We start from the raw sequence: 57,671 nt of genomic DNA, 5'->3' as shown, positions 1-57,671 counted from the left end.
AAACGGCTCGAGATCTTCGATCATCCACAGTCGTGTCGGCACGTACGCAAAAATACGCGGATCCGGCGCGGCAAGACGGGGATGTGGCCGTCGTGGTATCGGATTCATGGCGGTCGTGGAGGGTGATGCGATCGCGACGGCGTGCGGGGGTGCTGCGTCAGTACCTGGTCGCGCTCGCGAGCTGAGCGGCAGCTCAGTGCGTGACGGCCTTCGTCCTGCGCTTCGGCAGGAAATGTACGACGAGGACGACGAGCGCGCCGAGCACGAGGCCGACCAGTGCGGAGGCGACCGTCCCCGCCGTCCACGAGAGGACGCCGCCGAACCCGCCGTGGACGAGTTCGCCGAACCAGTGCTCGAGATCGTGCAGAACATCCGCGGGCCAGTGGAATCCGGCTTCGCCGATGTTGACGATCAGGATGTGCCCGCCGACCCACAGCATCGCGGCGATGCCGACGACGGTGAGTACCGACATCACCTTCGGCATCGCGGCGACGAGGCCACGGCCGACATGCTGTGACAGCGTGGAATTTCGTTGCGCCAGAGCGAGTCCCACGTCGTCCATCTTCACGATGAGTGCGACGACGCCGTACACGAGCGCCGTGATGAGGAAGGCGACGACGACGAGCACGACCAGGCGGGTGAAGAACGGTTCGTCCTCGACCGACGACAGTGAGATCACCATGATCTCGGCGGACAGGATGAGGTCGGTGCGCGTCGCGCTGCCGACCATCTGCTTCTCACGCTCGGCGGGGCTCAGCTGTTCGGCGGCCTCCGCGGCCTCCTCGTGGTGCCCGCCCTTCAACGCCTCGTAGACCTTCTCGGCGCCCTCGTAGGACAGGAAGAGGCCGCCCGCGATGAGGAGATACGGCAGCGCCTGCGGGAAGAACTGGCTCAGCAGCATCGCCACCGGGAGGATGACGAGAAGCTTGTTGATGATCGAGCCGCGCGCGATCTTGGCGATGATCGGCAGTTCACGTTTCGGTGAGAAGCCGTGCACGTAGCGGGGCGTGACGGCGGTGTCGTCCACCACCACGCCGGCAGCCTTGACGCTGGCGCGGCCGGCGGCGGCACCGATGTCGTCGATGGATGCTGCGGCTGCTCTCGCGAGCGTCGCGACGTCGTCCAGCAGGGCGACGAGCCCTCCAGCCACGGGAACCTCCCACAGTACGGGTCCGCGGACCCGGCCCGTCGGCACGCGAACGCGGGTCGACTCTTCGAAACGGTACTCCAGCGGAACCCTTGACAACATACAACCTTGTGGTTGTATGTTGGAGGGGTGGACGGAGACGACGAGGACCGGGCAGACGCGCTGTTCCGCGCGCTCGCCGACAGGACGCGACGCGACATCATGCGACGTGTGCTGGCGGGCGAGAGCTCGGTCTCGACGCTCGCGGAGAAGTACGACATGAGCTTCGCGGCCGTACAGAAGCACGTCTCCGTGCTCGAGAAGGCCGGCCTGCTGACGAAGAGACGCAGCGGCCGGGAGCAGTTGGCACGTGGTGACGTCGACGCCGTCCGTTCGGTGGCGTCGATGCTCACCGAACTCGAGCAGGTGTGGCGCGGCCGCATCGCTCGTATCGACGAGCTCGTCTCCGACCCGCTCGTCCCCGACTCGACCAGGAAGGGCTGACCGATGCCTGTCACCGATGTCAATCACGATCTCGACACCCGAACCCTCACCATGACAGCAGAATTCGCTGCACCCGTCGAGCGAATCTGGGAGCTGTACGCCGATCCGCGGCAGCTCGAGAAGGTATGGGGGCCGCCCAGCTACCCGGCCACGTTCGTCGACCACGACCTGTTGCCCGGTGCCCGGGTCACGTATTACATGACGTCGCCCGAGGGCGAGAAGTTCGCGGGATACTGGGATGTCACCGCAGTCGACGCACCCACCCGTCTCGAGTTCCGCGACGGCTTCGCCGACGAGAATCTGCAGCCGAATCCCGACATGCCGGTGTCGGAGAGCGTCTACACGTTCACCCCCATCGACGGCGGAACCCGCGCCGTCTACACCAGCACGTATGCGAGCGCCGAGGCGCTTCAGCAGGTACTCGACATGGGGATGATCGAGGGCGCCACGTCGGCCGTCAACCAGATCGACGGCTTCCTCGAGGCCTGACGGCGGTCGCGAGCCCGGCCCGCTACGCACCTCGATTCCTCTTACGCACCCGGAGTTTCAGGTGCGCAAGCGAAGATTTGGTGCGTAGCGGAGGTTCACCAGCGCCCGGCCCGCCCGCGGTCTTCAGCCGAGGGGCGACTGGGGCCGATGGTGCTGTCTGGGATCCTGTTCGCCCGGGAGATACGCTTGATGCTCTCGATCTGCTCTGGCCGCGATCTCGCCGGCAGCTGCGGCTGCCACCTTTCGCTGATGTCGGTGCAGGCAGTACCCGAATCCGGCGGTCCACACGAGCGCGAACACAACGCCACCGGGGTCGCCGGAGTCGAGTGATGCAATCACACCGACGACGCCCAGAACGACGAGCGCGAACCAGACGTACCAGAGCATCGGCTTCGGCGCCTCAGGATGAGAAGTCATTCGCACGCCACTCCGTCGCTGTCCCTGTCGAGTTTGCTGCTGTAACCGGGCGAGCCGGCGTACAGCGGGGCAGCTCCGGCGGCACGCACGGCGTCACAGTTCGCGTAATACGTCGCGGCGGGCGGCGGGGCATACGGCGCAGGCGCGACATAGGGTTCGGCCTCGTCGACGACGGGGGGAACATACGGCGCAGGCGTCGGCGGGGGAACGTACTGCTCGGTCGTCGTCGAAACAATCGGCGCTACATATGTTTCGGTCGTCGTAGGCGGCGGAACCGCGGCCGACGAGGGAAGAACAGCGGTCGTGGTGGTGGTCGTCGGCACCGAAGTCGTCGGTCTCGTCGTCGTAGTGGCTCGGGTCGTCGTCGGTGCCGCGGAGGCCGACGAGGAGATGGTCGTCTCCGCTGCTGCAGGCTCCGGCTCTGGCTCGGGAAGCAGGCTGCCGAGCACAGCCAGTCCGACGAACGCGCCACCCGCTCCGAGAGCGATCTTCTTGCCGCGGGTGAGTTTTGGTTTTCCGCTCGTGGCGGGGTCGGGGAGATTCATAACGGTTCCGGTCTCGAGAAGGGGCATCGGCGGATTCGTCGATGAGGGGTGGTGCGGATCGAAAGGTCCGATCCGTGATCGGGCAGCGAGGTAGGCCTGGGATGCGTGCGAGGTTTGTCGGGCTTGCTCGGCAAGAGAGTTCGGCGCATGGACGGCGGCGATCACGCCTTCTACGAAGGCGCGTTCATCGTCATTGCCGGCAAACGTGTGGGAACGCCGATGTCGGTGCGGTGCGGAGTGTTGTGGACGCGGCCACGTCGGCGTCTCGATGCAGCGCGCACGACCGCCTCGCGACGAGTGGATTCGACTGTTCGCACTGGTCGCGCCCTCGGCGAAGCCGAGACTCCACTTCGAGTCGAAGCCGCGACAACACTGGGTACCGACTGGACGAAATGCACGGGAACCTGCCTCGTTGGTCGCGCCTCTGGCGACTCGTGCAATCCATATCGGTGTGGCGAACCGTTCGTTACTAATTGACTGTGATGCAGGTTACGAGAATTGTCGGATCCCTCCGGTCCGACGATTTCATCGCGTCGACACGCCGCGGTCATGTGACGGCGGGGTGCGGATGGCTCCCGTCGTCGATCCTGTTCCGGTCGGTACACGCCGACCGGAACGACAAGGAGCCACGGTGTCCCGCCGCCGTCTGGCTACCGCCGTGTTCGCCGTTGCGCTGACCCTCGCGGTTGCGCCGCACGCCGCATTGCCGAATGCACAGGCCGCCGCTGTGCCTGCACTCCCACCGGATCGCATCGTGCTCAATCCCACCGCGACGCCGCACCGCAGCCAGGCCGTGACGTGGCGGACGAGCGAGGCGGTGGCGAATGGCGTGGTCGAGTACGAGCGTGTCGGCGCAGCGGCACCGTGTCGCCGCGGAATCGGTTCGGCCGCAGCCGTGGTCGTCGGCCCGCCATCACACGGCCGTCCTCGACGGGCTCGATCCGGCGGCCACCTGCCGGTACCGGGTCGGCAGCGACACCGGTGAGTGGTCACAGTGGTACGAGTTCACCACGGCTGCAGACGGATTCGCTCCGTGGGAGTTCCTGTACTTCGGCGACGCGCAGAACGGGCTGGGGGAGGTGTGGCCGGCCGTCGCGCAGCGCGCCTACGCCGAGCACCCGGACGCGGGCCTGAGCCTCCACTCCGGGGACCTGATCAACGACGCCGACGACGACGCTCAGTGGTCCGACTGGTTCGATGCGCAGGGCGACGAGGTGCGCACCCGCAACGTGATCACGACACCCGGCAACCACGAGTACAGCGGGGACCCGTTGCTGACGCAGTACCGCGCACACTTCGGGTACCCGGACACCGGACCGGTGTTCCGCTGTGAAGACGCCTGGTACGCGGACTACCAGGGTGTGCGTTTCGTGTCGTTGAACGCCAACGTGCTCACCGGCGTCGATCAGCGGGGCTGGCTCGACCGGGTGCTCGGCGAGAACCCGCAGCCGTGGACGGTCGTGACGTTCCACCAGCCTGTGTTCTCCGGTGCGGAGGGTCGTAACAATCCGGGGATCCGTGCCTCGTGGCTTCCGATCCTCGAGAAGCACGACGTCGATCTCGTCCTCCAGGGTCACGATCACGTCTACGCCCGAGGTCATGTCAGCGATCGCGACAACGGCGACGGATCACACAGCGGGCCGGTGTACGTCGTCTCGTCCGCGGGCAGCAAGTACTACGACCTGGCGCCGGACGATGCGAACAACTGGACGGCGAACGGTGCGACGCGCGCCGTTGCGGCAGAGCAGATTTCGACGTATCAGACCGTTCGGGTCGAGCAGGATCGGCTGGTGTATCACTCGCACGTCGCGCGCGTGGGAGACGACCCGACTCCTGCCGATGCGGCCGTCGGCGACGTTCTCGATTCGGTGACCATCACCCGCGGCCCCGACGGGAAGCGCGTGACAGGTGCGTGAGCGAGCGTCGGAAAGTCGAGTGGAGAAGCCCGATGCGGACGATGAGAGCCGATGACGGGAATCGAACCCGCGTATTCAGCTTGGGAAGCTGATGTTCTACCATTGAACTACATCGGCGCGCATGATATCGAGCGCCCGAAGGCAGGCTCGATACCCTGCGGGCTGAACATTAGCAGATGGTCAGGGGCAGGTCCCGGCGGCGTACCGGGTAGCCTGCACCTCGTGCTTCTCTCCGATCGTGACATCCGTGCCGAGATCGACGCAGGCCGCCTGGGCATCGACCCGTTCGATCCCTCGCTGGTGCAGCCGTCGAGCGTGGACGTCCGACTCGACGGGCTCTTCCGGGTCTTCAACAACACCCGCTACACGCACATCGACCCCGCGCAGCAGCAGGACGAGCTCACGTCGCTCGTCGAATCGGAGCCGGGCGTGCCGTTCGTGCTGCATCCGGGCGAGTTCGTGCTCGGTTCGACGATGGAGTTGTGCAGCCTGCCCGACGACCTCGCCGGCCGCCTCGAGGGCAAGTCGTCGCTCGGCCGCCTGGGCCTGCTCACGCACTCGACGGCGGGCTTCATCGATCCGGGGTTCACCGGGCACATCACGCTCGAGCTGTCCAACGTCGCGAACCTCCCGATCACCCTGTGGCCGGGCATGAAGATCGGGCAGCTGTGCCTGCTCCGCCTCTCGAGCGCCGCGGAGAACCCGTACGGCAGCGCGTCGGTGGGATCAAAGTACCAGGGCCAGCGTGGCCCGACCCCGTCGAAGGCGTACCTGAACTTCATCCGCGACTGACCCTGGGGAGGCGCCGTGCCGCGTCGTTACGCCGAGAAGGCGCTCCGGTTGCCCGAGTCGGGTGACCGGACCCTGGTCTTCGAGCCCGAGGACCGGTCGCGGACCGTCGTCACCTACCTGCACGGCCGTTCCGGTGACGAACAGTCGCTGTCGGATGCCGACCGCGTCGCCCTGCGCGACGCCCTCCTCGACGCCGGGTATGTCGTGGCGTCGCCGCGCCTGCACGGTGACCAATGGGGCAATCGCCGCGTCCAGGACGATCTCGTCGCGCTCGATCTGTGGCTCACCGAGCACTACGCGATGGACACCCACGTGCTCGTCGGAGAGTCGATGGGCGCGATCGCCGTCGCGAATGCGTTGCGGCTGCAGGAGATCGAGATCGACGCCGTCGTCCTGATCGCGCCGTCGCTCTCGCTCCCGGCGGTGTGGCGCCGCGGCGAGGAGGGGCGCGAATCGCTCGTCACCGCCTACGATCTGGCCTCCGACGGTTCGGATCTCGACGATCGGACGCAGTGCTGGGACCCGCTGCGGCACGACCCATCGACGTATCTTCCTGTCCCGCTTCGTATCTACGCGTCCGCGGACGACCACATCGCGGACCTCGTCCACGTCACCGGCCCGTGGCTGGAGGGCGTGCGTGCGGTCGGTGTCGACGCCGACCTGATCGAGGTGACGGGCGAGCACGCCTCCGAGGACCACGTCCGTCCCGCAGATCTGCTCGCCTGGCTGGAGAGGCGGCTCCGCCGCTCGTGAGTGACTTGCCGGCCCCTGCACCGGCAAGTCACGCACGAGCGCGCAGCGCCTACACCGATTCGAGGGCGGTGAGTTCGCGGTCGAGGTGATCGGTCAGCATCGTCGCATCGGGCATCGCGCGACGGCACGCCGTGACGCCGAAGGTGATCGAGTCGTCGTTGCTCAGGCTGGTGATGTTGAGGCCCTGCCCCGCGACCGGCACCGACATCGGATAGAGCGCATCCAGGCGCGCGCCGTTCCAGTACAGCGGCTCCTTCGGGCCCGGCACGTTGGAGATGATGAGGTTGAACGGCGGCCGCACGACCCGCTGATGACCGAACAGCAGGCTAGCGCCGACGGGCGCAGCGCCGAGCGCGCTCATCGCGAGAATCTGGGTTCCGCTCATCGACCGCAGCGTGCGCTTGCCCTCGGCCATGCAGGCACTGATTCCGGCGAGCCGCTCCGCGGGATCGTCCAGGTGGGTCCCGAGCGGGCACATCAGGACGCCGACGTCGTTGCCCTGCCGCGGCGCGGCGTCGTCGCTGAGCGAGACCGGCACCATCGCGACGAGCGACCGATCGGGAAGCGCGTTCCGCTCCTGCAGGTACGCCCGCAGTGCGCCAGACGACATCGCCAGGACGACGTCGTTGATCGACGCATCGTTGAGCTTGGCGACGAGCCGGAGGCGTTCGAGCGGCCACGTCCGCGCGGAATAGCGGCGCGCACTGCCGATCGACACGTTGAAGATCGTCTGCGGGGCCGCGACGTTGACCGGCCCGCCCGTCTCGCCGAGGGCATGGGTCATGGTCGACGCGAGCGCCGGAACCATCCCGGCGGCATCGCCGACCGCCGACCGCGCGCCGCGCAGCACCGCCGACGAGATCGCGGCCGCATCGAATCCGCTCGTGCGCGGCGCGCGGGCGTTCCACGCCGAGCCGGCCTCCCATGGCGCGGGCATGTCGCGTTGTGCGGGGTCGTCGCTCAGCGCGGCCCGCAGCAGCCGTACGGCACCGACGCCGTCGGTGAGCGAATGGTGGATCTTGGTGTAGACGGCGAACCGTCCGTCGCTCAGGCCCTCGATCAGGTGCATCTCCCACAGCGGCCGATCGCGCTCGAGCGGCAGCGCGTGCAGACGCGCGCACAGGTCGAGCAGCACGCGCTCGCTGCCCGGCGACGGCAGGGCCGTCCGCCGAACGTGATGCTCGACGTCGAACCGCTCGTCGGTCGTCCAGGCCCACTGCCCGAACGACGTGAGCGAGCGGATGGGACGCCGGCGCAGCAGCGGCGCCGTGTCCGACGCATCCGCGTCGAGGCGCGCGACGAACATCTCGCGCAGTCCGTCGGCATCGACACCCTCGGGCGCACTGAAGAGCTGAACCGCGCTGACGTGCAACGGGTTCGCGCGCGATTCGCCGATCAGGAACAGCGAATCCTGCGGGGACATCGGGAGGGGCACTCGGCCTCCTGAGAATGACATGAAAAGCACGCCCGTTCTCGCCGATGAGCGAACGGTGCGTGGAAAGCGGACCAGTCGGTACGTCTTTTGTAACGATCCGCCGCAGTGCACGCCACTCAGACGAACGTCCAACTCTGGTTCGAACGCGCGGGGCGCGAGCGCGGCACCCGGCATGTATCCGCGAAATGACAAGATGCTCAAGGAGTGTCGGAAGAACCGGGTGCGCGGCTGGGCGCCGGAGGTGACGATGGCCTGTGGCATATATCACCGGTGCCGATGAGAAACGCGCGACGCGCGAGTCGTACCCACGACACGATCCGGACTCACCCAGGAGACGACGATGACACGAATGCTGTTCCTCAACCTCCCCGTCACGGACGTGGCGAAGACCCGCGCGTTCTTCGGCGGAATCGGTTTCACGTTCAACGAGCAGTTCAGCGACGACGAGACGGCGTCGATGGTGCTCAGCGATCAGGCGATCGTCATGTTCCTCTCGCACGCGAAGTTCCAGGGCTTCCTGGCGAGCGGATTCGAGGCCGCCACGGGCCAGATCGAGGTCCTCGCTGCCGTCAGCGCGGAGTCGCGCGACGAGGTCGACCGTGTCTGCGACGCCGCGCTCGCCTCGGGCGGGACGTCGTGGCGCGAGCCCGAGGACCACGGCTACATGTACGGCAGGTCGTTCCGTGACCCCGACGGACACGTGTGGGAGGTCGTCTGGATGGATCCGTCGGCGATCGAAGGGTGAGCGTCAGCGTGGGGGCGGTGTCTCGGGGAGCCCGTACAGCTCGAAGAGACCTGGCTCGAAGAACACGGCGGCGTGGGCGACGCCGTCCTCGCGCACGTCGAGAACCTGCAGGTGGAACGGGCGATGCATGCCGTCCTCGCCGCGCATGTACAACCCGAACGCCGGCTGACCGTTCGAGGAGGTCCGGACGAGGCGCATGTCGCCGGGCCCGTTCGCCGGGCAGTTTCCGGCGATGAGCCGCCCGATCGCCTCGCCGCCGACGTACCAGCCGTCGAAGGGCGGCATCTCCCAGACGGCCTCGTCGGTGAACATCGCGGCGATCGCGCCGACGTCGTATCCCTCGAACGCCGCGACGTACCGATCGAGCAGCGGCTCGGCCTCCGCGTCGGTCAGTTGCGCCGTCTCGGGCGTGGGCGCGGCCTCGGCGAGCTGGGCGCGCGCCCGCTGCAGCAGGCTGTTGACGGCGGGCACCGAGACACCGACGGCCGTGGCGACCTCGGCGGCACGCCACTGCAGGACGTCACGCAGCAGCAGCACTGCGCGCTGCCGCGGCGGCAGGTGCTGGAGGGCGGCCACGAACGCGAGCCGGACGCTCTCGTGCGAGACCACGATCGATGCGGGATCGTCGTCGGACTCGAACAGCCGATCCGGTGCGGGCCCGAGCCACGGAATCTCGTGCCGCTCGACGAGATCGGCGTCGGGATCGCTGTCCGGGGCACCCAGCCCGCTCGGCAGCGGCCGCTTCGCCCGCGACTCGAGTGCGGTGAGGCACGTGTTCGCGGCGATCCGGTGCAGCCACGTCCGCAGTGACGACTCGCCCTTGAAGTTCGCGTACGACTTCCAGCCGCGCAGCATCGTCTCCTGCAGCTGGTCCTCGGCGTCGTGGATCGACCCCATCATCCGGTAACAGTGCGCGAGCAACTCACGACGGTACGGATCGGCCAGCGTGAGGAACTCGTCGCTCGCCGCGGGGGAGGAGGTGGCCGCTCGGCTCATCGTCCGAGCGTAACCCCCACCCCCGACAGCAGTCAGCCCCCGAAAAACAGTCAGCCCCCCGACAGCGTGCTGCGCGACTCAGTTGCGGGGCTCGTGATTCATGCGCCGCTCGACCGCACCGACGAGGTCGGCACGCAGCGTCGCCGCCGGCACGATGCGATGCACCGACCCGACCCGCTGAGCGCGGTCGATGTCGTGGATCCCCTCGAACTCCGCGGCGACCTCGCCGAGCTTGTCCGAACGCACCTGCGAGCGCGTCGTCGACAGCTCGACTCGCAGCCGCGCCTGATCGGCCTCGTCGGTGGCCGCCGCGAGCTGCTTCTCGACCGCCTTCACACGAGGATCGGCCGCCGTGCGCTTGTCGACGCCGCGCGTGAACACGACGGCCGCGGCGGGAGCCCCACCGAGGACCGAGGCGTACGAGCCCTCGACCGCGAGGACCTCCATGTTCTCGTTGAGCGCCGCGGAGAAGACGACGAACGCACCGCCGTGGTACCGCGACACGACGCAGAACACGATCGGGCCGTCGAAGTTGACGATCGCCCGGCCGATCTCGGCGCCGTACTCGAGCTGCCACGTCCGCATCGACTCGGGCGAGCCGTCGAAGCCCGACAGATTCGCGAGCACGACGACGGGACGGTTGCCGCTCGCCGCGTTGATCGCGCGCGCCGTCTTCTTCGACGAGCGCGGGAACAGCGTGCCGGACGTCCACTGGTCGGGGCCGTCCGTCGGGAACTGACCCTTGCGGGCGATCGCCCGCGATTCGATGCCGATGAGCGTGATCGGATGACCGCCCAGATGGGCGTCGAAGACGACCGAGGTGTCGGCGTCGGCCATGTCTGCCCAGCGTTCGAGGACGGCGTGGTCCTGGTCGGCGACGGCGCGCATCACGGTGCGGATGTCGAACGGTTTCTTGCGGTCGGGATTGGTCTCGGCCGAGAAGATGTCGCCGACGGTCGTGAAGTCGCTCGTCGGATGCACGTGCGGGTAGAGCCGGACGTCACGGTCGATCGGGTCGGTCGTGACGGCGCGACGCGGGCCCGCTTCGCCCGGTCGGACGTACGTGTGGGCGTAGTGCGCGAACAGCACCTCGATCGCGGCCGCGGCGTTCGGCGCCCAGTACTGCGCCTGGCCGTTCGGGCCCATGACGCGGTCGTAGCCGCCGATGCCGAAGTTGTCCTCGGCCGACACGCCGCCCGCGTAGTCGAGCGAGTTCTTGCCGGTGAGCACCATCGCGCTGTCGGGCGTCATGACGAGGATGCCCTTGGTGTGCATGAGCATCGTCGCCTCGGCGTTCCAGTACGGCTGCGCGCCGACGTTGATGCCCGACACGACGATGTTGATCTCACCGCCGCCCTGCGTGAACGTGATGATCCGGCGCAGTGCGCGCGAGACCCAGTCCATGTTCTCCGTGCCGCGTTCCATCGAGATCTCGGCGCCCGACGAGAGTGCGAACCACTCGACCGGAACCTGCATCCGCTCCGCGAGATCGATCGCCGCGACGACGCGCGACGCCTCGGGCTCGGCGACCGAGCCGAGTGCCTTCGTGGGATCGCCGAACAGCGCGACGCGGGTCATGCCCTCGGGATGCAGTTCGGTCGGGGTCGTCACGACGCCGACGATGATGCCGGCGGTGTTGCGGCCGTAGGGCCGGTCCACCGGGACCAGGGCGCCGGTCTCGTCGAGATCGTGCTCGACGAAGCCGCCGTCGCGGCCCGCGAGGACCGGGACGAGCTCGTACGGATAGACCGTGCCGCGAGCACGCGACCGCCGGACCTTCTGCGTGTAGGCGTCGAGCGGCTGCATCGGCTCGGTCGGCGGATCGGTGACGTCGAGCGTCACGCCGGCGCCGGGTCGGTATGCGAAACGCAGTGCGACGTCGCGTGCTTCGGTGCCGGGCTCGCGCAGGCGCGCCATCATGATGATCTGTTCGAGGCCGACGCCCACCGTCATGGGGGCGATGTTTCGTGCGAGCACCGCGACGCGTTCCGCCGAGAGCGCGATCTCGGGCCACACGTAGAGCACGACGCGGTTGGCGTCGAGCCGCTTGCTGCCGCGCAGTGCGTTGGCGCGTCGCATCGCGTCGATCGCCGTCGCGAGGGTCCGCTCGACCGTCGGCAGCCCGACGACCTCCCCCGCGTCGTCGAGTTGCGGCGTCGCGTCGCGGATCTCGGCCAGCGCGATCATGCGCTCGTCGGCGGGGTTGTCCTTCGCGACGAGGTGGTAGAGGTACGTGTCCGTCGGTGCGGGCAGCCGCGTGCCGTCGAAGTTCGAGATGCGCCACAGGTCGAGCCGCTGTCCGGTGAGCGGGTGCATGTCGCGGATCGTGGTGTCCTCGGCGAGGCCGTCCACGGTGCGGCGGAAGGTGAGCGTCTGCAGGACGGAGCAGTCCCGCGAGCACACCGTCACCGTGATGCGGCGCGCGTTCTCGAGCCGGCCGTACTCGCCGATCTCGTCGAGCAGGACCGAGGCGAGCGCATCGGCCTCGGGAGCGACGTCGTCCCACAGCAGGTAGACGTCGGCGACGAGATCGTGCGGTGCGGGCGTTGCGGCGGCGTCGTCGACGAGCGCGTGCAGGACGTCGCCGAATCGTGCCCGTGGCGCAGCGGCGGCGACGAGATGGAGCTGCTCGCCGCGCAGTGTGAAATCGCCGGTGACGAACGGGATCCCGCCGCGATCGACGAGTTTGACGTCGTCGATCGTGCGGATGCGGTAGTTGCGGCGTGTGATGACCTCGAGCAGGATGCCGAGATCGGCGGTGGGCGGGTCGATCTTGCGTGCGAGCAGATCGATCAGCGGCTCGGGAACCGACACGAGCGATTCGATGCGCTGGCTGTAGTCGGCGGCGTCGGGCCGCTCGGCGAGATAGGCGAGCGAGCCGCGCACGGCGTCGTACACCTGCTCGCGGGCGGCGGTGATCCGCGGCAGATCGAAGAAGCGGTAGCGCAGATTACGCGCGACGTCGCCGATGACGGGGAAGCGCGACTGTGTCGAGACGACGAGGCGGTCGACGACGTCGCCGAGTTCCGTCGCCGCGAAGGCGGGGGCGGACTCGTCGCGCAGCCAACGTTCGAGCAGCGCAGCGATCACCGGTATCTGGTTCGCGATGCGCTGCTGGGCGAGGAATACCCGGTAGACGGATTCCTCGAGCTCGGACGTGCGGTCGAGGCTGCGGACGTCGTAGTGCGACAGTGCACGAGAGAGCTTGGTGCAGAACGACTCCGGAATCCCCTCGCGCTCGGTGTCGAGGGACCGGAGGTAGGTGTAGAAGTGCTCGCGCGGGCTGTGGACGCGCTCGTCCGCCTCCTCGCCCGAGGTCGGCCGGTGCCGCGAGAGCTCGCACAGATCGGCGAAGGCGCCCAGCAGTTGGAGTTCGGCCGCGACGAGCGCGGTGTCGTTGTGCGCGAGCTGATCTCGAAGCCACTCGTAGTTCGACAGGATCGCTTGCGCGCGCGACTGGCCGACGTCGTACCCGGTGATGAGCGCGCGCAGCACGGTGAGCAGACCCAGTGCCTCGCTGCGGATGTCGGTCGTGGGGGCGAGCGCGCTCGGCGTCGGGAGCCCGAACTCGACACGCGTCGTGGTGACGGTGGTCGCGGCCTCCGTGTCCTCCTCGACGCGCACGAGCGGTGCGCCCGCGTCGATCTGCGAGTTGACGCCCGCGAGCACCTCGCGGACACGTCCGGCCTGCTGCGCCCGGATCGCCGTCTCCATCTTCATCGATTCGACGACGACGAGGATCTGGCCGGGCTCGACGCGATCGCCCGGCGCGACGGGTACCGACACGACGACGGCGGGCGCGGGTGCGCGGACGATGCCCGCTTCGTCGCGGCTGATCTTGTGGACGACGCCGTCGACCTCGACGAGGTGATGCGCCGGGCCGGGGACCGAGACGACGGCGAAGCGCGCGCCACCGAGCGTGAGACGGCTCTGGTACTCGCCGAGACGGTCGACGTCGACGTCGAGCGGGCCGCTGTCGCCGTCGAGGTGGTAACTGTGCGGGCCGACCTGGCCGACGGTGAGACTGTACGGCTGCCCCTGGTAGGTCAGTTCGATGGTGCGGCCGATGGTGTGGGTCGCGCGGGGACGTCCGCCGCGAGCCGACGCGAAGAACGCGCGCCGCTCGAACGCCTCCTCGGTGTCGTAGAGGTCGATCGCGGCGGCGATGAGCGCGATGTCTGCGCCGCGGCCGGGGCCGGGCTCCGATCCGACGCCCGTGCGATCGAGCCAGCCGGTGTCGGCGGACGCGTCGAGCACCTCGGGCCGATCGAGCAGATCGAGCAGGAAGGACTTCGTCGTGGTGCCGCCGTCGATGACGACGGTCGTGTCGCGCAGCGCGGTGCGCAGCCGGGCGATCGCCTCGTCGCGGTCGCGGCCCCACGCGATGATCTTGGCGACCATCGAGTCGTAGTCGGGCGGGACGACGTCGCCGGCGGCGATGCCGGTGTCGACGCGGATGCCGGAGCCGAGCGGGAACGACGCCATCCGCACGGTGCCGGGGGCGGGTGCGAAGCCGGCGTCGGCGTCCTCGGCGGTGAGACGTGCCTCGACGGCGTGACCGAACTCGGCGGGGCACTCGCCCTCGAGGCGTTCCCCGGCGGCGACGAGGATCTGCAGTTTCACGAGGTCGAGCCCCGTGGTCACCTCGGTGATCGGGTGCTCGACCTGCAGCCGGGTGTTGACCTCGAGGAACGTGAAGATCTTCTGGTCGGGCTGGTAGAGGTACTCGACGGTCGCGGCGCCCTGGTAGCCCGCGGCGCGGACGAGGTCGGCCGAGACGGCGCGCAGGTGGTTCGACTGCTCCGCGGTGAGCAGCGGCGACGCCGACTCCTCGATGACCTTCTGATTGCGCCGCTGGATCGAGCAGTCGCGCACACCGGGCGCCCAGACGCCGCCCTGGCCGTCGGCGATCACCTGGACCTCGACGTGGCGGGCGTCGGTGACGAGCCGTTCGATGAAGACCACGGGGTCGCCGAACGAGCGCTGCGCCTCGCCCTGGGTGCGTTCGAGAGCGAGTTCGAGTTCGTCCTCGGACCACACCTTGCGGATGCCGCGGCCACCGCCGCCGCTGCGCGCCTTGACGATGAGCGGGTAACCGATGGCCTGGGCGTGGCGGCGGGCGTCGGCACGCGTGGCGACGGGGCCGCCGCTCCACGGTGCGACGGGGACGCCGACCTTCTCGGCGAGCAGTTTGGCCTCGACCTTGTCGCCGAGCAGCCGCATCGCCTCGGGGGAGGGGCCGATGAAGGTGATGCCGGCGTCACGGACCCGCTGCGCGAAGGCCGGGTCCTCGGCGACGAAGCCCCAGCCGACCCACACGGCGTCGGCGCGTGCTTCGGTGAGCGCACGGATGAGCTCGTCGTGGTCGAGATAGGGGTTGGTGGCCGATCGCTTGGTGAGCACGACCGACTCGTCGGCCATGCGCACGAACATCGCGCGCCGTTCGGCCTCGGTGTGCAGTGCGATCGTCGCGATGCCGTATCCGTGCTCGGCATCGAGCTCGCGTACGGCGCGAATCAGCCGTACGGCGGCCTCTCCACGATTGACGACGGCAATCCGTTCGAACATGCGCTCCATCACCTGTCCTGGGTCCTGGGTGTGCGGCCCGGCCCCGACAGCCCGCCGGCGAGTCCCCGCAAGCCACACGGAAAGCAAGCATGCATTATTTCGCTGCGATTGTCATATTCGTTGCGAACCCGGCGCGTGCGACTTTTTCCGAAATGAGACACGGATCTAAAAGTGTTGTCGCGCAATCTATTACGGTTCGGTAATTTAACCCGAATTACTACCGGCGAGTAATGCGAGAAATTACCCACGGGTAGCCGAATGGGGTGTTCCGCCGCAATCGAAGCGACCCCGTCCGCGTGAGGGGGCTCGCGGACGGGGTCGCATCTGTTCTTCGAGTGCGCGGAGATTCTACCGCTGCTCGGTACGGGCCGGAGCCGCCTCCCCCGCGTCGGGGGCCGGGACGGACCGCTCGGCCGTGTGCTCGACCGGTGTGGGCTGCTCGATGTCGAGCGTGCGCCGCAACGGGCGGTTCGGCAGCAGCGCGACCGCGATCGCGGCAACGATCCCGCAGAACGTCGCGATGAGGAAGATCCGGCCGGTGGCGTCACCGTACGACGCGCGGATCACCTCGACGACGGGCGCCGGCAGCGCGCTGAGATCGAGGCTGCCGCCTCCCGACGACCCCGCCGGGACGCCGAGCGCGGACAGGCCCTGCGCGGACAGGTCCGCGACGCGGCTCGCGAGGACCGAGCCGAGTACCGAGACGCCGATCGCGCCGCCGAACGTGCGGAAGAACGCGACCGAGCTCGACGCCGCACCGATGTGCTGAAGCCGGACGGTGTTCTGCACCGCGAGCACGAGGTTCTGCATCATCGAGCCCATACCGAGGCCGATGATCGCGATGAAGATGCCCACGAGCCACAGGTGCGTCGCGTGATCGATCGTCGAGAGCAGCGCGAAGCCGACGACCAGCAGGATCGACCCGCCGACGACGAAGGGCTTCCACTTGCCGAAGCGCGTGATGAGCTGACCGGACGCGACCGAGCCCACGAGCATTCCGGCGACCATCGGGATGGTGAGCACGCCTGCCGCCGTCGGGCTGAACGCGCGGGCCGTCTGGAAGTACTGCCCCAGGAAGGTCGTCGCACCGAACATGCCGACGCCGACGGCGATCGACGCGATGATCGCGAGCCCGGTGGTGCGCTCGGTGACGATCTTCAGCGGGATGACCGGATCCTTGGCGCGCGACTCGACCAGCACGGTCAGCGCGAGCAGCACGACGCCGACGGCGACGAGGATCGCGGTCTCCTTCGAGGCCCACGCGTAGTAGTCGGCCTTACCGGCGAACGACACCCAGATGAGCAGCACGGACACGCCGGCCGTCAGCAGCAGTGCGCCGAGCCAGTCGATCGACACGTTCTGCTTGCGGACGGTGGCGATGTGCAGCGTGCGCTGCAGCAGCACGAGTGCGACGACCGCGAGCGGGACGCACACGAAGAAGCACCAGCGCCAGCCGAGCGGGCTGTCGACGATGACGCCGCCGAGGATCGGGCCGCCCGACATCGACACCGCCATGACGGCGCCCATGTAGCCGGAGTACCGGCCGCGCTCGCGCGGCGAGACGATACTGCCGATGATCGCGACGACGAGCGCCGTGAGGCCGCCCATGCCGATGCCCTGGATCACGCGCGCGGCGAGCAGCAGCGGCACGTTGTGTGCGAGGCCCGCGATCATCGAGCCGACCACGAAGATCACGATCGACAACTGCACGAGCAGCTTCTTGTTGAACAGGTCCGCGAGCTTGCCCCAGATGGGCGTCGACGCGGCGTTGGCGAGCAGTGCCGTCGTGATGACCCACGCGTACGCGGTCTGGCTGCCGTCGAGGTCGGCGATGATCGTGGGAAGGGCGTTGGCGACGATCGTCGTCGACAGGAGCGCGGTGAACAGTGCCGCGAGCAGGCCGGCGAGGGCCTCGAGGATCTCGCGGTGGGTAATCTGGGCTTCGGCGGGTGGGTGCGACGGTGATGCGTGCGACGGTGATGCTGCTGTCACGTTCGGCACTGGTCCTTTCTCGGAGGTGCGCCCTTGCTCGGATGTGTGCGTCATGCGGTGGCCGACCTCTTCGGTGAATGGTGATGGTGATCCGCGGCGGCTGCGGCGCACAGCGTCGTCTTCAGCTTGCGGAGCGCGGCGACGGTCGTGGTGGCCTCGTCCTCGTCCCAGTCGGCGAGCAGCGCTGTCAGGCGTGCGGCGCGGCGTTCGCGGAGAGCGCGGATGTAGTCGTGTCCCGCGTCGGTGAGCGAGACCCGGGCGGCGCGACCGTCGGAGGGATCGGGCGCGCGGGTGATGTAGCCGCCGTCGACGAGCTCGGTGATCTGCCGGCTCAGCGACGACGGGCCGACGTAGAGCTCCGCCGCGAGCTCGGACTGCCGGCATTCGCCGACTCGCGCGAGCACGAGCAGCACGCTGGACAGCGCGGACGGGAGCGGATCGGGGGTACCCCGCGCGATCGCGTCGCGCATCGCGCGACCGAAGAGGACGACCTCTTCGATGATCGCCTCGGCCGTCGGCTGGGAAATGGGCACGAATACCTCGGAACGTGGAGCCTCGGATGAGCTGTATTAGTTGACGAAAGCAAGTATATAGATGGTTGATGCAAGTAAACAAACGGTAATCCGCAGGTAGGCGAGTCGTCGGGTGACGCAGGGCACGTCTCGGAGCGTCCCGAAACCCGCGCGGAACGACGACAGGGCCCCGTCGTGGACGGGGCCCTGTGCGAAGGGAACGGCAGCTACGGCACGCGGTGTACGCCTACAAGGCGGTGCGCGGAATGGGGGCGCGGCCCGGCGGCTGCCGCACCGGTTCGACGACCGGAAGCCCCGGCACCGGCTGCACCACCGGCTCTTCCACGGTGAGCGTGAACGGCTCGCCGTGATGTTCGAGATCGATCGGCTCACCCGAGCGCAGCGTGTACGTCGCGGTCTCCGGCGTGATCTCGACGGCGATGCAGCGTCCCTGCGCGTTGAGGTGGAAGGCGATGCGGCCGAGCCGCGGCGGAAGCCGCGGTGCGAACGACATCTTCCCCTCGTGGTCGCGGAACCCGCCGAAGCCCGCGACGCACGCGAGCCACGCGCCCGCGAGCGACGCGATGTGCAGGCCGTTCTCGACGTTGCTGTGCAGATCGTGCATGTCCGTGAGGGCTGCCTCGGCGAAGTAGTCGTAGGCGAGTTGCAGCTGCCCCACCTCGGCCGCGACGACCGACTGGACCGCGGCCGACAACGACGAATCGCGCACCGTCACGGCCTCGTAGTACGCGAAGTTCGCGACCTTCTGCTCGTCGGTGAAGGCGTCGCCACGCAGGAACATCGCGAAGACGAGGTCCGCCTGTTTGACGACCTGCTTGCGATACAGATCGAAGTACGGATAGTGCAGCAGCAGCGGATACTTCTCGGCCGGTGTCGTCGCGAAGTCCCACTCGGCGTGCTGCGTGAAGTTCTCCGACTGCTGATGCACGCCGAGGCCGTCGTCGAACGGGATCCGCATGTGCTCGGCCGCCGAACGCCAGCGCGCGATCTCCTCCGAGTCGACGGCCAGATCGTGAGCGACCGTCGGCAGCCGGACCGCGAGGTTCGCGGCGTCGAGCAGGTTCTTCTGCGCCATGAGGTTCGTGTAGATGTTGTTGTCCACGACGGCGCTGTACTCGTCGGGTCCCGTGACGCCGTCGATCCGGAAGTCGCCGGCCGAGTTGTGGTGGCCGAGGCTCATCCACAGGCGCGCCGTCTCGACGAGCAGTTCGAGGCCGCACTCGCGAGCGAAGTCCTCGTCGCCCGTCGCGAAGAGATACCGCGCCGTCGCGTTCGCGACGTCGGCGTTGACGTGGAACGCCGCGGTTCCCGCAGGCCAGTAGCCCGAGCACTCGTCGCCGTTGATCGAGCGCCACGGGAACGCCGCGCCCTCCTGGCCGAGCGTCGCGGCGCGATCCTTCGCCTTGTCGAGCGTCGAGTGCCGCCATCGCAGTGCGTCGCGTGCGGCGTCGGGTGCGGTGTAGGTGAGGATCGGCAGGACGAAGATCTCGGTGTCCCAGAACGCGTGCCCGTCGTAGCCGGGGCCGGTCAGGCCCTTCGCCGGGATCGCACGCGACTCGCCGCGGGCACCGGCCTGGATGACGTGGAACAGCGCGAAGCGGACGGCCTGCTGCAGTTCGGCGTCGCCGTCCAGTTCGACGTCGGCGACCTCCCAGAACTTGTCGAGGTACTGCCGCTGGCGTTCGAGGAGTTCGTCCCACCCGGTCTCGAGTGCCTCCGCGAGCGCGGCGTCGACCTGCGCTTCGAGGGCCGGCGTCGAGCGGCGGGCCGACCAGCCGTACGCGAGATACTTGGTGACGACGACGGACTCGTCCGCGGGAACGTCGACCGCGACGGTGAGCCGCGCGAGGTCACCCTCCGCCTCGATCCCGATGCGCGTCTTGTCGGGCATGTCGAACTCGTGGTCCATCGCCGCCGCCATCCGCAGCCCCGACCGGCGAGTGTGATGGGCGAGTACGGCGCGATATCCGCTGCTGGACGCGGAATCCGCGACGAGCGGCTTGTGCAGCGCGGCCGCGACGCGCGGGTCGTCCGAGCGCGACTTCGTCGGTTCGTTCGCGAGGAGATCCGACTGGATGACGAGTTCGATGTCGCCGTCGAGCGGCTGCACCTCGTACCGGATCGCGGCGATCGCGCGCGACGTGAACGACACGAGGCGTTCGCTCGTGATCCGCACCCGGCGGCCCGTGGGCGACTCCCACTCGGTGACGCGCCGCAGCGTCCCGGAACGGAAGTCGAGGACGCGTTCGTGGAAGGTCGCCGTCCCGTAGCGCATGTCGAGCGGTTCGTCGTCGACGAGCAGCCGGATGATGTTGCCGTCCGTGACGTTGACGACGGTCTGACCTGCCTCGGGATACCCGTAGCCCGCTTCGGCGTAGGGCAGCTGCCGCGCCTCGTAGAAACCGTTGAGGTACGTCCCCGGCAGGCCGCGCGGCTCACCCTCCTCGAACGTCCCGCGGATCCCGATGTGGCCGTTGGAGAGCGCGAACGTCGACTCCGTCGCATGCAGTGCGTCGAGGTCGAGGGTGCGCCAGCGCAGCTCCCACGGCGAGATCTGGTATCCGTGCTCGGTCACCATCGCGGGCCGCCGAGCGTACCGGGGAGGTCACGGGTCGAGGAGATCCCCCAGATCCGTGACGACAACGTCCGCGCCGTGTGTGCGTAGAGCATCGGCCTGCCCTTCCCTGTCGACCCCGACCACCCATCCGAAGTGACCGCTGCGACCGGCCTCCACTCCCGAGACCGCGTCTTCGAACACCGCCGTCTCGGATGGTGCCACGTGAAGGGCTTCCGCGCCCGCAAGGAAGGAGTCGGGTGCCGGTTTGCCGTTCAGACCGCGTTCACGAATGACGTTGCCGTCGATGAGGACGTGGACGTACGGCATGAGCCCGGCGCCTTCGAGGACCGAGCGCCCGTTGGCAGACGATGTCACGACGCCGATCCGCGCTCCTGCCTCGTAGGCGAGCCGAAGGTAGTGCAGCGAGCCGGAATACGGCGTCACGCCCTCGCTCTCGATCACCGCGAGCAGTCGTTCGTTCTTGCGATTGCCGAGCGCGGCGACCGTGCCGAAGCCGGGCGGGTCGTCGGGGCGGCCCTCCGGTAGCTCGATCCCGCGCGACCGCAGGAACGTCCGTACACCGTCGGCACGCGGACGTCCGTCCACGTACGCGAAATAGTCTGCGTCGGTGAAGGGTTCGAGGTTCTCCTCGGCGGTGTGCGCACCGGCGTCGGCGCGGTCGGTCAGGAAGTCGTCGAACGTCCTCTTCCACGCTTTGCGATGCACGACCGCGGTCGGCGTCAGTACCCCGTCGAGATCGAAAAGGTACGCCGTGATCGAATCGGGCAGTCCCAGCACCCTTCCGACGCTACCGCGCGGCTACTCGGACGCGGGGACGGACGCTCGTGTCGTTATAGCGTCGGGACCCGTCCGCGTCCGGCCCGGCACTCGTCACCGACTCTCGTCGTGGACGGCGTGTGCTCGTTCGATCGTGGCCACGAGATCGGTGTGGCGACGGACCAGTTCGCGGTGTTTCGCCGGAAGAGCGTGGATCTTCCGTTCCTCGCGACACATCTGCTCGAAGACCCGGCGGCGCTCGGACTCGTCCGCGGTGTAGTCGAGATCGAGGTAGCTCCGTGCGTGCCGAGCCGCACCGTTCACGGCCGACAGCGCACGCCCACGCGGGCTCGCGAGCGACACCGTCACCGTCACGACGAGCACCCCGACGATCACGAGCAGCGACGTCCCCGTTCCGATCTCGACGACGTGTACCGACTCGCCGTCGTTCACGAACCACAGCGAGTTCTCGTTCAGCGCGTGGAGGATCAGCTTGGCGCCGATGAACGCGAGGATCACCGCGAGCCCGTACTTCAGGTAGACGAGACGATCGAGCAGGCCGTCGAGCAGGAAGTACAGCTGTTTGAGGCCCATGAGCGAGAACGCCGTCGCCGCGAACACGAGGAACACGCTCTGCGTCAGGCCGAAGATCGCGGGGATCGAGTCGAACGCGAACATGAGATCGGTGCCGCCGATCACGACCATGACGAGCAGCATCGGCGTCATGACGCGGGCACCCGTGCGCGTCGTCGTCACGAGGCGGTCGCCGTCGTAGTGCGGGCTGGTCCGCAGGAAGCGTGTCGCGATCCGCACGACGACGTTGTTCGCGCCCTCGTCCTCGTCGTCGCCGCGGAGCATGCTGCCGGCCGTGAGCAGCAGGACGAGCCCGAACAGATAGAACATCCACGAGAACGTCTCGATCAGCGCACCGCCGACGAAGATGAACACCGATCGGGCGAGCAATGCGAAGACGATGCCGAACAGCAGCACCTTCTCCTGGTTCTCACGCGGAACCTTGAAGCTGCCCATGATCACGAGGAAGACGAAGAAATTGTCGACCGACAGCGCCTTCTCGGTGATCCAGCCCGCGTAGTACTCGGCGGCCATAGCGGCGCCGCCGAACACGAGGACGCCCACGCCGAAGGCCAGCGCGAACCCGACGTAGAGCGCCGACCACAGCGCCGACTCCCTGATGGTCGGCACGTGCGGGCGTTTGACGTGGACGACGTAGTCGAGGGTCAGCGCCGCGACGATGATCGCGACGGTGACGATCCAGGAGAGTGGTGTCACGTTCACGGGCGCTCCTTCCCGCCATGCGCGATAGCCCCTCGTGAACAGTAGTGATGTGCCACGCTGACGGGATGCGGTTCCGGCGAGTGCTCGCGGCGATCGCGGCGACGGTCGTCGCGGCCGGATCGAGCGCGTGCCTCGAATCGGGCGAGCACGAGACCGTCCCCGCGGCGCGAGTGCAGGCCGCGGGCACCACGCTCACCCGCGACGGGGCGCCGTGGTGGCCCGTGGGGCTCAACGCCTATCAGCTCGCGACGGACTGGTCGATCAACTCCGGCTGCGGCGCCGAGGTCGACCTCGACCGTTTCTTCGGTGCCCTGCCGGCAGGGTCGCTGATCCGGTTCAACGCGTTCGAGTCGTTCGCGAGATCCCGGGTCGGCGGCGGCGTGGACTACCGCCCGATCGACGCGGTGTTCGACGCCGCGGAGCGGCACGGCCAACTGCTGATCCCGGTGCTCACGGCGTTCGACGGATCGTGCGCCGACGAGGTGTACAAGGACCGCGAGTGGTTCGTGTCGGGCTGGCGCGAGCCGGAGCCGGGCACCGACTTCTCGTACGAGGGCTGGGTGAACGCGGCCGTCGACCGCTGGAAGGGCTCGCCCACGATCGCGATGTGGGAGCTCATCGGTGAGCCCGAGCCGCTGGTCGGCGAGCAGTGCCCGCCGGACGCCGGTGAGGTGCTGCGGCGGTTCGTCGACGACGTGGGCGCGATCGTCCGCGGCATCGATCCCGCGCATCCGATCACGGTCGGGACGGTCGGTGCGGGGCAGTGCGGGACGGCGGGCGAGGAGTTCGCCGATCTCCTCCGGTCGCCGTACGTCGACGTCGCGCAGTACCACGACTACGAGGCCGACGGCGTCCCCCTGCCCGGGAGCGGGGCGGACGGCCTCGAGGCCCGGCTCCGGCAGAGCCGCGACGTCGGAAAGCCCTTGCTCGTCGCCGAGATCGGCCAGAACGCCGCCGCGTCGGGGGCGTGCGCGACGCCGTCGGCGCGCTTCGCCGACGTCCGCCGCAAGATCGACGGGCAGCGGGAGGCGGGGACGGCGGGCGCGCTGTTCTGGGCGTTCGTGCCCGACCCGCGCATCGACGAGTGCACGTTCGACATCGGAATCGACGATCCGCTGATCTCGCTGGTGGGCGCTCCGCGCTCGTGAGTGAGTTTCCGGTGCGGGGGCCGGAAGATCACGCACGAGCGGCGGAGCCGCCGATGATCCGGCCGGCACCGGGGATGGCGGAGACGACTCCCGGCAGCGGGCCGATCAACTCGCCGTCGGCGTAGGCGTTGATCCCCGCGCACTCGACGCGCACCGAGCGCGCGCGGTAGGTCGCGACGTCGTCGAGGTCGATGTGCGTACCCGTGAACAGCCGGGGGAAGAAGCGCACCAGTCGCGTGCGCGACGTCGCGGCGACGACGGTGACGTCGAGCAGGCCGTCGCCGCGGTCGGCCCCGGGCGTGATCCGCATGCCGCCGCCGTAGGTGCGGGTGTTGCCGAAGGCGACGAGTGTCGCGTCCTGCTCGACTGTGCGGCCGTCGCCCAGATCGAGAGTGAACGCGAGCGGGCGCAGCCGGCCGAACTCGGCGAGGATCGCGAGGTTGTAGCGCATCCGCCCGTGCGGCCAGCGCATCCGGTTGACGCGGTCGCTCACCAATGAGTCGAAGCCCGTCGCCATCACGGTGCCGAACCAGCGCTCCGTGCCGTCGTCGCCGCGGAAGTGCCCGAGGTCGATCGTCGTCGCGACGCCGTCCACGACGGCGTCGACGGCGGCCTCGGGATCGCCGGTGGGCAGGCCGAACTCCCGGGCGTGGTCGTTGCCCGTCCCGGCGGGCACGATCCCGAGCGGGATCGACGTTCCCGCGACGGCCTGCCAGCCGAGCGAGATGACGCCGTCGCCCCCGGCGACGACGAGCGCGTCGACCGGCCTGCCCTTCACCTCGCGGGCGAGCGCGTCCTGCACGAGTGCGGCGGCGTGCGCGGCGTCGCGGCCCACGATCTGGACGACGTCGACGCCGCGCTGCTGGAAGCGCGCCGCGGCGCGCTCGGCCGCATGCGGTGCGTTGCCGTGTCCCGCAGCGGGATTGGTGAGCATGACGACCGTGCGGATGCGGTCCTCGCTGTTCGTCACGGAATCAGCTTGCCGGGATTGAGGATTCCCGCGGGATCGAGTGTCCGCTTCACTGCGCGGAGCACCTCCACGCCGAGGTCGCCGACCTCCTCGCGCATCCACTCGCGGTGGTCGCGGCCCACGGCGTGATGGTGCGTGATGGTCGCTCCTGCGGCCGCGATCGCGTCGGATGCAGCGGATTTGGCGGCGCGCCACTGCGCGATCACGTCGCCGCGGCCGCCCGCGACGACGGTGAAGTACAGCGACGCGCCGGTCGCGTACACGTGCGAGATGTGGCACAGCACGAGAGCCGGTGTGCCCGACTCGCCCAGCGACGCGGTGAGGGCGTCGGTCACGGCGGTCTTGAGCGCGGGAAGGCGCGACCACGACGTCGCGGTCTCGAGCGTCTCGCACAGGGCACCGGCGGCGAGCAGCGAATCGCGCAGGTACGGCGCCCCGAATCGGCCGTGTTCCCATGCGCGAGCGGGCTCGTCGCCGAGTGACGTGCCGCCGAGCGATTCCAGCAGCGCCCGCGTCTCGGCGTGCCGCGACGCGGTGTGGGCGTCCGTTCCCTCGAAGAGCGTGACGGCGAGGCAGCCGCCGGTGATCTGCTGTTCGCCGATCTGCTCGGTGGTCGCGAGGTTGATCCCGGTCTCGGCCTCGTCGGACAGCCGGATGACGGTGGGGCCCGTCCCGGTCTGTGCGACGGCACGCAATGCGGCTGCGCCGGTGGCGAAGTCGGGGAACGACAATGCCTCGTATCGCGTCGTCTCGGGCACCGGATGCACGCGGACGCGCACCTGCGTGATGATCCCGAAGACGCCCTCGGAGCCGAGAACGAGCTCGCGCAGGTCGGGTCCTGCGGCGGAGGCGGGCGCGCGGCCGAGATCGAGTGTCCCGGCCGGCGTGACGACCCGGACGCCCCGCACCATGTCGTCGAAGCGCCCGTAGCCCGCCGAGTCCTGGCCGGACGAGCGGGTCGCGGCGAAGCCGCCGATCGTCGCGTACTCGAAGCTCTGCGGGAAGTGGCCGAGCGAGAAGCCGTGTTCGCGCAGCAGTTCCTCGGCGCGCGGCCCGCTCACCCCGGCCCCGAGGACGGCCTCGCCCGACACGACGTCGAGTTCGGTGAGGGCGTCGAATCTGCGCAGGTCGAGCGAGACGACCGCCGTGAACTCGCCGCGGTCGGGCTCGAGCCCGCCGACGACGGACGTGCCGCCGCCGAAGGGGACGATCGCGATCGCGTGCTCGGCGCAGTGGGCGAAGATTGCCGCGATCTCCTCCTCGCTGCCGGGCACGACGACGGCGTCCGGTGCCTCCTGCGGATCGGAGCTGTTGCGGCGCAGCAGGTCCGGGGTGGACTTGCCTCCTGCGCGCAGGAGGCGGTCGAGGTCGGAGACACCGACGCCGTCCGGTCCCACGATCGCGCGCAACGCCGCCACGTCGGAGTCGGGCAGCGTGGACGGGCGCACCGCGACGTCGCGCGGATCGCGCTCCTCGGCGCTCGCGGGCTGCACTCCCAGCGCGGCCTCGAGCAGCTTCACGATCGACTCGGAGAGCGGTTTCGCGGCGGCGGGATCGCCCCACGCGTTCCACTTCATCGGGGGGAGGGCGGGGACGTGGTGCGGGTCACGCTGATCGGTCATGCGTTACAGTTTTACACATGGTGTCAACTAGTAACGCCGACTCGGTCGACGTCGGGGAGCGCATCCTCGACGCCGCCGCGAGTTGCGTCGTGGACTTCGGCGTCGAGCGTGTGGCGCTCGCCGAGATCGCGCGCCGCGCGGGCGTGAGCCGTCCGACGGTGTACCGGCGGTGGCCCGACACGAATGCTGTGCTCGCCGAACTTCTCACCCGCCGCATCACGTCCGCCCTCGCCGACGTGCCCTCGCGCGGGCCGGACCGCGGTGCGCTCGTGCAGCGGATCGTCGACGTCGCGGGGGTGCTGCGCCGCGACGCGCTCATCGGCGCGGTGCTCGGCTCGGCCCCCGAGTTCGCGATGGTCTACATCGCACGCCGGCTGGGCACCAGCCAGGCCATCGTGGTCGACGCCCTCCCAGCCGAGATCGGCCGCTGCCAGCGCGACGGCACCGTCCGGGTGGGCGAGCCCCGCACCCTGGCGGCGATGGTCCTGCTCATCACGCAGTCGACCGTGCAGTCCGCGCAGATGGTCGAGGGGATCCTCGACGCGGATGCCCTGGCCGCCGAACTGTCCCACTCGCTGAACGGATACCTCGCACCGTGACGACTCCCGCATCCCACGCGCTCACCGCATCACGCCGCAGCGCCGACCTCGCCGCGCTCGAGTCCGGCGGCGCTGTCGACGTCGTCGTGATCGGCGGCGGCATCACCGGCGCGGGGATCGCACTCGACGCCGCGTCCCGTGGCTACGACACGGTGCTCGTCGAGGCGCACGACCTCGCCTTCGGGACGAGCCGGTGGAGCTCGAAACTCGTCCACGGCGGGCTGCGGTATCTCGCGACGGGCAACGTCGGCATCGCACGACGCAGTGCCCGCGAACGCGGAATCCTCATGACCCGCACCGCACCTCATCTGATTCGCGCGGTGCCGCAGCTCGTTCCGCTGCTGCCACACGAGTCGTTCGCCTCGAAGGCACTGGTGCGCACCGGCTTTCTCGCCGGTGACGTGCTACGTGCGGCGGCGGGCACGCCGTCGTCGGTCCTGCCCCGGTCCCGTCGTATCGGACGCGACGAGACCGTCACGCGGGCGCCGGCGGTCAAGCGGGCTGGCCTCGCGGGCGGGCTGCTCGCGTACGACGGTCAACTCGTGGACGACGCCCGCCTCGTCGTCGGCGTCGCGCGCACGGCCGCGCAGCACGGTGCGCGCGTCCTGACCCGCGTGCGCGCGAGCGAGGCCACGGGAACCTCGGTGCGCCTGACCGATACCGTGGCCGGCACGTCCTTCGATCTCACGGCGCGCGCGGTGATCAACGCGACCGGGGTGTGGGCGGGGGGCCTCGACGACGGTATCCGCGTCCGGCCCAGTCGCGGAACCCATCTCGTCTTCGACGCCGCGACCTTCGGCAATCCCACTGCGGCACTGACGGTCCCGATTCCGGGGGAGACGAACCGCTTCGTGTTCGTGCTCCCCGAGCAACTTGGCCGCGTCTATCTCGGGCTGACGGACGAGGACGCGCCGGGCCCCGTCCCCGACGTCCCGGTGCCCTCCGACGACGAGATCGACTTCCTGCTCGCCGTCGTCGGCACCGCACTCGACGTCGCGGTCACCCGCCGCGACGTGCGCGGCGCGTTCGCAGGGCTCCGTCCGCTCGTGGACACCGGCAGCGGGCGCACCGCCGACGTGTCCCGCGATCATGCGGTGATCGAATCGCCCTCGGGGCTCGTGAGCGTCGTCGGCGGCAAGCTCACCGAGTACCGGCACATGGCCGAGCAGACCCTCGACCGCGCCGCCGAGCTGTGCGGACTGCCGGAGCGTCGTTGTGTGACGGCGTCGCTCCCACTCGTCGGCGCACCCGGTAATCCCGCGACCCCGGACGCTACGGGAACGCAGCTCTCCGGGCTCCCGATGTCGATGATCGCGCGGTACGGGGCCGAGGCCGCGCGGGTGCGCGACGTCGCGACGTGCGACCGCCCACTCGATCCGGTAGCGCCCGGAATCGACGTGACCCGAGCAGAATTCGAGTTCGCGGTGACGCACGAGGGTGCGCTGGACGCCGCGGACATTCTCGACCGGCGCACGCGGATCGGGCTCGTCGAGGACGATCGCACGGCTGCCGAGTCAGCGGCGTTCGAGTTCGCGCCCGACATCGAATGAAGCGCAGCTGGGTCGACACCGTGAGGTCCTAGGTCGTGTTTCAAAAGTGGTTTCGCTGATGGAGTCCGGGCGCTCGGCGGCACGGCATCAGCAGGTCGAGCCTCCTGGAGGTGTTGAGGCCGAACCCGATGACCATGCGTTGGGACGGTCACGGGGCGGTTGGACCACCAAGACGCATCTGGCGTGCGAGCAGGGCCGCAAGGTCCTCTCGATCATCGTCACCGCAGGTCAGTGTGGCGACAGCCCACAGTTCGCGGCTGTGCTCGATGCCATCCGGGTGCCGCGACTCGGCTGCGGTCGGCCTCGGCGCAGACCGGACGCGGTGCTGGCCGATCGTGCGTACAGCAGTGCCGCCAACCGCGCCTATCTCCGGCGGCGGGGCATCCGGTCGACGATTCCGGTCAAGTCCGATCAGGTCGCCAACCGAAAGAAGAAGGGCTCGTCCGGTGGAAGGCCTCCGGTTTTCGATCCCGAGCACTACAAGCAACGTCATGCTGTCGAGTGCGGCATCAGCCTGCTCAAGCAGAACCGTGGCGTAGCAACGAGATACGACGAGCTCGCTGTCCGCTACACCGCCACCATCTGTATCGCCGCGATCAACCAATGGCTTCGCGCATCGGACTTATGAAACACGGCCTAGGGCACCTCGTTCTGGCAGGGATGGTCACGCGGCTCGGTGGTCGTTGCTCTGCGCGAACAGGATTGCTGCGGTGACAAGGAGGATGCAGCTGATGATGCCTGCGGCGAAGAAGAGGTGCTTGGCATAGATGAAGAACACGAAATTGCGCGCCTGCAACAAGATGAACGGGACCAGAAGGAGCGATCTGAGTGCTGCATGGCGGCCCTGGCGCTGGCAGTACTCGGAGAAGAGGCATACGGCGACCAGTGCAATTGTCAGAGGAAGATTGAACCATTTGGTTGCGTTGTCGAGCCAGGACTCGCCGCCCATGGTGTCGCGGCTGATCGGGTAAGTGTAGATGCCAAGAAGGACCGCAACTACCCAATACGGCGTAGCAGTTCCGATTACCTGCTTGGTACCACGCATGTCAGCCCCTTAGGTTGTGTGCATCATACAAGTGCGCCGTTACGCCAAGCGGGGGTGGCGGTGTTGAGCTTTTCCAGTGGGCAAGTATGCCGTCTCTGAGGACTGGGGCGTCACAGAATGGTTGGGTCGACAGGGAATCGACGCTCAGTCGGATCACATCGGGCCAGTCGCCGTTCTTCTTGCTTGACATTTTTATGTTCAGATTCTCGGTGGACGCGCGCCGGCTGTCGTCACGCTCGTAGCCGATGAACTCCAGATACTGATGCGTGGTTCCTACGTCGACCTTGGCGCGAGCAGTCTTGGCTCCGGAGCGTGACTGATCGACGTAGACCTCAAGGTCCTGTCGTTCGCCGTAACCTCCTTCCGGGTTCCACGACCGGTTGTCGCCGGCGTACCGTTCGCTGATGATGTTGTCGTCGGTTGAGTGCCTGTAATCGCAGCGGACTGCCAACTGCTTTTCGGGGATGAAATTCTGCCACCGGAATGTCGACATCTTGATTTTGCCGACGGGCCGCTTGTCCCAGTAGTAGTCGATCGGGCCACCCTGGAATATCTGACGCCGACCTCCGGGAATGTCGAATTCATCGGTGATTGGATAGCCGTAGTTTCCATTCTCCCATTTTGCGCGCCCCAGGTGTTTCCGATCTCTCCGCCGACGATGTGCGCCCCCGTGTGCGGAGTCCAATGGATCGAAGCTCGTTCGAACGTTTGAAGCCGACCACTGTAGCTGCTCAGGGAACGCTCGACGGCTGTGGGGAATCCGATGTTCGTCTCGGCCCCGATCTGAAACCACTTGTCGCGAATATTGCCCCATACAACGTTCGCGCCAGTCGCCGGGGACCGGTAGATCGATCCCTGCTCGAAATGATTGAACGTCCCCCCGATTCACCCGTATCTCGCGGTTTGTGGGGTAACGCAGAGCGCCGGCTGCCGTCCACTCCGAGCTGTGGGCGCGCCGATCGATTCCGCAGGCAAGAAGAGATCCATGAGCGGCCTTTCTCCGAGGGAGTCTCGAGAGTTGCCGAGGTTCGACGCTCCGCATCCAGTTCGACGTCCGTTTCGCCCTGTTTTGAAATATGTAGTGGTGCATCATGATTCGGAATCGCATTTGTGGGCATGGAGTCTCGCCGGGTTTGTCGGCGATTCGTCGGAGTGTGTATCGAATCATGTTTGTGTAGGTATGTTTGTGGCTCTGCATATACCGAGGCTGAGTAGCCGTACGGGTCCGGTGCAGCCGTACGCGACCCGGCTTCCCGGCGAGCAGGATCTTGCCTTCGAGGAAGCTGCGGGAGCGAGGTGGGAGAGCCCCGCTTCCGACTTCGCCGATGCCTGGGGGTCCACCAGTGGTTCCTCGCCTGTGGGGAGATCCGGGATGACGGTTCGCGTCGGCCTTGCGATGGTGAACGCGAGGATGCGCGAGGCGACCTCGCGGTGCTCGACGCGCTCGAGGCTGATCGTCTCAGCTTCGAGGCCGATCGTCACGGGCGCCTGTCATCCCGAACCGAGATGGTTCGGCACTCCCTTCGAGTCGCGTTGCGTGACAGAAGATCTACTGCTCGAGACGGGCGGTGGATGTCGCCTTCGAACGTATCGAGCACACGGGGCGTTGGTATGCCGGGGAATGAACTGATGAACCTGCGAACAGTCCCGGGCGAGCACTCGTCCTAGGTCGACACCGTGAAGTAGTCGGCCGGATCGAGGGCGTCGAGCGCGACCCACCGCTGCGGTGACGCGGTCGTCGATACTCGACTGCCACCGGGCGCGTCGCCGAAGCAGCTCTGGATGTCGAGTGCGGTCCGAGGATCGTCGTCGACACGCCGCGCCGTCTCGTAGTAGACGGCCAGCACGTGGATGCAACGCCCGGTGTCGTCCGAACAGGAGCAGTCGACGCCTGCGAGTGTCGGCGCGGGGGAGAGTCCTGTCGTGGTGACCGCGCGGTGCACCTCGTCCGTGACGACGGGCCGAGAGCCCCCCAGGCGGGCGGTGATTGCCGCGACCGTCTCGTCCGGCATCGGTGCCACCTCGATGCGGACCACCGACGTGGTGCGGCCGCGCTGCACGACGCCGCGCACCACACGGCCGTCGATCGTCACCTGCACCGCACCGACGCGCGCCAGGGTGCGAGCTCGCGGCAGCGTCGGGTCGGGACGGGATTGGCGCAACGGCTGGGCGATCCGAACCCAGTCCCGCCCCCAGAGCGTGCAACCGAATACATCGTCCGCCATGTCAACGCGCCCGCTTCCGGCGCAAGGTCTCGACGAGTCGGTCGTCGTCCAACCGCGCCAGCTCGGCGACACCGGACATGTCCGCGATATCGGAGAGCGCGGATTTTCGCGAATGCATCGCCGCGATGTGCTCCTCGACGGTGGTGCGGGTGGTGAGCGTGGTGACGGTCACGGTGCGGGTCTGACCGATTCGATGGACGCGATCGGAGGCCTGCGCTTCCACTGCCGGATTCCACCATCGATCGAAGTGAACGACGTCGGCCGCACGGGTGAGGGTGAGCCCGGTGCCCCCGGCTCTCAGGCTGAGCACCATCACGGTCGGGCCGTCGTCTGCCTGGAAGTGGCGGACGATCTCGGCTCGCTCCTCCTGATCCACGCCGCCGTGGAAGAACGGGACACCGACATGGAACTGTTCATCGAAGTGCCGCACGAGCAGTTCACCCGTCTGTCGATACTGGGTGAAGACGAGTGTCGGCGAGTCGGTGTCGATGTTGGTGGCGACGATGTCGGTGCACAGGTCGAACTTCCCCGACCTTCCGGGCAGATCGCCGGAGTCCTCGGTGACCAGTATCGGATGGTTGCAGACCTGTTTGAGCGCGGTCACGGTCGCCAGTATCCGAGCCTGTCGCTGTGCTCCGGTACCGAATCCGTCGTCGATCGCCTTCTCCAGCAGTCGGTCGTACAGGTGCTGCTGTTCTTCGGTGAGATCGCAGACAAGGTCGGTGTGGATCTTGGGCGGAAGAGTTCCCGCCACTTGAGACTTCTTTCGCATCAACACGACCGGCTCGATCGCCTTGTGTAGTCGGGTGGCTGCGTCGAGCGAACCGCTCGTGATCGGCCGGGTGAACCGGCGCCGGAACTGCGTTCTGTTTCCGAACAGCTGCGGTGCGACCAGATCGAGCAGGGCCCACAGTTCCTCGAGTCGATTCTCGACGGGAGTTCCGGTCAGCGCGATCTTGGCGTCTGCGACGACGGCTCGTGCAGCTTTCGATACTCGGGTACGAGGATTCTTCAGCGCCTGTGCCTCGTCGAAAACCGCGGTGACCCAGTCGTGTTCCGTCATGCGGCCGCCGTGCACGCGGAGAGTCGGGTAGCCGGTGAGTACCACCGCTCCTGCATCCGGCGTCTCCATCGGCCCGCCGCGCCAGATCGAGGTCCGGAGGGCGGGCGCGAATCGTGCGATCTCGTGAGCCCAGTTTCCGATCAGCGACGTGGGGCACACCACGATCTGTGGCCCCTCGTCGGCACGCCCGACGAGAAAGCCGATCGCCTGCAGCGTTTTGCCGAGGCCCATCTCGTCGGCCAGCACCGCACCACCGTGTGCGTCGACCGTCTCGCGCAGCCAGCTCACCCCGCGGACTTGATACGGCCGCAGTTCGGCGGTCAGTACCGTGCGCAGTTCGGTCGCAACCGCGCACGTGTGGCGAAAGACTGCCACGGCGTGCCCCGCCGACGTCACGGCGACACCGGTGACATCGGGAATGGCATGCCCGACGATCGGCAGTGGCGACTCGTCTGCGGTACTCAGCGTGAGCCACGCGTCGACCGACTGTCCGGGTGAGTCCAGGCACGCGTGCGCGAGCCTGTCCGGCTCGACCAGAGCGCACGGGACGTCGAGTACGGCGAACCCGGAGAGGTCCGGCGTCGGGACCGCCAGGGCAAGCGTCTCGACGTCACCGACCGGCGGGGCAGCGCCCGGCGCGCCGTCGGCCCAGTTCCACAAGGCGAACATGTGGCGGTCGTGGAGATACGTGGCGTGACTGGCGGCTCCGGTGGGCGATCCGGGCCCCGCTACCACCGCGTCGATGGCCGCCCGGACTTCGGTGCCGGCGGGAGAAATGGTCATGGACACCTCGGATTATCGATCGGCGAGGAGCTGGACGACCAGACCATAGGTAGGGCACGGACTGCTGTCAACTTCGATCGATTCTTCCAAAACAGTTGCAGCCGAATGGGTTTTATGTCGTCGTGCGGATCTCGGAGCGTCGAACCACGGGGCTTCCCGCCCCTACTGCACGCGGTAGAGCCGCCACACCGGTTGTCCGTCACCGGTGTTGGGGATCTCGAGTTCGAGCGTCGCGACGTCACCACCCGTGTCGTAGAGGGTGGGGTAGCGGCGGTTGACGGCGTCGGACTCGCCGCGTCCTTCGTTGGGGACGGCGAGGATGTACCGCACGCCCGCGGACGCCGGGTCGTTGAGGATGCGGGTGAAATCCGAGTCGGACGGCACGACGAAGACCCGCGGCCGCGTCGTGGCCGTGAAGATCGCGAACCCGTAGACGGTGTCCATGACGATGGAGCCGTCGGGCAGTTCGAGTGAGTCGAGGTACCCCGCGAGTTCGCGTTCGGTGTCGAACGTCGCGATGATCGCTTCCTGGTGGGCGCGGTCGGTCCCGCCGCGGTCGGGTGTCACGAGCGCTTCGAGCGCGTATTCCTGCGGCGCGAACGTGCGGCTCGTCATGAACGCTCCCGTCACGAAGGGCGTCGTGACGACGACGACCCCGACCAGCGCGGCGACGCGGCGCGGCAGTGCGAGCACCCCGAGTGTGCGGGCGACGGCGTACGGGCCGGCGCGGCGTTCGTGAATCGGCTCGCCGGGCGGCGCGAGGTGGATCGCGAGTACCACGACGAGCGGGATCGCGGCGATGTAGAAGCGCAGGAACGGGAACGTCGATCCCGTCACGAACGACACCGCGGCGAACCCGATCACCGACCCGAACAGGACGACGGCCACGAGCGGCTCGAGATCGCGCCGTCGCCACGCGAGGACGGCGACGACCGGCAGCAGCAGCGGGATCGCCCAGCCCAGCGCGAAGACCTCGGCGATCGCGAATCCCGCCGCCGAGACCGGGTTCGTCGCGCCTCCACCGCTCTGATCGAGAATCGCGGAATTGCCGTAACGCGAAGTGAACTGGGCGAACGCCTGCCCCGTGATCAGCCAGCTCGTGAACGCCCAGCCGAGGAACGCGAGCAGGGACGGCGCGATGACGACCGCCATGTCGGTGCACGCGGGCCAGAAGGTCTCCCGGATCCGCCGACGCCCACGCCGCAGCGCCGTCACCGCGAACACGAGGATGCCCACCGCGAATGTCGCCGCGACGGCGTCGTAGCGCGCGAGATAGGCGAAGCCGAGCGCGATCCCGGCCGCAGCGAGATCGTGGACATCGTCGGTCGTGCACCAGCGGATCATCCTGCGCGCCGCGAGGATCACGAGGAACAGGAACGGCGCCTCGCTCATGCCGTTCGCGCCGTAGAACACGATCATCGGATTGAGGGCGAACACGGCGGTCACGATCCATACGGCCGCGGGCGAGATGCCCCGCTCCCGGGCGAGCAGGTGGATCTGGACGACGGCGCCCGCCATGAACGGCGCCGACATCACGATCCCGCTGAGCCCGTACGACGTGATGCCCGTCCACCACGGCGACAGCGCGACCGCCGGCAGCTGGACGATCGCGGTGAGCGGCGTGAAGATGAAGCCGATCGCCGCGAGATGCGGGTCGCGGCTGAAGAGCACGGTCCTCGCGGACGCGACCCGCGAGAGTGCGTCGCCGACCAGGAAGTTCGGCCCCAGTGCGAGATAGAGACCGACGGCGAGATAGAGCGCCGTCGCGCCCCAGAAGATCCACCAGCGCGTCCTCATGCCGTGCCCTTTTCGGTGGCGGCCGGGGTGTCGTCGCCGGTTCCGGGGAGCCCGTGGAACGTCTTCTCCCAGTACGACGGCGCGAACAGCAGCTGATAGGCGCCCTTGATCGCGGCGATGCTCATGAGGATCCAGTACGCGGGTGACGTCACCGCTGCGAGCAGCAGCCGCGAGTTGCCCGTCTCGCGGCACGCGATGACGTTCATGTAGATCACGGCGCTGTTGCCGAAGACGAGCGAGATCAGCGCGGGGAAGTACACGTAGGCCGGGAAGAGCTCGGCGACGACGAGCGGCTGGCCGAGCAGCCACGCGATGCTCACGAGCCAGAAGACCATGTTCATCGCGGCGATGAGCGGCGTCCCCGCCATGAGGGTGAGGAAGCGGAAGTACGCCATCGGGCCGAGCGAACGCAGCAGGTGCAGCGGACGCCGCGTGTGGACGAGCCACGTCTGGAGATAGCCCTTGTACCAGCGCGATCGCTGCCGGATCCAGTTGATCGGGTCGCTGTTCGCCTCTTCGAGTGTCGTCGAATCGAGCACGGCCGTGCGGTATCCCGACTGCGCGATGCGCACGCCGAGATCGGCGTCCTCGGTGACGTTGAACGGATCCCACGCCCCGATCTCGTCGAGCACCCGCATGGACAGGTGATTGGACGTGCCGCCCAGCGGAATCGGGGCGCGGCTGCGCATGAGGCCCGGCAGGATGAAGTTGAACCACAGCGCGTAGTCGCCGGTGAACCACGCGGTGAGCAGGTTCTGAGCTCCGTTGTGGAAGGCCAGTTTCGCCTGGACGCACGCGGTGTTCTCGGGCAGCTCGCGCCACGCCGCCGCGACGCGGCGCAGCTGCAACGGGTCGGGCCGGTCCTCGGCGTCGAAGATCGTGACGATCTCCCCGGTCGAGTAGTGCAGCCCGAAGTTGCACGCCTTCGGCTTCGTGCGCGGCTCCGCGGGCGGGACGAGGAGGATGTCGACCATGTCGCTCTCGAACGACGCGTGCGCCGCCTCGATCGTGCGCTCGTCGTCGGCTTCGAGCAGCAGGAGCACCTGCAGTTTGTGGCGCGGGTACTCGAGCGCCGCCATGTTGTCGATGAGCTGCCCGATCACCTCGGGTTCGTCGTACGCGGGGACGAGCACGGTGTACGTGGGCAGTTCGTCGTCGGGGATCGCCCGCGCGGTCTCGTCGTCGATCCGCACGATCGTGCTGCCGTCGAGTCCGCGGTGGAACAGCACGATGCGGTCGATGAGCGTCGTGAGGTAGGCGATCGTCGCGACGAAGGTCGCCGTCACGAGCGTCGCGACGGGCGCGAGGACGAGGCCGGCGATCACCACCACGAGCAGTCCGTACCCGGTCCAGCGCTGCCAGCGATGGAAGGAGGTCGACGCCGAGTCGATCGGCGATCGTTCGCGGAGCCCCGCGACGGCGTCGTGCAGTGCGTGGGCCTCGAACTCGGCGTCGCTGCGCCGCGGGTCGGGGCTCGGCGGCGGCGTGGGCGCCCCGCCCGTCACCACGGCTGCTCCTGTACGAGCGAGCGGGCCACCGACTGCATCATGCCGCCGTCCTTGAACACCGGGGTCTCGTTCTCGATCGACGCCGTGCCCCGGAACAGCACCGACAGCGAGTCGCGCAGCAGCGACGCCTGCGACGGCCGGGGTTCGGGGAACGGCGATCCGGGATCGTGGTTGTCGACGCTGACGAGGCTCACGCGCTGCGCATGGCGGTCGTCTCGAATCCACGTGAAGTACATCGTCGTCCAGGTGAGCAGCAGTTTGTCGTCGACGACGGTGAACATCCGCGCGGTGATCCCGTGACCGATGTCGACCTCGAGCGCGTCGCTCCGCCGCGCGCGCTGCAGGTCGTAGGTGAACTGGATCGGCTCGACGACGAGCGATCCGGCGACGGGAACGGTGAGGACGTCGACCTTGATCTCGCGCCGCCGCCCCTGATCGTCCCAGGCGGGGCTCGGCTCGTTCGCGACGATGCCCTGCCGGGTGAACGACGCGCCCGGGCCGAAATACCTTCTGGGCCAGTCGTAATCGGTGATCGACTGTTGCGTCCATCCGTCCGGGACCGCGAGCGTCGTCGCTCCCGCCCACACCGGCCCGGGTGGCGGTTCGGGGAAGCTCACGGTGGGCAGCGGCGCGACCGCCAGCGCGACCGCCGCAACCGCCACGACGACCACCCGCCGCCGCACTCCGCTCGTGGAGGGCGGCCGGATGCCGCGCCGCAACGGCACCTTGATGTCGCCGCGCCGATGCCACAGGAACAGGAAGACGCCGACGGCGATCGCGGCCGTGAGCGACGGGACGAGCTGGGCGATCGGCAGCGCGAGCGGCTGGAACGCGATCACGAGGGGAACGAGGATCGCGCACGCCGCGGCGAACGTCACGAGGAAGACCGCGACACCCTCACGCCAGCCGCGTGCGGCCCCTGCCGCCAGCGCGAACGCCGCCGCGAGCGCCATGACGAGGCCGTTGCCGAGCGCTCCGCCGCCGAGGAGTGCGGCGGCGACGACGTAGAGGCTCGGCGTCAGCAGCAGGGCGAGCAGCCCGACCCGCCAGAACGACGTCGTCGCCCGCAGCCCGAACAGCAGGATGCAGGCGCCGCCGACGAACAGCCACAGCGCGATGTGGTCGAGGTGCAGCAGCAGGTAGTAGTAGCGGAAGCGCGGGATGAGCAGGTACTGCACGCCCAGCGACAGCAGCAGGACGAGGATGCCGACGATGATGTCGGTCTGCCGGTCGTGGATGGGCAGCCCCGGTGGCCGCCGCGCCGCGACGCCGATCGCGGCGACCGCACACAGCAGCGGGACGGCGAACAGGTAGGCGACACCGGTCCCCGCGAGCATGCTCTGCCAGATGTTGACGTCGGTCTGCCAGAACGCGACCAAGCCGAGCGCGACGATGATCGCCCAGCGAAGCGCGAGTTCCCGGACCGTCGTCTTCTCCGGCTGTGTCCGCAGCATGCCGGGGCCTAGCCGTCGGTTCGGGGAGGCTCGGCTCCTGGATGCTGCCGGGGCCGGCGTGTCGCTGCGACGACGGCGAACACGACGCCGATCACGAGGAGCGCCGCGACGGCGGCGAGCGCCGCGACGACGCCGGTGGACATCCCTGCCGCTGCGGCAGGGTCGGCGGGATGATCGGCGGTGAGTTCGACGGGATCACGATCCTGCGCTGTGAAGAGCACGTCGCCGCTCAGCCCCGACCAGCGTCCGGGGACGGCGTCGAGCCAGTCGAGCGTGCGGTCGAGTTCGCCGGGGGTCGCCGTCGAGCTCGCGACGAACATCCCGCGGCCGCTCGCCCAGTACGCCTGCAGCGCCGCGTACTGCGTCTGCTGGCCGAGCGTCACGGTCGAATCGCTGCCGTCGCCCGCGGGATACGTCAGCGAGAACGTGCCGTTCGCGTCCTCGGTCAGCGGCGGGTCGATCGAGTCGGGGAGGGTGCCGTTCGACGCCACCAGGACGGCGGGCCGATCCGACGACGCGATGTCCTCGGCCGACGCCCATGCCGGGACGAGCCGCACCGTCGTCAGCGACTGGAGGCCCGCGACGATGCGGACGGCCCGCCGCAGATCGGCGAGTTCGCCGGTCGTGCTGCCGATCTCGAAGTTCGGTTCGAGGGCCTGCGGCATCGACTGGAAGCCGTACGGCGGTCCGCTCGTCGTGGGAGTTCCCTCGACGTGGCTCTGCGGCAGCACCGTCAGCGTCACGGGCTGCTCGATCCCGCACTGGTTGGTGCCGCCCGCCGTCCGGTAGGTGACGTCGAGCGCCGTCGCGCGCTGGAGATCGCCGTTGGGAATCGTGACCCACTGGTCGAACGATCCCGACGCGTCCGCGGGCCACGACGCGAGCTGGTCGTCGCCGACGCTCACGGTGAGCAGCCCGCTCGTGTCGCCGGGCGGCGGCGTGTAGCTGCCCTGCAGCCGGACGCCGACATCGCGTGCCGCGTGCCCGATCCGAGTCTGATCGAGGATCGGGCTCACCGTCACCGAGCCGTGCGACGTCGCGCTGAGTTCGCCGATGCCGAGGTCGGTGAAGGTCGCCGAGTCCGAGGTGAGCCGGGGCGCATCGTCGAGCGATCCCGCGACGGCGCTGGACGACACCGCGATCGCCGCGACCTGCGTCGTCACGAGCCGGATCTGGTCGGTCAGTGCGTCGCCGTCGCCCGTGAGGCGCAACGCGGGTATCGGGCTCCCCGGTTCCGGGACGAGTTCGGTTCGCGCATTCTCGCCCCGCTCGACGACGATCGACCGCGAGAACGCGGGATCGGGTGCGGGGACGACGTTCTGCGGCGGCAGTTCGCGGACGTCTACCGAAACAGGCTGCGTCCCGTAGTGGGCGACGACGGCGGCCGCGAGTTCGACGGCCCCGCCCCGCTCGGCGTCGTTCGGCGAGCCGGGAACGTAGATCGTGAGCTGTTCGAGGACGGGGGGAAGGAAGTCGGCGACGACGGACGGCACGGCCGGTTCGCCGTCGAAGGCGATCGCGACGTCGCGCAGCACCGTCCCCTGGTCGAACCATGTGTCGGGGCAGATCGCGTCGAGCGGCAGCAGCGTGACGCGCAGGGTGACGGTCGTCGAATTGCGTTCGACGAGAGCGCCGGCGAGCGGGATCGTGAGCGGCTCCGACGTCGCGGGAGCAGGGGGGAGGTCGATGCGGCCGATCGCGCGTCCCGCGGATTCGACGTCGATCCACCCGCGCGCGATGTTGGCGGGAAGGTCGACGTTCGCGGTCAGTTCCGCGGGAGACAGGCCCTGCGGAACGGGAACGGTCAGCGTGATCCGGTCCTGATTGCCGCGGAAGGTGAGCTGCTCACCCTGGCCGAGTGTGCGGGACGTCAGTGACGTCCGGTCCCCGGGAGGCGCCGGGTCCTGCGCGTGCGCGATCGGTGCCGCGACCATGAGCGTCGTCGCTAGCGTCAGCGCGAAACCGCAGGCGCGGCGCAGTACGGGCATCGTCACGACCCTTCGTGAGTGTCGAAGCGGTACGACCGTGCCCGACGCTACCCACGAACACCCAGCGTCGGTGCGGATTTGCCCGGATCGCCGTTCCGGGGCGGACGAGGCCGGAACTCGCGCATCGGGCCTGCGCTATAGTCGCGATGCCCGCCGTGGGGAGGCGTCGGTGAACAGGGGGATCATCATGACTGACAGGACTTCACGTGCTCACCGGGCGCTCGATGCGGCGGTGTGGATGTCGCTCGACGGCGCCGCTCTGCCGCTCGAGGTCGAGGTCGCCGCGGACCTGTGCGAGCGCGTGCCACCGGAACTCGCAGCCGCCGAGGTGATGTCGGCGTATCGCGCGGCCGGCACCCGTCCCGGTGCGCCCGCGCGGGTACGTGCCGCTGTGCGCGGGGTCGCGGTGCTCCCGCCTCGCGGCGTCGTGCTCGCCCATCTGCTCGACGCGCCGTCGGAGCGCGAGTTCCGGCGCAGGGACGCAGCGCTGCGCGGGTGCGCGCGATTCGTGGGACGCGCGGGCACCCACGAGGGCAGGGCCGCCGTCACCGTGACGGCCGACCTGCACGTCGTGACCCGGATCGAGATCGCTCCGGGCTGGCTGCGCCGCCGTGGTCCCGCGGATCTCGCGCGAGCTCTGCTCACCTGTGCCGACACCGTCCGTCGCGCGCGTCCCGATCTCACCGCGCCGCAGCAGGCGCCGGCCGCGACTCTCGACGAACTCGAGGCCGCGGTGGCGTGGCGCCGCGGGCTTCCGCGCTCCCCGGTGCTGCCGATATCCGGCTGACGCGCCGGGTTTTGCTGTGTACTTGTCTCGTCGAACCTTCTAGCGTGACTCCGGGGTCGACAGGCGTACGCGAGCGAGACGTGCATCCCGGAAGGGGAGCGATGACAGACAGCGTGCTGACGGTGGTCACCGACCGTGGTCGCGTGCGCGATCACAACGAGGACGCCATCGGAATCGACGGATGGGTGCTGTACGGCGAGGCCGCCGGTGTCCTCGAGCTCCGGCTCGACGCCTCGCGCCCGTCGACGATCGCGGTCTGCGACGGCATGGGCGGTCATCTCGCCGGCGAGTTCGCGAGCCGCATGGCGGCGGAGTTGCTCACCACCGACCTGGGTCTCGCGTCATCGGAGAGGGCGTCGCGTGACGCCGACACCGTTCGTCCGCTCCTCGCACAGCGTGTCCAGGACGTCGCCGACGACATCAACGCCATCGGCGACACCCACGAGGAGATGAAGGGGATGGGCACGACGACGGCCGGTGTCGTCGTCCTCGGCGACGGTGGCCTGCTGGCGTTCAACGTCGGCGACTCGACGGTGCTGCGGTGTGCGGACGGCCGGCCGACGCTCCTCAGCGTCGCGGACGTCGGTTTCGGCGGCGGGCTCACCCAGGCACTGGGCGCGATTCACGTCCCGCTCTCGGTGCACACCTCGGTCGTCGACCCGGTGCCGGGCTCGGCCGTCGTCCTGTGCAGCGACGGGCTGACCGATCTCGTGAGCGCCGAGGTCGTCGCGAAGGCCCTCGACGACGGCAGGCCCGATCGCGACGTCGCACGTGAACTCGTCGACCTCGCGTGCGAGCTCGGCGGCCACGACAACATCACCGTCGCGATAGTTCGCTTCGCGGAGTGATTCCCGCGCACCACGCAGCGGAACGCGCGGCGCGCGACCGCTGTTCGAGTTGTTCGCGCAGGACGGCACGACGGACGTCGCCGACGCCGTGCATGTTGACCCCGCCCCAGATTCCCCACCGCTCGTCGTGGGTGAGGGCGTAGGCGAGACACTGGGCCGCGACGGGGCAGCCGCGGCACACCGCGACGGCCGACGCGACGCGGTTGTCGGTTCCCCGGTGTTCGGGGAAGAAGTCCGTCGACGAGTGGCGTAGGGCCGCACACGAGCCCTGGTCCTTCCACTCCTCACCGGGGTCGGCGCACGGGCGGGTCGTGTCGGTGGCGGGGCGGATCGTCTCGGTGCGCATCGGATCGGTGCGCGTGAGCTCGACGGTCATCGTGGATTCCTTCCGCAACTCGGCTCCTTTGCCAGATGAGCTGTCTCTGCCAGGTCGGCAATCTCTGCCAGGTGAGCAACAACGCGTGTGCTGAGCAATAACTGAGACCGTAACCGGAACTGCCATCGAAGGCCACACGGCCCCCAATCGGCATCTGCCGGCACACAAATTGTCGGAGACGTGGCCCACGTCATGCGTCTGCGGTACCAATAACAAGCAGTGGCGTCACATGTCCAGCAAAGTCCGGTAACTATTGAGCGAACATGCGGACACTAGGCGCCGGGCAAGGTCTCGAGGTCGACGCGGCGCACGACTCCGTCCGTGACGGTCACCTCGCGCACGCGCCCACCCTGCGGGAACACGAAGATGCCGTGGTCGAAGTCGGTCTGCAGATCCTTGAAGAAGATTCCCGAGATCGGGCGGGAGTCCGCGCTCGCCGGGCCGCCGTCGTCGTACGAGAGGACGTAGTCCTCACCGGGCCCGCGGCACAGATACGCGCGGGCTCCCGCCTCGTACTCCCACTCGTCGTGCTCCTCGACGCGCTGCGCGGGCACGACGTGCAGATCGGCCGTCGGAATCTCCTCGAGGAGAGCGTCGACGATCGAGCCGCCCAGCAACGTCGTCCACACACTCTCGACTCGCTGCCCGATCACGATCTGCGTCGCACCGAAATCCTCGGCGGCACGCCGGATCGTGGTCGTGATGTCGTGCCCGCGTCCGCGGACGTGCGCGAAACCCGCACCCGCTCCGCGTGCGACCGCCTCGAACTGCTCGATGTCGAGTCGGCGGTCGTTGCTGTATTCCTCGTGCAGCGAATCGAACACGAGCACGTGCAGTGCCGCGTTCGATTCGCGCGCGAGTTCGGTTCCCCGGCCGATGAGCCGAAGTCCGGTGTGACCGTAGTTGACACACACCAGGATTCGTTCCGCCATCGCCGTGCCTCCGCATCGCCGCCGCCACTGCCGGGCAGAAGCGATGCTAGTCGGGCGAACTCAGGGAATGTGGATCTCCGCGTACATCGGTCGCTGCCCCATCGCGGCGTGGGCGACGGCACGCACCGGACGCTCGCCGAGATCCCACGAGTACAACAGGCCCGAGACCCGGTTGCGCATCTCGGCGCCGAGCCGCTCGAACGAGACCGCCGGGTCGTCGTCGACGTAGCCCAGCAGCAGCCACCACGCCCACGCCACGGCGCCGGCGTTCGCGACGAAGTCCGGCAGCACCGCGATGCCGCGGCGGGTCAGGCCCGCTTCGGCGTCGGGAGTCGTCGCCGCGTTGGCTGCCTCCACGACGAGCGAGGCGGTGACGCCGTCGCAGTTGTCGGCCGTGATCGCGTACGAGACCGCCGCGGGGATGAGGATGTCGACGTTCGCCGACAGCACGGCCTCGCGCGGCAGGAGGTGGACGGACGCGGGCACCCGGTCGCGGTCGATCTCGCCGTACTCGTTGCGGGTCTCGAGCAGTGCGGGGACGTCGAGTCCCGTGGGGTCGTACAGCGTCCCGAGGGCGTCCGCGAGCGCAACGACGCGCGTTCCCGCGTCGTGCAGGTACCACGCGGCGCCACCGCCCATGGTGCCGACGCCCTGCACCGCGACCGTCGTGTGCGTGACGTCCCAGCCGCGGTGTTCGGTCGCCGCGAGGCAGGCCTGCGCGACGCCGTACCCGCCGATGACGTCACCGAGCGGGCCGCCGGGCGCGGTCGCGTGCAGTCCGGCGCGCACGCGGTCGGTCGTCCGTGCGGGATCGGCCGAACGCGAGATCGCCGCGTGATACGACTGGCCCATGCCGAGGTCGTCGAAGACGTCGTCGATGAGGTGCTGAGGCACGCCGAGATCCTCGGCCGTGACCCAGTGGCGGTCGAGCCACGGGCGCATTGCCTCGCAGAAGCGAGTGAGGACGCCGTAGGCGCGCGAGTCCTTCGGATCGAAGTCGATGCCGCCCTTCGCGCCGCCCACCGGCAGGTCGAAGGTCGCGGTCTTGTTGGACATGCCGCGGGCGAGGTCCTCGACCTCGCGGAGCGTGCAGCCGGCACGCATCCGGGTGCCACCGGTCGCGAGTCCGGACACGAGCGTGTCGACGACGAGATGGCCGACGGCGCCGGTCTCGGGATCGGTCCACGACATGCGCAGGTACGGCTCGCGCGCCGGAGCGTGCGCGGGGGTGGACGGCTGCTGCCGTCCGGAGACGATTCGGCCGAGGGAAGGATCCGCGATGGTCATGTCGCCTCCTGTGTCGATCGGTGGACGGATACGGGAGCGCAGACGTGTTTCGCTCCTGGTCACAGCATGCGTTCGGGAAAGCCGGGGCGTCCAGTTACGGTTCGTGGACGCGATCGTTCACTTCCCGTGCACGGTCGCCGCACCGGTCCGGCCGCGGCCGCATATCGTTCCGATATGGAGTTCTCGCTGCACCGCCTCAAACTGCTGCGTGAGCTGCGCCGGCGGGGGACGGTGACGGCCGCCGCGGCGTCGCTCAACTACACGGTGTCGGCGGTCTCGCAGCAGCTCGCGCAGCTCGAGCGCGAATCGGGGACGAGGCTGTTCGAACGGCAGGGCCGCCGGATGCTGCTGACCGAGGCGGGGTCGGTGCTGGCCGATCACGCCGAGGAGATCCTCGCGTCGGTCGAGCGCGCGGGCGTCGCGATGGAGGCCGCGCGCAGCGGAGTGTCGGCCCGGCTCACCGCGGGAGTGTGGGCGTCGGTCGCCGCGGGGCTGCTTCCGGCGGCGCTCGCGCGGCTCGCCGAGGAGCATCCCGGCATCGAGGTGCGGACGAAGGAACTCGCGCCGGAGGAGACCGCCGGTGCGGTGCGCGACGGCATGCTCGACTTCTCCTTCGTCATCGACTACTCGAATCACGTCATGCGGTCGGACCCGCTCCTCGAACGCGAACTCGTCGCGCGCGAGCGGATGTACGTGGCGCTCGCATCGGGCGGGGGCGACGCCGACTCGCTGACGCTCGACCGGCTCGCCGAGCGGCCGTGGATCCTCTCGGGCCCGCGTTCGCACTTCGGCAAGGCGGTGCGGCGTGCGTGCCAGGAGTCGGGCTTCGAGCCGCGGATCGTCCACGAGGTCGGGGAGCAGGCGACCGCCCTCGCGATGGTCGCCGCCGGCCTCGGGGTGACGCTCGTGTCCGACCTCGGGCTCTCGCTGCTGCCCGACCGCATCGACATCGTCCCGCTCGCCGATCCCTTCCATCGCACGGTGTCCGTCGCACACCGGGCGACGGCGACGCCGCGCGAATCGGTGCGCCTCGTCATCGACACCGTGCGCGAGGCGGCAGCGGAACTGGGGCTGTGACGCCGCTCCGCGAGGTGGCGTTACCGAGTCATTCCGCCGCCACGGACGCCGTCACCTGGCGTTACGTCGGCTCCGTGGTGGCGTAACATTCGCGCAAACGCCACGGCCGCATCTCGCTGGCAGCATCGCCGGTGTGCTCGAATCAACCACTCTCCCAGGGCCGATCGCCCGCAAGGACATGACCTGGATTCCGTCCGGCACGTTCTGGATGGGATCGGAGGACTTCTACCCGGAGGAGCGGCCCGTCCATCGGGTGACGGTCGACGGCTTCTGGATGGACACCCACCCCGTCACGGTCGCGCAGTTCCGCAGGTTCGTGAAGGACACCGGGCACGTCACGACGGCCGAGCGCCAGCCGGCCGCCGAGGACTACCCGGACGCGGCGCCCGAGCTGCTGAAGCCCGGGTCGATGGTGTTCACACCGCCGCCGACGGCCGTCCCGCTCGACGACTATCGACGCTGGTGGCAGTACGTCCCCCACGCGGACTGGCGGCACCCCGAGGGGCCCGGCAGCAACGTCGGCGGACGCGAACGCCACCCGGTCACGCACGTGTCCTACCTCGACGCGCTCGCGTATGCGCGGTGGGCGGGCAAGGACCTGCCGACCGAGGCGGAGTGGGAGCGCGCGGCGCGCGGCGGACTCGACCGGAAGCCGTACGTGTGGGGTGACGAGCCCGAGCCGGGCGGCCGTCCCGCCGCGAACGTGTGGCAGGGACGCTTCCCGTGGGAGAACCTCGCGACCGACGGTTTCGAGCGAACGTCCCCCGTGAAGAAGTTCCGGCCCAATGGATTCGGGCTCTTCGATGTCGCCGGGAAAGTGTGGGAGTGGACGCGCGATCACTACACCGCGAGCCACGCGGACAGCGGCCGCGAACTGGCTCCGACGTCGAGTTGCTGCGTTCCCCGCAATCCCGTCGCGCCGCCGCCCGACGCGGACGAGGCGTTCGCGCGCCGCGTCGTCAAGGGTGGCTCGCATCTGTGCGCACCGAACTACTGCCTGCGCTACCGGCCCGCCGCGCGCCAGGGCCACACCGAGGACGCATCCACCGGGCACATCGGGTTCCGATGCATCGTCCGCGACACCGGAGAGGCGGGATCGTGAGCGAACAGACCCTGACCAGCGAACACACACGAGCCGTCGAGCAGTACGGCGCCGACTCGATCACGATTCTCGAGGGGCTCGACGTCGTCCGCAAGCGGCCCGGGATGTACATCGGGTCGACCGGCGAGCGCGGCCTGCACCACATGTTGTGGGAGGTCGTCGACAACGCCGTCGACGAGGCGATGGCGGGATTCGCATCGTCGGTGCACGTCCGGCTCCTCGCAGGCGGCGGCGCGGAGGTGAGCGACGACGGCCGGGGCATCCCCGTCGCGCTGCACGCGATGGGAGTGCCGACGCTCGACGTCGTCATGACGCAGCTGCACGCAGGCGGGAAGTTCGACGCCGAGGGCGGTGCGTACGCCGTCTCGGGTGGGCTGCACGGCGTCGGGGTCTCCGTCGTCAACGCGCTCTCGACGCGCCTGGACGCCGACGTGTACCGCGACGGTCACGCGTGGTCGCAGACCTACACGTACGCCGTGCCCGGCGTGATCGCTCGCGGCGAGCCGACGGATCGGACCGGCACCGTGGTGCGCTTCTGGCCCGACCCGGACGTGTTCGAGACCGTCGACTTCGACACCGCGACCGTTGCACGCCGGCTGCAGGAGATGGCGTATCTCAACAGCGGTCTCGAGATCGTCCTCGTCGACGAACGCGCGGACGAACCGGCACCGCTCGTGTTCCGTCATCCGCTCGGACTGGCCGAGTTCGTCGCGCACATCGGGCGGGGGGCGAGCCCGCTGCATCCGACGGTCGTCGCGTTCCGTGAGGTGGGCGCCGGCCACGAGGTCGAGGTCGCCCTGCAGTGGAATTCCGGTTACACCGAGTCGGTGCGGACGTTCGCGAATACGATCGACACCCGCGAGGGCGGATCGCACGAGGAGGGCTTTCGTGCGGCGCTCACCGGCGTCGTCAACCGTCATGCGCGCGAGCACAAACTGATCAAGGACAAGGAGCCGAACCTCTCCGGCGAGGACATCCGTGAAGGACTCGCCGCCGTCGTGTCCGTCAAGGTCGCCGATCCGCAGTTCGAGGGGCAGACCAAGACGAGGCTCGGCAACAGCGAGGTGCGCTCCTTCGTGCAGAAGGCGTGCAACGAGCACCTGATCGCCTGGTTCGACGCTCATCCCGCCGAAGCGAAGGTGATCGTCGCCAAGGTCGCGTCCTCGGCGCAGGCCCGGCTCGCGGCCCGGCGCGCACGAGAGCTCGTGCGCCGCAAGACCGCTGCCAACGTCGCGTCTCTGCCCGGCAAACTCGCGGACTGTCGCTCGGGCGACCCGGCACGCACCGAGATCTTCATCGTCGAGGGCGATTCCGCCGGCGGCAGCGCGAAATCGGGGCGGGACTCGATGTTCCAGGCGATCCTGCCGTTGCGCGGCAAGATCATCAATGTCGAGAAGACCCGGCTCGACCGCGTGCTGAAGAACAACGAGGTGCAGGCGATCGTCACGGCGCTGGGGACGGGAATCCTCGACGACTTCGACATCGCGGGATTGCGCTACCACAAGATCGTGCTCATGGCCGACGCCGACGTCGACGGCCGGCACATCTCGACACTGCTGCTGACGTTGCTGTTCCGGTACATGCGGCCGCTCGTCGAACTCGGGCACGTGTATCTTGCCCAGCCGCCGCTCTACAAGCTCGACTGGAAGCGGGGGCAGCCGCAGTACGCGTACTCCGACGCCGAGCGGGACCGGCTGGTGGCCGCGGGGGCGGCGGCCGGGAAGCGTATCGACCCGTCGACCGGGGTGCAGCGGTTCAAGGGGCTCGGCGAGATGAACGCCGAGCAGTTGTGGGAGACCACGATGAACCCCGAGACGCGCGTGCTGCGGCAGCTGACGATCTCCGACGCCGTGCTCGCCGACGAGATCTTCACGCTGCTCATGGGCGAGGACGTCGAGGCTCGCCGCGGTTTCATCGTCGCGAACGCCGGCGACGACCGATTCCTCGACGTATGACGGGCCGTCGTGGTGGCGTTGTTCGAGCGAAACGCCGCGCGAAACCCCCTGGACCTGCGCCGTAGCGGAGACGAGAGCGGCGTAACCATCGCATAATCGAACGGCAAAGCCCCGGGCACGCCCGGCTGCGAGAGTAGGGACCATGACATCGACACGACGTGCTCCGGAGGGAAGCACTCCGCGACGGGGGGAACCCGATCGGGCCGCCACGCGGCGAGGCGTCCCGCCGCCGGACTTTCCGCGCCCCGCGGTGCGCAAGTACGCCGGCACCCGTGAGGACGCCGCGCGCTGGGTTCGCGACGTGCTGCGCGCCCAGATCCTCGACGGCGGATTCGGCGGGCTGTCGGCGCCGCGTCCGATGCTGCCGCCGGAGAACACCCTCGCATCGGATCTCGGTGTCAGCCGGAATGCGATCCGGGAGGCCCTCGATCTGCTCCGCGCCGAGGGGCTCATCACGCGCGTCCAGGGAGCGGGGACCTTCGTGACGGGCGCGAAGCTCCGGCAGCGACTCGATCGTCTCGAAGGGCTCGCGGAGTCGCTCGCCGGGCATCAGCTCTCCGTCGTCAACCGTGTCGTGTCGGCACGCGAGGACACTGCGAATCCGTTCGTCGCCGCGAAACTCCATGTGCAGGAAGGGAGCCCGATCTACTTCATCGAGCGGGTCCGCTCGGTGGGCGGCGTCGCACTCTCGCTCGACACGACGTCGCTGCGCCCGGAGGCGATCGACGTCGTCCGCGGCGCCGATCTCGACACGACCGACGTCTTCACCCTCCTCGAGACCGAGCTGGGAGTAAGGCTGGGCCGAGCGGAGAACACCGTCGAAGCCGTTGCCGCCGACCGCGGTTCGGCCCGCATGCTCGAGGTGCGCCCCGGATCACCGCTGCTGCTGGTCCATCGCCTCACCTTTCTCGACGACGACACGCCCTTCGACCTCGAGTCGGTGCGCTACCGCGGCGACCGGCTCTCGCTCGTGACCGTCAACCCGCGCCTGACGCGCGGCTGAACCTCCACAGAACTTGTCCGAACCCCCTTTCCGGGGACACCTGTGCCCGTTTCACCCCACAGAAAGCGAGAACACCCATGTCCGCACACGCGAACGGAACGTCCGCGAACGGAAGGTCGGCGAAGGCGAAGCAGCCGAACATCGTCTACTTCCACGTCGACAATCTCGGGCTCGGCGAGCTCGGATGTTTCGGTGGCGGCATCCTGCGCGGCGCCGACACCAAGAACATCGACGCCTTCGCGGCCGAGAGCCTCAAGCTCTCGCACTTCGTCGTCGAGCCGCAGTGCACGCCCACCCGGTCGGCCCTCATGACGGGGCGGTACCCGATCCGCTCGGGCAATCACACCATCGCGCTCGGTGGTAACGACGGCGGCATCGTCGCGTGGGAGCGCACGATCGGCGACATCCTCTCCGAGGCAGGCTATTCCACCGCCTGCTACGGCAAGTGGCACATCGGCGCCGAGGACGGCCGCTGGCCCACCGACCACGGATTCGACGAATGGTACGGTCCCGCACGCACGTACGACGAGTGCCTGTGGCCCGACGACCCGTGGTACGACGGTGACCGCGACGGCTACTCGTACATGTTCGACGGCACCAAGGCCGACGGCGTGCGCACGACCGACGAGCAGCTCACCGTAGCCCTCAAGGGGCAGGTCGACGCCGAATACGACCGCCGTGCACACCGATTCATGGAACAGGCCGTCGCCGACGACAAGCCGTTCTACCTCTACCACAACCACTCGCTCATGCATTTCCCGATGGAGGTGCGCGAGGAGTTCCGCGGCAAGTCGTCGAACGGCGACTGGGGCGACTGCCTGCTGATGCTCGATCACGACTTCCAGTCGATCCTCGACAAGATCGACGAGCTCGGGATCGCGGACAACACGATCGTCGTGTTCGTCGGTGACAACGGTCCCGAGGACCACCTCGCCGGCCGAGGGACGGCGGGCTTCTTCGACGGCTCGTACTTCAGCTCCGCCGAGGGCGGCATCCGGACGCCCGCGCTGATCCGCTGGCCGGGATACGTCCAGCCGCGCGAGAGCAACGAGATGGTGCACGTCACCGACATGTTCACGACGCTCGTGCGGCTCGCGGGCTGCGAGGTGCCGACCGACCGTGAGATCGACGGCATCGATCAGCGCGAGTTCTTCTTCGGTGCCGAGGAATCGGGCCGCGAGGGCTGCATGGTGTGGCTCAACGAGGAACTCCACGCCGTGAAGTGGTGGCAGTTCAAGGTCAGCTTCAAGCGGCAGCAGCACTTCCACGATCCCGAGATCCCGCTCGGCTTCGCGCGCATCATCAATCTGCTCGAGGACCCGAAGGAGCGCGAGGCGGTCAACCAGACGTTCGTTCGCTGGTGGGTGATGCAGCATGCGCGCCGCATCATCCGCGACTTCGAGGAGTCGACCGAACGCGAGCAGTTGATCCCCGCCGGTGCGCCGATCGACTTCGTGCCCGAGCGCACCGAAGCCGTGCTCGTCTGATCGAATACCTGTCGGCCGGGAGGGCGGCGCTGCGGCGCCGCCCTCCCGCTCGCCGTCGGAAAGGACATCACATGGTCGTCGAGCGCACCGATACCGCTCGTGGACGGATCGCCGCCCGCGCGGGCGGGTCCGCGACGCTCGCGGTGCTGCGCGATCCACGCAGACTCCGCACCGAGGTCTTCGCTGGGATGGTCGTGGCGCTCGCGCTCGTCCCGGAGACGATCTCGTTCTCGATCCTCGCGGGCGTCGGTCCGCAGATCGGGCTCGTGACGTCGTTCCTGTTCGCGATGACCATCGCGATCGTCGGCGGGCGGCCCGCCATGATCTCGGCCGCCGCCGGCTCGGTCGCGCTCGTACTCGCACCGCTCGTGCGCGAACACGGTGTGCAGTACCTGATCGCCGCAGTCCTCCTCGGCGGCGTGCTCCAGTTGCTGCTCTCGCTCGCCGGGGTCGCGAAGCTCATGCGATTCGTGCCGCCGAGCGTGGTGACGGGCTTCGTCAACGGCCTCGCGATCCTCATCTTCGCAGCGCAGGTGCCGCATCTCGCCGGCGTGCCGTGGCTCGTCTACCCCCTCACTGCGGTGGGACTGGTGATCATGGTGGTGCTCCCGCGGCTCACCCGCGCGATTCCGGCGCCGCTCGTCGCGACGACGCTCCTCACCCTCGCGGCGGTCGTCTTCACGCTGAACGTCCCGGCGGTGGGCGACGAGGGAAGGGTGGGGGCGGGGCTGCCCGACCTGCTGTTCCCCGATGTCCCGCTGTCGCTCGCGACCCTGCAGATCGTCTTTCCGTACGCGCTCGGTCTCGCGATGGTCGGCCTGCTCGAGACCTTCCTGACGCAGCAACTGGTCGACGACATCACCGGGACGCCGTCGAACATGCGCCGTGAGGGCTGCGGCCAGGGCATCGCGAATCTCGTGACCGGCTTCTTCGGTGGGATGGGCGGCTGCGCGATGATCGGGCAGACGATGATGAACGTCAAGGAGTGCGGCGGACGCACCCGCGTGTCGACGTTCGTGGCGGGGCTCTCGCTGCTCGTCCTCGTGGTGTTCGCGGCGCCGGTCCTCGCCGTGATCCCGATGGCGGCGCTCGTCGCGGTGATGATCATGGTTTCGTTCGCGACGATACCCTCGCGGCGGTCGTCTTCACGCTGAACGTCCCGGCGGTGGGCGACGAGGGAAGGGTGGGGGCGGGGCTGCCCGACCTGCTGTTCCCCGATGTCCCGCTGTCGCTCGCGACCCTGCAGATCGTCTTTCCGTACGCGCTCGGTCTCGCGATGGTCGGCCTGCTCGAGACCTTCCTGACGCAGCAACTGGTCGACGACATCACCGGGACGCCGTCGAACATGCGCCGTGAGGGCTGCGGCCAGGGCATCGCGAATCTCGTGACCGGCTTCTTCGGTGGGATGGGCGGCTGCGCGATGATCGGGCAGACGATGATGAACGTCAAGGAGTGCGGCGGACGCACCCGCGTGTCGACGTTCGTGGCGGGGCTCTCGCTGCTCGTCCTCGTGGTGTTCGCGGCGCCGGTCCTCGCCGTGATCCCGATGGCGGCGCTCGTCGCGGTGATGATCATGGTTTCGTTCGCGACGATGAACTGGGCGTCGCTGGCGCCGAAGGTGATTCGCCGTGCGCCGATCGGCGAGACAGCGACGATGGTGGTCACGGTCGCGGTCGTCGTCGCCACCGAGAACCTCGCCTACGGCGTACTCGTGGGTGTCGCGTTCGGACTGCTGGCGATCCCGTCCTCGCGCGCGGCGCTCCGTCGGCGCTACAGTACGAAGCGATGACGAGTACCCCACATGTGTGACCGCTCCTGAGACGTCTCCTGTTCAGCGGAGATCTCCTGCCCAGCGGCCGCTGCGCTCACACCGATTCCTCGGTGGCGACGACGCACGCGTGTGCCCGGCTTCGGCCGGGCGTTCACGTGCCCCGTCCACACCATCCGAGGAATCCTCATGTCGTCGTCCCCCACTTCTCCCGTCCCCGAGTCCGGCCTCGCGCTCCGGCGTGACCTGCTGCGCGCCGACTGCTCCGACTGCAGCGGACTGTGCTGTGTCGCATTGGCGTTCGATGCGTCGGCCGACTTTCCAGTCGCCAAACCCGCCGGTGAGCCGTGCTCGCATCTCGCCGCCGACTTCCGGTGCGGCGTCCACTCGCGCCTACGCGGGCTCGGATACCACGGCTGCATCGGCTACGACTGCTTCGGCGCCGGGCAGGTCGTGACGCGAGCGTTCGCCGGCACGACGTGGCGCGCGGGCGCCGCGACCGCGGACGCCGTCTTCCGTGCGTTCGGCTCGTGCACGCGGCTTCACGAGATGCTCTGGTATCTCGTCGAAGCCGACGAACGGAGCCGCGACCCCGAACTCCGTGCCGAAGCGGACACACTGCGTCGCCGCGTGCTGTCGTTGCGTGATCGAGTGCTCGCCGAGCAGGTGGTTACCGGGCAGGCCGAGCCGCCCCGATCCGCTGCGGAGTCGATACCGGCCGTGTTCGACGCCGTCCGGACGCTGCTCATCGCCGTCAGCGCCGAGATTCGCGCGGGTTACTGCGCCGACGGCACCCCGACTCTCGATCGCGCTGGAGCCGACCTCGCGGGGCGCGATCTGCGCAGAGTCGGGCTCGTCGGCGCGAATCTCCGTGGTGCGCTGCTCGTCGGCGCCGACCTTCGCGGGTGTGATCTCACGGCCACCGATCTGCTCGGCGCGGACCTGCGTGGCGCGGACCTGACGGACGCCGACCTCTCGCGAGCGCTCTTCGTCACGCGAACGCAGGTGGCGAGTGCGCTCCGTCGACGAACCGACCGATCGCAGCTGTGAGGGTGGCGTCGTCGACGCCGTGCCATTCGCCCGGCAGGATCTCGAGCCGCGCGTCGGGCAGCTGCTCCTCCAGTTCGCGACCCCACCCGTGGATCTCGGGTGCGGTGGAATCGGAGGCGACGATCAGCGTCGGCCGGCTCACCGACCGGAATCGCTCGGCCGGTGTGCCGGGAAGGAAGGCGAGCTCGTGCAGGATCGATGCCGCGTCTCGCAGTGTCTCGTCCGCCACCGGTGGCAGCTCGGCCAGCACCTCGTCCGGCACTCCGACGACGTGTATCTGGAACCACTCGTGCAGCGATCTCGGCCCCTCGGCGAGCTGCCGCTCACCTTCGGTGAGGAACTCGCGGTCCGGGTCGGGAGCAGCGAAGAGGGGTGGTTCGAGGAGCGCCAGACGGTGTATCGGTGCCCCGCTCTCGGCAGCGATCAGTGCGAGGGTCGCGCCCGACGAGAAGCCGTACACCGTCGCAGGTCCGGAGGTCAGGCCGATCACGGCTTCGAGGTCCTCGATCTCGCGCTGCACGTCGTACGTGTCGGCCGTGCCGCTCTCACCCTTGCCGCGACGATCGTAGGTCCACACGGTGAAGTGCCGCGCCAGCTCGGCGGGGAGGGTGGGTTGCGGCGTGGTCGCGCGGGAGACCCCGACACAGTGCACCATGACGAGGTCGGGTCCGGCGCCGGCGCGGCTCCAGGCGATCGGTGTCCCGTCCGCGGAGTGGACGATGCCGCGTGTGGGGCCGGTGGGACGTTCGGCGTTCACGGCGAACTCCTCGTGTCGTGGGGTGTCGGTCCGCCCGGTCACCTGACGGTCAGAAACTCCCGACGATGAGGTATTTATAACATAGCCACAACTCGTTTGTACATAGTGGAACAATGGCGTCATGCCGATCAAACGCACCTACGCGTCCCATGGGGACGCCTGCGCGACGTCGCACGCCATGGAGTTGCTCGGCGATCGATGGACGTACCCGGTGATTCGTGAACTCCTGTTGGCGCCCAAGCGCTTCGCCGAACTCGAGGCATGCCTACCGGGTATCACCCCGGCCGTCCTCACGGCCAGGCTCCGCCAGCTCGAGGGCTCCGGCCTCGTCGTCCGTACGACGTTGCCGGCGCCCGCCGGGGTCGCCGCGTACGCCGCCACGAACTGGGCGAAGCAGCTGCAGCCGATCTTCGAAGCGCTCGCGCGATGGGCGCTCGGATCTCCGTTGCGCGACGTCGACGGGTGCGGGCTGACCCCCGACGCCATCGTCCAGTCGATGCTGACGATGGCACCGGCGGCGCCGATGAATCCCCCGCTCGACATCGAACTGCGACTGGCCGACACCCGGCTGAACCGGGACGCCCCGCAGTACGGTTACCGCCTCCGCTGGGACGACGAACTCACCATCGAGCGGGCCGTCGCGGAATCACCGCAGGCCGCAGTGGTCGGAGACTCCTCCGCCTGGGCAGGCGTCCTTTACGAGGGGAGCGGGCTCGACGTCATGGAGGTGTGCGGCGACCGCGACGCCGTCGAGCGTCTCGTCGCCGCGTTCGCAGGCGTCCTGGAGGTAGCGACGTTGTAGCGTCACGCCACGCTGGGCCGAGGTCTGTTCGGTGGCCGGTCGGATGGTGCCCCGCCGGGTGGCGGCTCGAACCTCGGTCTGCCTCGCGGTGTTGGGATGATCCGCCAGGTGCTGTGGTGGATGTGGCGATGGTGCTTGCCGCACAACAAGACTGTGTTGTCGAGGTCTGTGGGTCCGCCGTCGGCCCAGTGTTCGATGTGGTGTGCTTCGCACCAGCTCACGGGTGCGGTGCAGTTCGGGAAGGCGCAGCCGCGGTCGCGGACCATCAGTGCCCGTCGCTGTGCGGGGGTGACGAGGCGGGTGGTGCGGCCCATGTTCAGTGGGACGCCGTGGTCGTCGATGACGATCGGCGTCACCTGCGCGTCGCATGCCACTGCCCGCGCCGTCTCGGGTGTGAGGGTTCCGCCCCACGGCATCCACGGCAGCGGGATCCCGTCGAGCAACGCCGTCACCGACACGCTCAGTCGCTCACTTGTGTCGGCGGGTGGTGCTGTCAGGTCTCGCTGGTGGATCAGGACTGTCACGTGCGGCTTCTCGGCGGCTTCGTGTCCGCTGTCGCCCGCATCGAGGTGACGTCGGCAGATCTCGATCAGCCCGTCCGCCCGCCGCTGCCCGGCGGAGCGCGGATCGCGCGTGCCGTCCGCTGCCGGGCGCGGTGCCGACAGCTTCGACAGCGCAGTCGACAGCACCTCACCCGAGAGGGCGTCGAAGTCGCCGTGCAGCACGACTCTGCCGTTGAGTGTGTTCGAGACGGTGAGGGTGTTGAGGTCTTCGCGTTCACGGGTCGTCGGCCCATCGGTGTCGATGTCGAGGCGCGCCCGCAGCGTCTCGATCGCCGTGCGCACCGACCTCGTCGCGGTCTCCGCGCCTGGCACTGCGGCCGCGAGGAGCGCGTCGCGGCAGGCTGCGATCACGTTCGCGTGCTCGTCCGGGTCGGTGTCGGCCAGTGCCGCGAGCAGTGACGGCGGCGTGTCGAAGAATCCGCACAGCATGCTCGCGTGCCGCGGCGAAATCCGCTGTTCGGCGACAGCGGCAGCGATCTCGGGCTGCGCCCGTAGGCTCGTCCCCAGCGCTGCGACGTCGCGTGCCTCACCGATCTCGAGCATCGAATGCGCCGAAAGCCAGGCCCCGGCATCCCGGTAGCCCGCTGCGGTCGCGAGGCGGCGCTCGATCAGCTCACCCATCAAGGTGATCCGCCGTGCCTGCAACGCCTCGATCTGCCGCGACACGTCGAGCACCGCGGCAGACAGTTCGGCGTCACCGAGCTGCCACGGCTCGACGCCCGCGGCGTCTACGCCGTGTGCTGTGTGTGAATCCCCCGACCCCATGCGACAAATCTAGTTCGAATATCCGTTCGACACAAGACCTATTTCTGCAGTTGGGGACAACCGTCGAGCTGTGGACAACCGGGTGGTCTCACAGCATCGCGACGGCCGTGACGGCGATGCACAGGACGCTGATCGCGACGCCGGTGAGCATCACGGGACGCGGCGCGCGGACGGCGTCGGGCAGAGGGCGTTCCGCGAGGACGGCCCGCCGTCGCACGCCCACCCAGTACACGATCCCGGCGATGACGACCGCGATCGCACCGGTGACGGCCGCGACCGGAGCAAGCGAATGGTGCGGTGCGAACAGGTGTTTCGCGCCGAGCAGGACGCCGTTCGCGAGGATCGCGAGCGAGGTGCGCGTCCAGGACAGATCGGTGCGCTCGGCTTGCAGCCCCGGGTCGACGGGTCCGGGGCCGGCGGTGTGCGTCACCGGTTCAGGCTCGCCGTCACCAACGCGGCCGTGAGCGTCACGACGCCGAGGACGGCCAGGACGACGGAGACGGCGGTGAGGACCCGCGGCTGGGGAAGCGGTGCGTCGCGACGAATCGCGCGGTCGTTGGCGCGCCACCGCAGGATTCCGCTGATGGACGTCGCCGTCGCAAGGGCACCGAACAGTCCGCCGAGCCCGTATCGGGTGAACGTTCCGGCCGAGTCGGGCAGGAACTGGATGATGGCGACCGCCGCGGCGAGGAGGCCGAGCGACGTGCGCTGCCAGGCGAGGAAGGTGCGTTCGTTGGCGAGAGTGAACCGGTAGTCGGGTTCGGGCAGGTCGGGGTCGCCGGGATGATTCGGTGTGCTCACGGTCATCAGCTTCCCGTACGGGCAGCTCGGAGGCCACCGTCACGGGGTGGCGTAACGGCGCCGATCCGCTGCGTTTCGGGGCACGGCCCCGTGGTCGAGCGCGCCACCGCTGGCTTAC

Annotated in this window: 47 protein-coding genes, 1 tRNA gene and 2 pseudogenes; 21 read left to right on the top strand and 29 right to left on the bottom strand. The window is 68.8% G+C overall.

What is annotated here, in order from left to right; all coding sequences use genetic code 11:
* Positions 1–193 precede the first annotated feature (193 nt).
* Positions 194–1,150 carry a DUF808 domain-containing protein gene (locus RR1_RS07160; protein ID WP_010837939.1) on the bottom strand — a complete coding sequence of 319 codons (957 nt, stop codon included), beginning with the start codon at positions 1,148–1,150 and terminating at the stop codon, positions 194–196.
* Between the two features lie 126 nt (positions 1,151–1,276).
* Here RR1_RS07160 and RR1_RS07155 point away from each other — a divergent pair, with 126 nt between their 5' ends.
* Both RR1_RS07155 and RR1_RS07150 read left to right on the top strand, forming a co-directional pair.
* Positions 1,277–1,630 carry an ArsR/SmtB family transcription factor gene (locus RR1_RS07155; RefSeq protein WP_010837938.1) on the top strand — a complete coding sequence of 118 codons (354 nt, stop codon included), beginning with the start codon at positions 1,277–1,279 and terminating at the stop codon, positions 1,628–1,630.
* 3 nt (positions 1,631–1,633) lie between these two features.
* Positions 1,634–2,119: an SRPBCC family protein gene (locus RR1_RS07150; RefSeq protein ID WP_010837937.1), complete on the top strand. Its 486-nt coding sequence runs from the start codon at positions 1,634–1,636 to the stop codon at positions 2,117–2,119.
* Positions 2,120–2,242: 123 nt separating this feature from the next.
* Here the strand turns inward: RR1_RS07150 and RR1_RS22615 are convergent, their stop codons facing one another.
* Both RR1_RS22615 and RR1_RS07140 read right to left on the bottom strand, forming a co-directional pair.
* Entirely contained in the window at positions 2,243–2,536 is a 294-nt protein-coding gene (locus RR1_RS22615; protein ID WP_143153748.1) for a hypothetical protein, read from the bottom strand.
* A complete protein-coding gene (locus RR1_RS07140; protein ID WP_010837935.1) occupies positions 2,533–3,108 on the bottom strand; it encodes an excalibur calcium-binding domain-containing protein in 576 nt (191 codons plus the stop codon). The genes RR1_RS22615 and RR1_RS07140 overlap by 4 nt, the downstream gene beginning before the upstream one ends.
* 797 nt (positions 3,109–3,905) lie before the next feature.
* Here RR1_RS07140 and RR1_RS07135 point away from each other — a divergent pair.
* Positions 3,906–4,997 (top strand): purple acid phosphatase family protein, encoded by a 1,092-nt coding sequence (locus RR1_RS07135; RefSeq protein WP_010837933.1) that lies wholly within the window; start codon positions 3,906–3,908, stop codon positions 4,995–4,997.
* A gap of 46 nt (positions 4,998–5,043) precedes the next feature.
* Here the strand turns inward: RR1_RS07135 and RR1_RS07130 are convergent.
* Positions 5,044–5,114 (bottom strand) — tRNA-Gly (locus RR1_RS07130).
* 105 nt (positions 5,115–5,219) lie between these two features.
* On the opposite strand from RR1_RS07130, the gene dcd reads away from it, so the two are divergent.
* A complete protein-coding gene (dcd, locus tag RR1_RS07125) occupies positions 5,220–5,789 on the top strand; it encodes a dCTP deaminase (protein ID WP_010837932.1) in 570 nt (189 codons plus the stop codon).
* Between the two features lie 15 nt (positions 5,790–5,804).
* The gene (locus RR1_RS07120) at positions 5,805–6,542 is read left to right on the top strand and encodes an alpha/beta hydrolase family protein (RefSeq protein ID WP_010837931.1); all 738 of its coding nucleotides are present in this window, start codon (positions 5,805–5,807) and stop codon (positions 6,540–6,542) included.
* Between the two features lie 49 nt (positions 6,543–6,591).
* Here the strand turns inward: RR1_RS07120 and RR1_RS07115 are convergent, their stop codons facing one another.
* Complete coding sequence (locus RR1_RS07115) at positions 6,592–7,977, bottom strand: WS/DGAT/MGAT family O-acyltransferase (protein WP_040772880.1); 1,386 nt, start codon at positions 7,975–7,977, stop codon at positions 6,592–6,594.
* A gap of 340 nt (positions 7,978–8,317) precedes the next feature.
* On the opposite strand from RR1_RS07115, the gene RR1_RS07110 reads away from it, so the two are divergent.
* Positions 8,318–8,722, top strand: a complete 405-nt coding sequence (locus tag RR1_RS07110) for a VOC family protein (protein ID WP_040772878.1) — start codon at positions 8,318–8,320, stop codon at positions 8,720–8,722.
* A gap of 3 nt (positions 8,723–8,725) precedes the next feature.
* On the opposite strand, the gene RR1_RS07105 is transcribed toward RR1_RS07110, so the two are convergent.
* The 7 genes from RR1_RS07105 to RR1_RS07075 all read right to left on the bottom strand — a co-directional run bounded on the left by RR1_RS07105 (position 8,726) and on the right by RR1_RS07075 (position 22,441).
* The gene (locus tag RR1_RS07105) at positions 8,726–9,718 is read right to left on the bottom strand and encodes a sigma-70 family RNA polymerase sigma factor (protein ID WP_010837928.1); all 993 of its coding nucleotides are present in this window, start codon (positions 9,716–9,718) and stop codon (positions 8,726–8,728) included.
* A 78-nt stretch (positions 9,719–9,796) separates the two neighbouring features.
* A complete protein-coding gene (locus RR1_RS07100; RefSeq protein WP_040772911.1) occupies positions 9,797–15,286 on the bottom strand; it encodes an ATP-binding protein in 5,490 nt (1,829 codons plus the stop codon).
* A 348-nt stretch (positions 15,287–15,634) separates the two neighbouring features.
* Positions 15,635–17,221, bottom strand: a complete 1,587-nt coding sequence (locus RR1_RS07095; protein ID WP_051111136.1) for an MDR family MFS transporter — start codon at positions 17,219–17,221, stop codon at positions 15,635–15,637.
* Positions 17,222–17,328: 107 nt separating this feature from the next.
* Positions 17,329–17,811 carry a MarR family winged helix-turn-helix transcriptional regulator gene (locus tag RR1_RS07090; protein ID WP_010837924.1) on the bottom strand — a complete coding sequence of 161 codons (483 nt, stop codon included), beginning with the start codon at positions 17,809–17,811 and terminating at the stop codon, positions 17,329–17,331.
* A 226-nt stretch (positions 17,812–18,037) separates the two neighbouring features.
* Positions 18,038–20,389 carry a glycoside hydrolase family 65 protein gene (locus RR1_RS07085; RefSeq protein ID WP_010837923.1) on the bottom strand — a complete coding sequence of 784 codons (2,352 nt, stop codon included), beginning with the start codon at positions 20,387–20,389 and terminating at the stop codon, positions 18,038–18,040.
* 27 nt (positions 20,390–20,416) lie between these two features.
* Complete coding sequence (locus tag RR1_RS07080; RefSeq protein WP_081634139.1) at positions 20,417–21,163, bottom strand: HAD family hydrolase; 747 nt, start codon at positions 21,161–21,163, stop codon at positions 20,417–20,419.
* Between the two features lie 96 nt (positions 21,164–21,259).
* Positions 21,260–22,441, bottom strand: coding sequence for a TerC family protein (locus RR1_RS07075; protein WP_010837921.1), 1,182 nt, complete (start codon positions 22,439–22,441; stop codon positions 21,260–21,262).
* Positions 22,442–22,506: 65 nt separating this feature from the next.
* Here RR1_RS07075 and RR1_RS07070 point away from each other — a divergent pair, with 65 nt between their 5' ends.
* Positions 22,507–23,589: a glycoside hydrolase 5 family protein gene (locus RR1_RS07070; protein ID WP_051111131.1), complete on the top strand. Its 1,083-nt coding sequence runs from the start codon at positions 22,507–22,509 to the stop codon at positions 23,587–23,589.
* A gap of 28 nt (positions 23,590–23,617) precedes the next feature.
* Here the strand turns inward: RR1_RS07070 and RR1_RS07065 are convergent, their stop codons facing one another.
* The gene (locus RR1_RS07065) at positions 23,618–24,559 is read right to left on the bottom strand and encodes a diacylglycerol kinase (protein ID WP_010837919.1); all 942 of its coding nucleotides are present in this window, start codon (positions 24,557–24,559) and stop codon (positions 23,618–23,620) included.
* Positions 24,556–26,136, bottom strand: coding sequence for an FAD-binding oxidoreductase (locus tag RR1_RS07060; RefSeq protein WP_143153753.1), 1,581 nt, complete (start codon positions 26,134–26,136; stop codon positions 24,556–24,558). The genes RR1_RS07065 and RR1_RS07060 overlap by 4 nt, the downstream gene beginning before the upstream one ends.
* 62 nt (positions 26,137–26,198) lie before the next feature.
* Between RR1_RS07060 and RR1_RS07055 the strand changes: the two genes are divergently transcribed.
* The 3 genes from RR1_RS07055 to RR1_RS07045 are packed head-to-tail and all read left to right on the top strand — an operon-like array spanning position 26,199 to position 28,958.
* Positions 26,199–26,780, top strand: coding sequence for a TetR/AcrR family transcriptional regulator (locus tag RR1_RS07055; protein WP_010837917.1), 582 nt, complete (start codon positions 26,199–26,201; stop codon positions 26,778–26,780).
* On the top strand, positions 26,777–28,330 hold the full coding sequence (locus RR1_RS07050) for a glycerol-3-phosphate dehydrogenase/oxidase (RefSeq protein WP_010837916.1): 1,554 nt from the start codon (positions 26,777–26,779) through the stop codon (positions 28,328–28,330). The genes RR1_RS07055 and RR1_RS07050 overlap by 4 nt, the downstream gene beginning before the upstream one ends.
* A gap of 46 nt (positions 28,331–28,376) precedes the next feature.
* Positions 28,377–28,958, top strand: a complete 582-nt coding sequence (locus RR1_RS07045) for an IS5 family transposase (protein WP_010837915.1) — start codon at positions 28,377–28,379, stop codon at positions 28,956–28,958.
* A gap of 36 nt (positions 28,959–28,994) precedes the next feature.
* Here the strand turns inward: RR1_RS07045 and RR1_RS07040 are convergent, their stop codons facing one another.
* The 8 genes from RR1_RS07040 to RR1_RS06995 form a co-directional block, all read right to left on the bottom strand.
* The gene (locus RR1_RS07040) at positions 28,995–29,375 is read right to left on the bottom strand and encodes a hypothetical protein (RefSeq protein ID WP_143153747.1); all 381 of its coding nucleotides are present in this window, start codon (positions 29,373–29,375) and stop codon (positions 28,995–28,997) included.
* Between the two features lie 273 nt (positions 29,376–29,648).
* Positions 29,649–30,260, bottom strand: a complete 612-nt coding sequence (locus tag RR1_RS23095) for an LGFP repeat-containing protein (protein WP_371836778.1) — start codon at positions 30,258–30,260, stop codon at positions 29,649–29,651.
* Positions 30,261–31,039: 779 nt separating this feature from the next.
* Complete coding sequence (locus RR1_RS07020) at positions 31,040–31,600, bottom strand: hypothetical protein (protein WP_010837912.1); 561 nt, start codon at positions 31,598–31,600, stop codon at positions 31,040–31,042.
* Position 31,601: 1 nt separating this feature from the next.
* On the bottom strand, positions 31,602–33,332 hold the full coding sequence (locus RR1_RS07015) for a DEAD/DEAH box helicase (RefSeq protein ID WP_040772877.1): 1,731 nt from the start codon (positions 33,330–33,332) through the stop codon (positions 31,602–31,604).
* 276 nt (positions 33,333–33,608) lie between these two features.
* Positions 33,609–35,243 carry an ArnT family glycosyltransferase gene (locus tag RR1_RS07010; RefSeq protein ID WP_010837910.1) on the bottom strand — a complete coding sequence of 545 codons (1,635 nt, stop codon included), beginning with the start codon at positions 35,241–35,243 and terminating at the stop codon, positions 33,609–33,611.
* Positions 35,240–36,751, bottom strand: a complete 1,512-nt coding sequence (locus tag RR1_RS07005; protein WP_010837909.1) for a glycosyltransferase — start codon at positions 36,749–36,751, stop codon at positions 35,240–35,242. Before RR1_RS07005 ends, RR1_RS07010 begins: the two co-directional genes overlap by 4 nt.
* Complete coding sequence (locus RR1_RS22835; RefSeq protein WP_010837908.1) at positions 36,745–38,205, bottom strand: hypothetical protein; 1,461 nt, start codon at positions 38,203–38,205, stop codon at positions 36,745–36,747. The genes RR1_RS07005 and RR1_RS22835 overlap by 7 nt, the downstream gene beginning before the upstream one ends.
* A gap of 8 nt (positions 38,206–38,213) precedes the next feature.
* Complete coding sequence (locus RR1_RS06995; protein WP_040772904.1) at positions 38,214–40,193, bottom strand: hypothetical protein; 1,980 nt, start codon at positions 40,191–40,193, stop codon at positions 38,214–38,216.
* Between the two features lie 187 nt (positions 40,194–40,380).
* Between RR1_RS06995 and RR1_RS06990 the strand changes: the two genes are divergently transcribed.
* Entirely contained in the window at positions 40,381–40,980 is a 600-nt protein-coding gene (locus RR1_RS06990; protein WP_143153746.1) for a hypothetical protein, read from the top strand.
* Positions 40,981–41,081: 101 nt separating this feature from the next.
* On the top strand, positions 41,082–41,828 hold the full coding sequence (locus tag RR1_RS06985; RefSeq protein ID WP_051111130.1) for a PP2C family protein-serine/threonine phosphatase: 747 nt from the start codon (positions 41,082–41,084) through the stop codon (positions 41,826–41,828).
* On the opposite strand, the gene RR1_RS06980 is transcribed toward RR1_RS06985, so the two are convergent.
* From RR1_RS06980 to RR1_RS06970, 3 genes are all read right to left on the bottom strand, one after another.
* Positions 41,797–42,204, bottom strand: coding sequence for a WhiB family transcriptional regulator (locus RR1_RS06980; RefSeq protein ID WP_051111129.1), 408 nt, complete (start codon positions 42,202–42,204; stop codon positions 41,797–41,799). The two genes, RR1_RS06985 and RR1_RS06980, sit on opposite strands and share 32 nt — an antisense overlap.
* 272 nt (positions 42,205–42,476) lie before the next feature.
* A complete protein-coding gene (locus RR1_RS06975) occupies positions 42,477–43,136 on the bottom strand; it encodes a universal stress protein (RefSeq protein ID WP_010837903.1) in 660 nt (219 codons plus the stop codon).
* A gap of 60 nt (positions 43,137–43,196) precedes the next feature.
* Entirely contained in the window at positions 43,197–44,423 is a 1,227-nt protein-coding gene (locus RR1_RS06970) for a Glu/Leu/Phe/Val dehydrogenase dimerization domain-containing protein (RefSeq protein ID WP_010837902.1), read from the bottom strand.
* Positions 44,424–44,597: 174 nt separating this feature from the next.
* On the opposite strand from RR1_RS06970, the gene RR1_RS06965 reads away from it, so the two are divergent.
* The 8 genes and pseudogenes from RR1_RS06965 to RR1_RS06930 all read left to right on the top strand — a co-directional run bounded on the left by RR1_RS06965 (position 44,598) and on the right by RR1_RS06930 (position 53,865).
* The gene (locus tag RR1_RS06965) at positions 44,598–45,500 is read left to right on the top strand and encodes a LysR family transcriptional regulator (protein WP_010837901.1); all 903 of its coding nucleotides are present in this window, start codon (positions 44,598–44,600) and stop codon (positions 45,498–45,500) included.
* Positions 45,501–45,678: 178 nt separating this feature from the next.
* Positions 45,679–46,602 carry a formylglycine-generating enzyme family protein gene (locus tag RR1_RS06960; protein ID WP_040772872.1) on the top strand — a complete coding sequence of 308 codons (924 nt, stop codon included), beginning with the start codon at positions 45,679–45,681 and terminating at the stop codon, positions 46,600–46,602.
* An 11-nt stretch (positions 46,603–46,613) separates the two neighbouring features.
* On the top strand, positions 46,614–48,557 hold the full coding sequence (gyrB, locus tag RR1_RS06955) for a DNA topoisomerase (ATP-hydrolyzing) subunit B (protein ID WP_040772896.1): 1,944 nt from the start codon (positions 46,614–46,616) through the stop codon (positions 48,555–48,557).
* A gap of 250 nt (positions 48,558–48,807) precedes the next feature.
* The gene (locus RR1_RS06950) at positions 48,808–49,560 is read left to right on the top strand and encodes a GntR family transcriptional regulator (RefSeq protein WP_010837898.1); all 753 of its coding nucleotides are present in this window, start codon (positions 48,808–48,810) and stop codon (positions 49,558–49,560) included.
* A 77-nt stretch (positions 49,561–49,637) separates the two neighbouring features.
* Positions 49,638–51,047, top strand: coding sequence for an arylsulfatase (locus tag RR1_RS06945; RefSeq protein ID WP_010837897.1), 1,410 nt, complete (start codon positions 49,638–49,640; stop codon positions 51,045–51,047).
* Between the two features lie 71 nt (positions 51,048–51,118).
* Positions 51,119–52,174: pseudogene (locus RR1_RS06940) on the top strand (SulP family inorganic anion transporter); the annotation flags it as partial.
* Positions 52,174–52,767 (top strand): annotated as a pseudogene (locus tag RR1_RS06935) (SulP family inorganic anion transporter); the annotation flags it as partial. The pseudogenes RR1_RS06940 and RR1_RS06935, both read left to right, overlap by 1 nt.
* A 237-nt stretch (positions 52,768–53,004) precedes the next feature.
* Positions 53,005–53,865, top strand: a complete 861-nt coding sequence (locus RR1_RS06930; RefSeq protein WP_051111073.1) for a pentapeptide repeat-containing protein — start codon at positions 53,005–53,007, stop codon at positions 53,863–53,865.
* On the opposite strand, the gene RR1_RS06925 is transcribed toward RR1_RS06930, so the two are convergent.
* Positions 53,807–54,622, bottom strand: a complete 816-nt coding sequence (locus RR1_RS06925) for an alpha/beta fold hydrolase (RefSeq protein ID WP_169847033.1) — start codon at positions 54,620–54,622, stop codon at positions 53,807–53,809. The genes RR1_RS06930 and RR1_RS06925 overlap by 59 nt on opposite strands.
* A 121-nt stretch (positions 54,623–54,743) precedes the next feature.
* Here RR1_RS06925 and RR1_RS06920 point away from each other — a divergent pair, with 121 nt between their 5' ends.
* Positions 54,744–55,424 (top strand): winged helix-turn-helix transcriptional regulator, encoded by a 681-nt coding sequence (locus tag RR1_RS06920; RefSeq protein WP_010837166.1) that lies wholly within the window; start codon positions 54,744–54,746, stop codon positions 55,422–55,424.
* 2 nt (positions 55,425–55,426) lie between these two features.
* On the opposite strand, the gene RR1_RS06915 is transcribed toward RR1_RS06920, so the two are convergent.
* From RR1_RS06915 to RR1_RS06905, 3 genes are all read right to left on the bottom strand, one after another.
* Complete coding sequence (locus RR1_RS06915) at positions 55,427–56,752, bottom strand: HNH endonuclease signature motif containing protein (RefSeq protein ID WP_010837165.1); 1,326 nt, start codon at positions 56,750–56,752, stop codon at positions 55,427–55,429.
* 88 nt (positions 56,753–56,840) lie between these two features.
* Positions 56,841–57,182 (bottom strand): DUF202 domain-containing protein, encoded by a 342-nt coding sequence (locus tag RR1_RS06910; RefSeq protein ID WP_010837164.1) that lies wholly within the window; start codon positions 57,180–57,182, stop codon positions 56,841–56,843.
* Entirely contained in the window at positions 57,179–57,559 is a 381-nt protein-coding gene (locus tag RR1_RS06905; protein ID WP_010837163.1) for a YidH family protein, read from the bottom strand. The genes RR1_RS06910 and RR1_RS06905 overlap by 4 nt, the downstream gene beginning before the upstream one ends.
* Positions 57,560–57,671: the final 112 nt, after the last annotated feature.

Source organism: Rhodococcus rhodnii NBRC 100604 (assembly GCF_001894925.1).
Classification (GTDB): domain Bacteria; phylum Actinomycetota; class Actinomycetes; order Mycobacteriales; family Mycobacteriaceae; genus Rhodococcus_F; species Rhodococcus_F rhodnii.
The sequence above is the reverse complement of the archived record's forward strand: the minus strand, read 5'-3'. Positions and strand labels throughout refer to the sequence as shown.

Excerpts from the sequence above, each read along its gene's own strand:
- RR1_RS22615 (WP_143153748.1), bottom strand. The coding sequence starts at position 2,536 with ATGACTTCTCATCCTGAGGCGCCGAAGCCGATGCTCTGGTACGTCTGG.
- RR1_RS07060 (WP_143153753.1), bottom strand. The coding sequence starts at position 26,136 with ATGAAGTGGAACGCGTGGGGCGATCCCGCCGCCGCGAAACCGCTCTCC.
- RR1_RS07040 (WP_143153747.1), bottom strand. The coding sequence starts at position 29,375 with ATGCGTGGTACCAAGCAGGTAATCGGAACTGCTACGCCGTATTGGGTA.
- RR1_RS06930 (WP_051111073.1), top strand. The coding sequence starts at position 53,005 with ATGTCGTCGTCCCCCACTTCTCCCGTCCCCGAGTCCGGCCTCGCGCTC.
- RR1_RS07020 (WP_010837912.1), bottom strand. The coding sequence starts at position 31,600 with ATGGCGGACGATGTATTCGGTTGCACGCTCTGGGGGCGGGACTGGGTT.
- RR1_RS06970 (WP_010837902.1), bottom strand. The coding sequence starts at position 44,423 with ATGACCATCGCGGATCCTTCCCTCGGCCGAATCGTCTCCGGACGGCAG.
- RR1_RS06995 (WP_040772904.1), bottom strand. The coding sequence starts at position 40,193 with ATGCCCGTACTGCGCCGCGCCTGCGGTTTCGCGCTGACGCTAGCGACG.
- RR1_RS07070 (WP_051111131.1), top strand. The coding sequence starts at position 22,507 with ATGCGGTTCCGGCGAGTGCTCGCGGCGATCGCGGCGACGGTCGTCGCG.
- RR1_RS06965 (WP_010837901.1), top strand. The coding sequence starts at position 44,598 with ATGGAGTTCTCGCTGCACCGCCTCAAACTGCTGCGTGAGCTGCGCCGG.
- RR1_RS06985 (WP_051111130.1), top strand. The coding sequence starts at position 41,082 with ATGACAGACAGCGTGCTGACGGTGGTCACCGACCGTGGTCGCGTGCGC.
- RR1_RS07135 (WP_010837933.1), top strand. The coding sequence starts at position 3,906 with ATGGCGTGGTCGAGTACGAGCGTGTCGGCGCAGCGGCACCGTGTCGCC.
- RR1_RS07055 (WP_010837917.1), top strand. The coding sequence starts at position 26,199 with ATGGTGTCAACTAGTAACGCCGACTCGGTCGACGTCGGGGAGCGCATC.
- RR1_RS06905 (WP_010837163.1), bottom strand. The coding sequence starts at position 57,559 with ATGACCGTGAGCACACCGAATCATCCCGGCGACCCCGACCTGCCCGAA.
- RR1_RS06980 (WP_051111129.1), bottom strand. The coding sequence starts at position 42,204 with ATGACCGTCGAGCTCACGCGCACCGATCCGATGCGCACCGAGACGATC.
- RR1_RS06975 (WP_010837903.1), bottom strand. The coding sequence starts at position 43,136 with ATGGCGGAACGAATCCTGGTGTGTGTCAACTACGGTCACACCGGACTT.
- RR1_RS07105 (WP_010837928.1), bottom strand. The coding sequence starts at position 9,718 with ATGAGCCGAGCGGCCACCTCCTCCCCCGCGGCGAGCGACGAGTTCCTC.
- RR1_RS06915 (WP_010837165.1), bottom strand. The coding sequence starts at position 56,752 with ATGGGGTCGGGGGATTCACACACAGCACACGGCGTAGACGCCGCGGGC.
- RR1_RS06960 (WP_040772872.1), top strand. The coding sequence starts at position 45,679 with ATGACCTGGATTCCGTCCGGCACGTTCTGGATGGGATCGGAGGACTTC.
- RR1_RS06990 (WP_143153746.1), top strand. The coding sequence starts at position 40,381 with ATGACTGACAGGACTTCACGTGCTCACCGGGCGCTCGATGCGGCGGTG.
- RR1_RS22835 (WP_010837908.1), bottom strand. The coding sequence starts at position 38,205 with ATGCTGCGGACACAGCCGGAGAAGACGACGGTCCGGGAACTCGCGCTT.
- RR1_RS06920 (WP_010837166.1), top strand. The coding sequence starts at position 54,744 with ATGCCGATCAAACGCACCTACGCGTCCCATGGGGACGCCTGCGCGACG.
- RR1_RS07100 (WP_040772911.1), bottom strand. The coding sequence starts at position 15,286 with ATGTTCGAACGGATTGCCGTCGTCAATCGTGGAGAGGCCGCCGTACGG.
- RR1_RS07150 (WP_010837937.1), top strand. The coding sequence starts at position 1,634 with ATGCCTGTCACCGATGTCAATCACGATCTCGACACCCGAACCCTCACC.
- RR1_RS07085 (WP_010837923.1), bottom strand. The coding sequence starts at position 20,389 with ATGGTGACCGAGCACGGATACCAGATCTCGCCGTGGGAGCTGCGCTGG.
- RR1_RS07010 (WP_010837910.1), bottom strand. The coding sequence starts at position 35,243 with ATGAGGACGCGCTGGTGGATCTTCTGGGGCGCGACGGCGCTCTATCTC.
- RR1_RS07140 (WP_010837935.1), bottom strand. The coding sequence starts at position 3,108 with ATGCCCCTTCTCGAGACCGGAACCGTTATGAATCTCCCCGACCCCGCC.
- RR1_RS07110 (WP_040772878.1), top strand. The coding sequence starts at position 8,318 with ATGACACGAATGCTGTTCCTCAACCTCCCCGTCACGGACGTGGCGAAG.
- RR1_RS07015 (WP_040772877.1), bottom strand. The coding sequence starts at position 33,332 with ATGTTCGCCTTGTGGAACTGGGCCGACGGCGCGCCGGGCGCTGCCCCG.
- RR1_RS06945 (WP_010837897.1), top strand. The coding sequence starts at position 49,638 with ATGTCCGCACACGCGAACGGAACGTCCGCGAACGGAAGGTCGGCGAAG.